At 60.3% G+C, this 57,671-nt stretch carries 44 protein-coding genes (1 of these 44 running past the window's edge); 29 read left to right on the top strand and 15 right to left on the bottom strand.

Annotated elements, in window-relative coordinates; all coding sequences use genetic code 11:
* Both dnaJ and pabB read left to right on the top strand, forming a co-directional pair.
* On the top strand, positions 1-205 hold the 3' portion of the coding sequence (gene dnaJ, locus FH08_RS0105995; protein WP_031357458.1) for a molecular chaperone DnaJ. The gene continues 938 nt to the left of window position 1, outside the view; 205 of the gene's 1,143 nt are visible here — the last part of the coding sequence; its start codon lies off the left edge, out of view; its stop codon occupies positions 203-205.
* A gap of 34 nt (positions 206-239) precedes the next feature.
* A complete protein-coding gene (gene pabB / locus FH08_RS0105990) occupies positions 240-2,033 on the top strand; it encodes an aminodeoxychorismate synthase component I (RefSeq protein WP_031357457.1) in 1,794 nt (597 codons plus the stop codon).
* Between the two features lie 186 nt (positions 2,034-2,219).
* Here the strand turns inward: pabB and panB are convergent, their stop codons facing one another.
* From panB to hda, 6 genes are all read right to left on the bottom strand, one after another.
* Positions 2,220-3,035 (bottom strand): 3-methyl-2-oxobutanoate hydroxymethyltransferase, encoded by an 816-nt coding sequence (gene panB / locus FH08_RS0105985; protein ID WP_031357456.1) that lies wholly within the window; start codon positions 3,033-3,035, stop codon positions 2,220-2,222.
* A gap of 58 nt (positions 3,036-3,093) precedes the next feature.
* Positions 3,094-3,801, bottom strand: a complete 708-nt coding sequence (locus tag FH08_RS0105980) for a deoxynucleoside kinase (RefSeq protein WP_031357455.1) — start codon at positions 3,799-3,801, stop codon at positions 3,094-3,096.
* Between the two features lie 101 nt (positions 3,802-3,902).
* Positions 3,903-4,430 (bottom strand): 2-amino-4-hydroxy-6-hydroxymethyldihydropteridine diphosphokinase, encoded by a 528-nt coding sequence (gene folK / locus FH08_RS0105975; RefSeq protein ID WP_031357454.1) that lies wholly within the window; start codon positions 4,428-4,430, stop codon positions 3,903-3,905.
* 83 nt (positions 4,431-4,513) lie between these two features.
* Entirely contained in the window at positions 4,514-6,115 is a 1,602-nt protein-coding gene (gene pcnB / locus FH08_RS0105965) for a polynucleotide adenylyltransferase PcnB (RefSeq protein ID WP_035565439.1), read from the bottom strand.
* Complete coding sequence (locus tag FH08_RS0105960) at positions 6,108-6,794, bottom strand: HAD family hydrolase (protein WP_031357452.1); 687 nt, start codon at positions 6,792-6,794, stop codon at positions 6,108-6,110. The genes pcnB and FH08_RS0105960 overlap by 8 nt, the downstream gene beginning before the upstream one ends.
* A gap of 75 nt (positions 6,795-6,869) precedes the next feature.
* Entirely contained in the window at positions 6,870-7,595 is a 726-nt protein-coding gene (gene hda / locus FH08_RS0105955; RefSeq protein ID WP_031357451.1) for a DnaA regulatory inactivator Hda, read from the bottom strand.
* A gap of 232 nt (positions 7,596-7,827) precedes the next feature.
* Between hda and purM the strand changes: the two genes are divergently transcribed.
* A complete protein-coding gene (gene purM / locus FH08_RS0105950; RefSeq protein ID WP_031357450.1) occupies positions 7,828-8,883 on the top strand; it encodes a phosphoribosylformylglycinamidine cyclo-ligase in 1,056 nt (351 codons plus the stop codon).
* 1,015 nt (positions 8,884-9,898) lie between these two features.
* On the opposite strand, the gene FH08_RS0105945 is transcribed toward purM, so the two are convergent.
* The 4 genes from FH08_RS0105945 to thiL form a co-directional block, all read right to left on the bottom strand.
* Positions 9,899-13,204, bottom strand: coding sequence for a DEAD/DEAH box helicase (locus FH08_RS0105945; RefSeq protein ID WP_031357449.1), 3,306 nt, complete (start codon positions 13,202-13,204; stop codon positions 9,899-9,901).
* Positions 13,205-13,276: 72 nt separating this feature from the next.
* The gene (locus FH08_RS0105940) at positions 13,277-13,777 is read right to left on the bottom strand and encodes a CinA family protein (RefSeq protein ID WP_031357448.1); all 501 of its coding nucleotides are present in this window, start codon (positions 13,775-13,777) and stop codon (positions 13,277-13,279) included.
* A 66-nt stretch (positions 13,778-13,843) separates the two neighbouring features.
* Positions 13,844-14,380: a phosphatidylglycerophosphatase A gene (locus FH08_RS0105935; RefSeq protein WP_031357447.1), complete on the bottom strand. Its 537-nt coding sequence runs from the start codon at positions 14,378-14,380 to the stop codon at positions 13,844-13,846.
* A complete protein-coding gene (gene thiL, locus FH08_RS0105930; RefSeq protein ID WP_031357446.1) occupies positions 14,370-15,416 on the bottom strand; it encodes a thiamine-phosphate kinase in 1,047 nt (348 codons plus the stop codon). Before thiL ends, FH08_RS0105935 begins: the two co-directional genes overlap by 11 nt.
* A 247-nt stretch (positions 15,417-15,663) precedes the next feature.
* Between thiL and FH08_RS0105925 the strand changes: the two genes are divergently transcribed.
* From FH08_RS0105925 to FH08_RS0105910, 5 genes are all read left to right on the top strand, one after another.
* Positions 15,664-17,970 (top strand): NADP-dependent malic enzyme, encoded by a 2,307-nt coding sequence (locus FH08_RS0105925; protein WP_031357445.1) that lies wholly within the window; start codon positions 15,664-15,666, stop codon positions 17,968-17,970.
* 145 nt (positions 17,971-18,115) lie between these two features.
* The gene (locus FH08_RS51680; protein ID WP_152602743.1) at positions 18,116-18,463 is read left to right on the top strand and encodes a hypothetical protein; all 348 of its coding nucleotides are present in this window, start codon (positions 18,116-18,118) and stop codon (positions 18,461-18,463) included.
* Positions 18,464-19,558: 1,095 nt separating this feature from the next.
* Positions 19,559-21,259: a group II intron reverse transcriptase/maturase gene (gene ltrA / locus FH08_RS0105920; protein WP_031357444.1), complete on the top strand. Its 1,701-nt coding sequence runs from the start codon at positions 19,559-19,561 to the stop codon at positions 21,257-21,259.
* A 169-nt stretch (positions 21,260-21,428) separates the two neighbouring features.
* On the top strand, positions 21,429-21,917 hold the full coding sequence (locus tag FH08_RS0105915) for a ribonuclease (protein WP_235210295.1): 489 nt from the start codon (positions 21,429-21,431) through the stop codon (positions 21,915-21,917).
* A gap of 5 nt (positions 21,918-21,922) precedes the next feature.
* Complete coding sequence (locus FH08_RS0105910) at positions 21,923-22,480, top strand: barstar family protein (RefSeq protein WP_031357442.1); 558 nt, start codon at positions 21,923-21,925, stop codon at positions 22,478-22,480.
* A gap of 166 nt (positions 22,481-22,646) precedes the next feature.
* Here the strand turns inward: FH08_RS0105910 and FH08_RS0105905 are convergent, their stop codons facing one another.
* Both FH08_RS0105905 and FH08_RS0105900 read right to left on the bottom strand, forming a co-directional pair.
* On the bottom strand, positions 22,647-23,384 hold the full coding sequence (locus FH08_RS0105905; protein ID WP_031357441.1) for a 16S rRNA (uracil(1498)-N(3))-methyltransferase: 738 nt from the start codon (positions 23,382-23,384) through the stop codon (positions 22,647-22,649).
* A gap of 111 nt (positions 23,385-23,495) precedes the next feature.
* Positions 23,496-23,909, bottom strand: a complete 414-nt coding sequence (locus tag FH08_RS0105900; RefSeq protein ID WP_031357440.1) for a VOC family protein — start codon at positions 23,907-23,909, stop codon at positions 23,496-23,498.
* A 373-nt stretch (positions 23,910-24,282) separates the two neighbouring features.
* On the opposite strand from FH08_RS0105900, the gene tkt reads away from it, so the two are divergent.
* Both tkt and gap read left to right on the top strand, forming a co-directional pair.
* Positions 24,283-26,313 carry a transketolase gene (gene tkt, locus FH08_RS0105895; RefSeq protein WP_031357439.1) on the top strand — a complete coding sequence of 677 codons (2,031 nt, stop codon included), beginning with the start codon at positions 24,283-24,285 and terminating at the stop codon, positions 26,311-26,313.
* 93 nt (positions 26,314-26,406) lie between these two features.
* Positions 26,407-27,417, top strand: coding sequence for a type I glyceraldehyde-3-phosphate dehydrogenase (gap, locus tag FH08_RS0105890; RefSeq protein WP_031357438.1), 1,011 nt, complete (start codon positions 26,407-26,409; stop codon positions 27,415-27,417).
* 126 nt (positions 27,418-27,543) lie between these two features.
* On the opposite strand, the gene fur is transcribed toward gap, so the two are convergent.
* Complete coding sequence (gene fur, locus FH08_RS0105885; protein WP_031357437.1) at positions 27,544-27,972, bottom strand: ferric iron uptake transcriptional regulator; 429 nt, start codon at positions 27,970-27,972, stop codon at positions 27,544-27,546.
* A gap of 201 nt (positions 27,973-28,173) precedes the next feature.
* Here fur and FH08_RS0105880 point away from each other — a divergent pair, with 201 nt between their 5' ends.
* From FH08_RS0105880 to FH08_RS0105840, 10 genes are all read left to right on the top strand, one after another.
* Positions 28,174-29,025: an outer membrane protein assembly factor BamE gene (locus tag FH08_RS0105880; RefSeq protein WP_031357436.1), complete on the top strand. Its 852-nt coding sequence runs from the start codon at positions 28,174-28,176 to the stop codon at positions 29,023-29,025.
* Between the two features lie 138 nt (positions 29,026-29,163).
* Positions 29,164-29,961 (top strand): 4-hydroxy-tetrahydrodipicolinate reductase, encoded by a 798-nt coding sequence (gene dapB / locus FH08_RS0105875; protein ID WP_031357435.1) that lies wholly within the window; start codon positions 29,164-29,166, stop codon positions 29,959-29,961.
* 57 nt (positions 29,962-30,018) lie between these two features.
* Positions 30,019-30,723: a MotA/TolQ/ExbB proton channel family protein gene (locus tag FH08_RS0105870; protein WP_031357434.1), complete on the top strand. Its 705-nt coding sequence runs from the start codon at positions 30,019-30,021 to the stop codon at positions 30,721-30,723.
* Positions 30,724-30,775: 52 nt separating this feature from the next.
* A complete protein-coding gene (locus FH08_RS0105865) occupies positions 30,776-31,237 on the top strand; it encodes an ExbD/TolR family protein (protein ID WP_051887818.1) in 462 nt (153 codons plus the stop codon).
* A gap of 376 nt (positions 31,238-31,613) precedes the next feature.
* Entirely contained in the window at positions 31,614-33,746 is a 2,133-nt protein-coding gene (locus FH08_RS0105860; protein ID WP_031357432.1) for a type I secretion system permease/ATPase, read from the top strand.
* The gene (locus FH08_RS0105855; protein ID WP_031357431.1) at positions 33,746-35,170 is read left to right on the top strand and encodes an HlyD family type I secretion periplasmic adaptor subunit; all 1,425 of its coding nucleotides are present in this window, start codon (positions 33,746-33,748) and stop codon (positions 35,168-35,170) included. The genes FH08_RS0105860 and FH08_RS0105855 overlap by 1 nt, the downstream gene beginning before the upstream one ends.
* Positions 35,160-36,062 carry a TolC family protein gene (locus tag FH08_RS53235; RefSeq protein WP_235210294.1) on the top strand — a complete coding sequence of 301 codons (903 nt, stop codon included), beginning with the start codon at positions 35,160-35,162 and terminating at the stop codon, positions 36,060-36,062. The genes FH08_RS0105855 and FH08_RS53235 overlap by 11 nt, the downstream gene beginning before the upstream one ends.
* 5 nt (positions 36,063-36,067) lie before the next feature.
* Positions 36,068-36,607, top strand: a complete 540-nt coding sequence (locus tag FH08_RS53230; protein ID WP_235210293.1) for a TolC family protein — start codon at positions 36,068-36,070, stop codon at positions 36,605-36,607.
* Between the two features lie 131 nt (positions 36,608-36,738).
* Positions 36,739-38,442, top strand: coding sequence for a beta strand repeat-containing protein (locus FH08_RS0105845; RefSeq protein WP_031357430.1), 1,704 nt, complete (start codon positions 36,739-36,741; stop codon positions 38,440-38,442).
* Positions 38,443-38,570: 128 nt separating this feature from the next.
* Positions 38,571-38,957 carry an ExbD/TolR family protein gene (locus tag FH08_RS0105840; protein WP_051887816.1) on the top strand — a complete coding sequence of 129 codons (387 nt, stop codon included), beginning with the start codon at positions 38,571-38,573 and terminating at the stop codon, positions 38,955-38,957.
* Between the two features lie 16 nt (positions 38,958-38,973).
* Here the strand turns inward: FH08_RS0105840 and FH08_RS49295 are convergent, their stop codons facing one another.
* Entirely contained in the window at positions 38,974-39,906 is a 933-nt protein-coding gene (locus FH08_RS49295; RefSeq protein ID WP_152602742.1) for a fimbrial protein, read from the bottom strand.
* 512 nt (positions 39,907-40,418) lie between these two features.
* Between FH08_RS49295 and leuS the strand changes: the two genes are divergently transcribed.
* The 5 genes from leuS to FH08_RS0105810 all read left to right on the top strand — a co-directional run bounded on the left by leuS (position 40,419) and on the right by FH08_RS0105810 (position 46,580).
* A complete protein-coding gene (gene leuS / locus FH08_RS0105830) occupies positions 40,419-43,013 on the top strand; it encodes a leucine--tRNA ligase (protein WP_031357427.1) in 2,595 nt (864 codons plus the stop codon).
* A gap of 92 nt (positions 43,014-43,105) precedes the next feature.
* A complete protein-coding gene (gene lptE / locus FH08_RS0105825) occupies positions 43,106-43,657 on the top strand; it encodes an LPS assembly lipoprotein LptE (protein WP_031357426.1) in 552 nt (183 codons plus the stop codon).
* 23 nt (positions 43,658-43,680) lie between these two features.
* A complete protein-coding gene (gene holA, locus FH08_RS0105820; protein ID WP_031357425.1) occupies positions 43,681-44,784 on the top strand; it encodes a DNA polymerase III subunit delta in 1,104 nt (367 codons plus the stop codon).
* Between the two features lie 84 nt (positions 44,785-44,868).
* Positions 44,869-46,146: a glutamate-5-semialdehyde dehydrogenase gene (locus FH08_RS0105815; protein ID WP_035565479.1), complete on the top strand. Its 1,278-nt coding sequence runs from the start codon at positions 44,869-44,871 to the stop codon at positions 46,144-46,146.
* 17 nt (positions 46,147-46,163) lie between these two features.
* Positions 46,164-46,580 carry a CopD family protein gene (locus tag FH08_RS0105810; protein ID WP_031357423.1) on the top strand — a complete coding sequence of 139 codons (417 nt, stop codon included), beginning with the start codon at positions 46,164-46,166 and terminating at the stop codon, positions 46,578-46,580.
* An 85-nt stretch (positions 46,581-46,665) separates the two neighbouring features.
* Here the strand turns inward: FH08_RS0105810 and FH08_RS0105805 are convergent, their stop codons facing one another.
* The gene (locus FH08_RS0105805; RefSeq protein ID WP_031357422.1) at positions 46,666-47,442 is read right to left on the bottom strand and encodes a copper homeostasis protein CutC; all 777 of its coding nucleotides are present in this window, start codon (positions 47,440-47,442) and stop codon (positions 46,666-46,668) included.
* Between the two features lie 644 nt (positions 47,443-48,086).
* Here FH08_RS0105805 and FH08_RS0105800 point away from each other — a divergent pair.
* The 4 genes from FH08_RS0105800 to FH08_RS0105785 form a co-directional block, all read left to right on the top strand.
* Complete coding sequence (locus FH08_RS0105800; protein WP_031357421.1) at positions 48,087-50,393, top strand: type I secretion system permease/ATPase; 2,307 nt, start codon at positions 48,087-48,089, stop codon at positions 50,391-50,393.
* A complete protein-coding gene (locus FH08_RS0105795) occupies positions 50,390-51,667 on the top strand; it encodes an HlyD family type I secretion periplasmic adaptor subunit (RefSeq protein ID WP_051887814.1) in 1,278 nt (425 codons plus the stop codon). The genes FH08_RS0105800 and FH08_RS0105795 overlap by 4 nt, the downstream gene beginning before the upstream one ends.
* 5 nt (positions 51,668-51,672) lie before the next feature.
* Positions 51,673-53,850 carry a TolC family protein gene (locus FH08_RS51245; RefSeq protein WP_051887813.1) on the top strand — a complete coding sequence of 726 codons (2,178 nt, stop codon included), beginning with the start codon at positions 51,673-51,675 and terminating at the stop codon, positions 53,848-53,850.
* A gap of 630 nt (positions 53,851-54,480) precedes the next feature.
* A partial coding sequence (locus tag FH08_RS0105785; RefSeq protein ID WP_031357418.1) for an ESPR-type extended signal peptide-containing protein occupies positions 54,481-57,671 on the top strand: 3,191 nt, incomplete at its 3' end.

Genomic DNA, 57,671 nt, shown 5'->3' with positions numbered 1-57,671 from the left:
GCTGCGTAGCAAGGGTATCAAGGGATTGCGCTCGAGCATTGCCGGGGACCTTTATGTGCATGTGCAGGTCGAAACGCCGGTCAAGCTCACCGACCAGCAACGCGATCTGCTCAAACAGTTCGAGCGTTCACTGACGGAAGGCGGAGCGCGTCATAGCCCGCAAAGCAAGAGCTGGTTCGATCGGGTGAAGAGTTTCTTCGATTGAGATTTCTTCGTTTAGGTCTTCTTCGACTCAGGCAATGATCATGCAGCAACGCAGCGAGGTTTTCGCGCTGCTCGACGATTGCGACTCGACCGCCGAAAGGCGGTCGAGTCGCCTTTACGCCGGCTTCTTGTACGAACGCTCGTGTCGTGACGCCGCGCAACTCGACGAAGTGTGTGCGAGTGTTGAAGCAGACCTGCACAACGGATTGCACGCCGTCGTGCTGGCAGACTATGAATTTGGCCGCAACCTCCAGTTAGCGCAGCCCGGCGATGCCGCGCTGCGCTTTTTGTTGTTCCGCGAGTGCACGTTGTTATCGCGTGAAGAGGCGAATCAATGGCTTGTCGCGCGTGATAACGGCCTGGCGGAGCAGCCCTCGATGGCGGGAGTGGCGAACATCGAAGCCAGTGTGTCGCGCGATGCATTCGAGCAAGCCATTGCGGCCGTTCAGGACGCATTGCTGGCCGGCGATTCGTATCAGATCAACTACACGTTCCGTCTCGCCTTCGATGTCTTTGGTTCGGCGGTCGGTTTGTATCGACGGCTGCGGGAGCGGCAGCCCGTGCAATACGGCGCGCTGATTGCGCTGCCCGATGGACGCGATGTGCTCTCGTGCTCGCCCGAGCTGTTCATCCAGCGCGCGGGCGACGTGCTGCAAGCGCGGCCCATGAAGGGTACGGCGCCCCGCAGCGCGGACCCGGAGTGGCTGCGGCTCGATCCGAAGAACCGCGCCGAGAACGTGATGATCGTCGACCTCCTGCGTAACGATATGTCGCGTGTCGCGGTCACGGGAAGTGTGCAGGTGCCGCACCTGTTTTCGGTTGAGCCCTACAAGTCGGTTTGGCAGATGACATCGACGGTGGAAGCGCGGTTGCTTGCCGGCACCACGTTCGCCGATATCCTCCGGGCACTTTTGCCCTGTGGCTCGATTACGGGTGCGCCGAAGCACAAAACGATGCAATTGATCGACGCGCTGGAAAGCACGCCGCGCGGCATTTATACGGGCGCGATCGGCTGGCTCGAAAAGAGCCGCGACTTCTGCTTGTCCGTGCCGATCCGGACGCTGGAAATACAGCACGGCAGAGGCAAGATGGGTGTTGGCGGGGGCATTGTGCTGGATAGCGTTGCCGCCGATGAATTCGAGGAGTGCCAATTGAAGGCTCAATTCCTGACCGGAGCCGATCCGGGTTTCCAGCTCTTCGAGACAACTTTTGCGACTAAGGAAGCAGGGATTCGCCATTGGGATCGCCATCTTTCGAGGCTTGAAACCAGTGCGCAGTGGTGCGGCTTTGGGCTTGACCAGACGCTGCTGCAGAAGCGTATTGAAGAAACCTGCGCGGGCTTCGAAGCGAAGGCGGGTTACCGGTTGCGGATTGCGTTGGGCAAAAGCGGCGAGATTGCCGTAACGAGCGCGCCGCTCGCGCCGTTGGCGGCGTTAACGGTCGATGTTTTGCTGGCATCGGAATATGGCTTCGCAGCGCGATCGGCGGACGATCCGTTGCTCAGGCACAAGACGACGTCGCGTGAAGAGTATGACCGTGCGTGGCGTGAGGCCGAAGCGCTAGGCGCGTTCGACATGCTGTTTTTCAATGGGCGCGGAGAGCTGACGGAAGGTGGGCGATCGAACGTGTTTGTGAAGCTTAATGGCCGTTGGAGCACGCCGCCGCTCGACGCAGGATTGTTGCCGGGCGTGATGCGTGGCGTGTTGATCGAAGAGCTGGATGCTGACGAACGCACGCTGACGCGCAAGGATCTGGACCGTGCGGAATCGTTGATGATTTGCAACGCGCTGCGTGGTGCTGTGCCGGTGCGATTGAAACGGTTGCGCTAAGCATGTGCACGCAGTTCGCTGACAGTCTCGTTGTTCGCGGCAACTTCTTCAGCGGTTGCCCAAGGAAGTTATCGTGGCCATGCGGGCCAATTCGGAACGTAGCGCACAAAACACGGCGAGAAAGGCTGCTTCGGCAAACGCCGATGCGAACAAAAACGCCGCCCCGGTCGGACCAACAAAACCCCCTTAAAACGTATGCTCCGGCCCGGGAAATGTCTTTTCCCGAACCGCTCGAACATACGCCTCGACAGCGGCAAGAATACTCGGCTGTCCTTGCATGAAGTCTTTAACAAACCGCGGCCGCTTGCCGGGAAAAATCCCAAGCATGTCGTGCAGCACCAGCACTTGGCCCGAACACTCGACCCCGGCGCCAATGCCAATCGTAGGGATGACCAACTGCTGCGTCACCTCACTAGCCAGCAGCGTAGGCACTGCTTCGATCACGATCAACTGCGCGCCGGCATCCTGAAACGCCTGGGCATCGCGGCGCATCTGGTCGGCACCGGCATCGGTTTTTCCTTGCACCTTGAACCCGCCAAACGCGTGCACCGATTGCGGCGTCAACCCCACATGTCCGCAGACGGGGATCGACCGGTCGACGAGAAACTTGACGGTATCGGCGACCCATTCTCCGCCTTCGATCTTCACCATCTGCGCACCCGCGCGCATCAACTGCACCGCGTTTGCATAGGTTTCCTCGCGCGAGCCGACCGTACCAAACGGCATATCCGCAACAACCAGTGCGTTCTTGTTGCCGCGAGCGACCGCTGCAGTGTGATACGCGATATCGGCCAGCGTCACGGGCAGCGTCGTGCCATGCCCTTGCAGCACGTTTCCAAGCGAATCGCCAATCAGCAATACATCGACGCCCGCGCGATCCAGCAACGCGGAAAAACTCGCGTCGTAGCACGTCAGCATCGTGATCTTTTCGCCGGCTTCGCGCATGGTCCTGAGCTTCGGGACGGTGATCGCGGAGCGGCTGGTTTCCTGCAAATAAGCCATGAGAATTTCCACATCGACTAGATATGAGACGGCACGCCTGCGCGCAAGCCGGACGGACTTAAAGTGACGTGCCCTTGACAAAGAATTCCTTGCGCCCACGCATGGTTTCAATGCGGTCGACCAGCAGCGCCAGATCGGCGTCCGATTCCAGCGGATTCAGGTGCTCGGCGTTCACCGTGAGCAGCGGTGTTGCGTCGTAGTGATAGAAGAAGTCATTGTAGGCGTCGCAAAGGGCGCGCAGGTACGCGTCGGGAATCTGCAATTCCATCGGCAGTGCGCGCTTTTGAATGCGCGCGAACAACACCTCGGGACTGGCCTGCAAGTACACGACGAGATCGGGCGCGGGCGCGGGGGTATCGAAGCGCCTGGCGACTCCACGGAACAACTCGAATTCGTCGTCGGGGAGCGTCAGGCGTGCAAACAGTGCCGTTTTTTCAGTGATGAAATCGGTGATTAGCGGAGCGCTCGCGGCTTGTCCAGGAAGTCCCGGCCCACCCAGCAGCGCCGCTCCGACTTCTTGCGATAGCTGTGCGCGCTGCAGCGCGAACTGCAATTGCGTAGGTAGCGCGTATCGCGTGTTGTCGCGATAAAACCGCTCGAGAAACACGTTCTCCTGCGGGCGCTCGAACAGCGTGCGCATTGACCATCGTTCGGCGAGCAAGCGCGCGAGCGTGGTCTTGCCGACGCCAATGGGCCCTTCAATCGCGATGTACCGATGCGGCGGGCGCAACTGCGGCGCGGTGACGGTGAGGGGCGACATGCTCATGGGCTATTCACCTTTCGGGCGTCGCGTCGCGGAATTCCAGGCTTCGCGTCGCAGATTTTTAGACTTCGCGTCGCCAAATTCAGGCTTCGCGTCGCCGAATTTTAGGCTTCGCGTCGCGAAGAGCAGCGGGAAGCGGATAACGGGCACTGATGTGTCGCCACTTTTTCGATCCGTTGATCCTGAACCGAGGCGAGAAACGCATCGGCGCGGCCGCGTTGGGCGATGACCACATCGCGGTCGAGTTCGATCAGCGGCACGAGTGTAAACGCGCGCTCGGTGAGACGCGGGTGGGGCACGACGAGATCGGCTTCCTCGATGCAGGAATCGCCGTACAGCAGGATGTCGATATCGAGCGTGCGCGGTGCGTTCCGGTACGGCCGCTCGCGTCCGAAATGGCTTTCTATGCCGTGGCATAGCCGCAGCAACTGGCGTGCGGCGAGGGTGGTATCTATCTTGACGACGCAATTGAAGTAGTCGTCGCCACCGGCGTCAATAGGCGCGGTGCGATAGAGGCTCGATTTCGCGAGCACGGTGATCGTGTGTTGCTGGGCAAGACACACCACTGTGTCTTTCAAGGTCTGGCGCGCTTCACCAAGGTTTGCGCCCAGGCCCAGATAAGCTACCGTCATGGCATGAATCCTACGACTGTCGTTCGGCGAAACAGGACTCAAACGCGTTGATCGAAATGATCAAAACACGCGCACGGTCCGTGTCAATCGTCGCGCTGGCCACCGCTTTCGTCGCCATACCGCACATCACGCACGTCACGCTCTTCGCGATTGTCGTGAGCTGACCCTTCTACGGTGCCCGCGCCGCCCTCCATTCCGTCACCCGGCCTGCGGCTTCTGGCGTTGCTGCTACGCCGCCGTCGTTTCTTGGGTGCCCGGTCCTTCCCGCCTTGCGAAAGCAGTGACTCTCGCGCAGCAGCGTCCCCTTCGATGAAATCCGTCCACCACTGACCAACCGATGCATCCAGTTCGCCGGATTCGCATCGCAGCAGGAGGAAATCATAACCCGCCCTAAACCTTTGGTGTTCCAGCAGCTTCATCGCGCTTCTGCCCGAGCGTTTTTCGAGCCGATGTTGCAAGCCCCAAATCTCGCGCATATCCGATGAAAAGCGCTTGTGGATAGCGAGTTTTTCGGTCTGCATGTCGAGCACGTCGTCCATGGCCTGATGCAGCGCGGGCACGGGGAATCCACCGGCCGCCGTGTACTGCTCCCAGCGTGTCTGCATGTCATTCCAGAGCAGCGTGGCGAACAGGAAGCCTGGCGATACACCCTTGCCGGCGCGCACGCGCTCGTCGGTATTGGTCAGCGCGAGCGTGATGAATTTCTCGCCGTGCGGGGACTCGAAGATCACGTCGAGCAGCGGCAATACGCCGTGATGCAAACCTTCGGCGCGCAGCCGCGTCAGGCACGCGAGCGCATGGCCTGAGAGCAGCAGCTTGAGCATTTCATCGAAGAGACGGGCGGCGGGAACGTTGCTGATCAGGTCGGCCAGTTCTGCGATCGGCGCACGCGTGGCGGGCTCGATCTCGAAGCCGAGCTTCGCGGCAAAACGCACGACACGCAGCATGCGCACCGGATCTTCGCGGTACCGTGTGGCAGGGTCGCCGATCATGCGCAGCAAACGTGCGCGGATGTCGGCCATGCCGTCGTGATAGTCCAGCACGGTTTGCGTGGCCGGATCGTAATACATGGCGTTGATGGTGAAGTCGCGACGCGTGGCGTCTTCGTGCTGCTCACCCCACACGTTGTCGCGCAGTACGCGGCCGCTGGCATCCACGGCATGCGTACGTGTGTCCATCTCGCCGCGTCGCAGACGGGGCGGAGGTGGTGAGGGCGGTGCATCGGCGGGGGTATCGACGAGCGCACGGAACGTCGACGTCTCGATGATGTCCTGCCCGAACTGCACGTGCACGATCTGGAACCGCCGGCCAATGATGCGCGCGCGGCGGAACAGCTTCTGCACCTGGTCGGGCGTGGCGTCCGTTGCAACGTCGAAATCTTTCGGCGCGACGTTCAGCAGCAGGTCGCGCACGGCGCCGCCCACGATAAACGCACGATGCCCGCCTTGCTGCAGGCCTTCGGTCACGCGAATCGCGTTCTTTGAGATCAGCGATGGGTCGATGCCGTGCACGTCCGCCGCCAGAATCACCGGCACGTTGGGATCGCGCTTCGCCACGGCGGGAGCCGCTTTCTTGCGCGTGCTCTTGCGGGCGGGTTTTACATCGTCGGAGAGCGGGGCGGTGGCCGGGGTCTCTTCTTTGGCGCTTTCCTGGCCGAACAGCTTGCGGATGAGTTTTTTAATCACGTGGGGAGAAGATTTCCAGGATGCGCCAGCCGCGGGCTTGCGCGTGGGTGCGCAGGGTGTCGTCGGGATTGGTCGCGATCGGGTCGGTGACTTTCTCGAGTAGAGGAATGTCGTTGTGCGAGTCGCTGTAGAAGTAGCTGTGTTCGAAGTCGTTCAGGCTTTTTCCCATGGACGCGAGCCACGCTTCGGTACGCACGATCTTGCCCTCTCGATAGCTCGGCGTGCCCGTTGCGCGGCCGGTCAGCTCGCCGTTGGGGATATTGTCGACCGTTTCGACCTCGCACGCGATCAATGCTTCAATTCCGAACGCCTGGCCGATCGGCGCCGTAATGAACGCGTTCGTGGCGGTGACAAGGCAGCAGAGATCGCCGGCTTCCTGGTGCTTGCGCACGAGTTCCAGCGCGGCTGGAGCAATGGTCGGCGTGATGACTTCGCGCATGAATTGCGCGTGCCAGTCGTCCAGTTGAGCGCGCGGGTGCTGGGCGAGCGGTGAAAGCTGGGCTCTCAGGTACGCGTGGATATCGAGCGTGCCGGCTTTGTAGTCTTCGTAGAACGCGTCGTTTTGCCTGGCGAACTTCTCAGCGTCGACAATGCCGAGCTTCGCCATGAAGCGACCCCATTCGTGGTCGCTGTCCGTCGGGATGAGCGTGTGATCGAGATCAAAAAGGGCTAGGTTCATGGGAGCGCATTTTACTTGAAGCGGGTGGAAGCGTTCGCTGGCTGCTCGCGGCGGGAAGATGGGCTTGAAAAGCGGCTAAAAAAGGTCGGTCTGCGGGCGCGGTGCATCGTCTTCTTTTGCGGCGAGCATCGTGCGTAATAACGGCAGCGTCACGGCGCGTTTTTGTTCCAGCGAAAAGCGGTCGAGTTCATCGAGCAAGGTCATGAGGCTTGGCATGTCGCGGCGAAAATGCCTGAGCAGATAAGCGGGGACGTCGTCGGCCAGCGCGATGCCGCGCTCGTGAGCCGCGTGTTTCAGCGCGGCCGCCTTGCTTTCGTCGGAGAGAGGCGTGAGCTGGAACACCAGTCCCCAGCCGAGGCGCGTGCGCAAATCTTCCCTCACCGATAACCCCAGCGGCGCCACATCGCCCGTTGCCACCAGGGCGCTGGCCGGATGCGCGCGCACCTCGTTGTACAGGTTGAAGAGCGCGATTTGTTGGGCGCCCGACAGCCGCTCGCAGTCGTCGATTGCGTAGATGCTCGCCGTGGGATCGAACGTGAACGCGGCGAGCGGCGCTTGCGGGCTCAGAAAGCGCGCCCGTCCGTTCGCTTCGTGCACCAGCGCCTGCAGCAAATGGCTGCGGCCACTGCCGGCTTCGCCCCAGACGTAGAAGGTCCGGTCGGCCACCGGGCCGGCTGCGAGCGCACCGTCGAGTTCGCGCAGACGGGTCACCAGTTCGTGGTTGCCGGCGGCGAAAAAATTATCGAAGGTGGCGAGCGGCGGCGTGCCGAGATCGAGCGTCAGTTGGCGTTGCACGGGCAATCGGTTCCGTCAGGGCGTATCTTGAAAAGCGGCGCGCTCAGTATGCCGATGCCCGGTTTATGCCGTGGCGAAAGGGGTTGAGCGCAGGGTCGAGTTTCCAGCCGGATGGGCGCGAGTCTCGAAAAGGGTTTGGTGCGGTGTTTCGGAGTCAGGGCCGCGAACTGCGAGAAATCCGGCCGGGCGGCTGGCATCGGTTAAAATCTCATTTTACCGACCTTCTCGCCGATCCCCCATGAATCAACCGAAATCCGCCCCAGACGCCCAAGGTTTGTCCTATCGCGACGCGGGCGTGGACATCGACGCCGGCGACGCGCTTGTCGACCGGATCAAGCCCTTTGCCAAGAAAACCATGCGCGACGGCGTGCTGGGCGGGATTGGCGGATTCGGTGCGCTGTTTGAAGTACCTAAACGATACAAAGAGCCGGTGCTGGTATCCGGCACGGACGGCGTGGGTACGAAGCTGCGGCTGGCGTTTCAATTGAACAAGCATGACACGGTGGGTCAGGATCTGGTCGCCATGAGCGTCAACGACATCCTGGTGCAGGGCGCCGAGCCGTTGTTTTTCCTCGATTATTTCGCCTGCGGCAAGCTGGACGTGGATACGGCGGCGACCGTGGTGCAAGGGATTGCGCAGGGGTGCGAGCTTGCCGGTTGCGCGTTGATTGGCGGTGAAACTGCTGAAATGCCGGGCATGTATCCGGACGGTGAGTACGATCTGGCCGGGTTCGCGGTGGGCGCGGTGGAGAAGAGCAAGATTATCGATGGCTCGACCATTCAGCCGGGTGACGTCGTGTTGGGTCTTGCATCGTCGGGTATTCATTCGAATGGCTATTCGCTCGTGCGCAAGATCATTGAACGTGCACAGCCCGACCTGAATGCCGATTTCGATGGACGTTCGCTCGCCGACGCGTTGATGGCGCCTACGCATATCTACGTGAAGCCGTTGTTGTCGCTGATGTCGCAGATGGCTGTGAAGGGCATGGCGCATATCACCGGCGGCGGGCTGATTGAAAACATTCCGCGGGTTCTGCGCGACGGCCTGACGGTCGAGTTGGATCATCGGGCGTGGCCGTTGCCGCCGTTGTTCTCGTGGCTGCAGAAGCATGGCGGTGTGGCTGACGCCGAAATGCATCGGGTGTTTAACTGCGGGATCGGGATGGTCGTCGTAGTCGCCGCTGGCGATGCTGAAGCCGCAACGGGGCTTTTGTCGGCGGCGGGTGAGCAGGTTTGGTCGATCGGCGTGGTGCGCGATTCGCTTGCGGGAGAAGCTCAGACTGTAGTGGCGTAGGTTTTCGCTCGCGCCGGTGGACCGGAAGGGGTTGCCGGCGCGCGAGGTTTGGGGGCAATCGTGGGTTGGTGCTTTCGGTGTTAGCGGTCGGGGTCGTTGCCGGGTTGCTGCTGCTTGAGTTAGCGGTCTGCCTGAGTCGGATTTTCTCTTTATCACTTTTAGCCACTGTGCGTGGCGGCACGTCATTTCTTTGTCCAAAGCGACAAAGAAACGAAGCAAAGAAAACGCTTTCAGAACGAGGGCTCATAAGTTGACCCAGCGTGCAGTTTCCGCGTTTTTGGCACCCCAAAAGCACGGTGCTCGCCAGAACCACGGATGTGTGAACCCCTCTTTCTCCGAACACGGATACCCACACGCTTCGCCACCAGTGACTGAACCTGCCCAAGGTTCACCCCGCGCTATCCGCGGACAACCACCCATCGAATTTGTACGCACGTCCAACCACGTCGCCAACCCGCCTCGAAACAAGGCCGCACGATGGGTGAGGCCGTACCCCAAAAAATAGCTGCGCAGATCAAGCAACCAGCCGATCAAGACATGAAGCAGTAAAGACGCGTACGGCCGAGCTGGCTCTCGGGCAAGCGTGCTTGCCCGAGAGCGTACGGGGCGAAGCGTGTGCGTGTAAGAATTCGCGAGAAGGAGGGGTTCACACATCCGTGGTTCTGGCGAGCACCGTGCTTTTGGGGTGCCAAAAACTTGGAAACTGCACGCTGGGTCAACTTACGAGCCCTCGTTCTGAAAGCGTTTTCTTTGCTTCGTTTCTTTGTCGCTTTGGACAAAGAAATGACGTGCCGCCACGCACAGTGGCTAATAGTGATAAAGAGAAAATCCGACTCAAGCAGACCACCAACGCCGAAAGCAGCAACCCGGCATTGACTCAGACCGCTAACCCTGGAACCTGGCACCCCGGCATCAACCCCGACCGCTACCCCCAGAACCTAGCACCCCGGCATCAACCCCAGACCACTCCCCGGCCAACCCCAAAACCCCCAAACCGCTAACCCCGAGTGCCAACTCAAACCACCGGCATGGGCGCCAGCAGCGCCTCAATATCCTCGGCAGAAAACTTCGCTGCCCCGGCCGCGTCCTCACGCAAGATACTATCGGCGAGAGCGGCTTTGCGGCCCTGCATGGCCACAATCCGTTCTTCAATACTCCCCGCCACAATCAGCTTATAGACGAACACCGGTTTCAATTGCCCAATCCGATGCGCCCGATCCGTCGCCTGATTCTCCGCCGCCGGATTCCACCACGGATCGTAATGAATCACCGTGTCCGCAGCGGTCAGATTCAACCCCACGCCTCCCGCCTTCAGGCTGATCAAGAACAACGGCACCTCGCCGTCCTGAAAACGCGTCACCGGCGTGATCCGATCAGTCGTATCGCCCGTCAATGTGACGTACGGCAGCCCGGCTTCATCGAGTGCGGCAGCAATAATCGCCAGCATCCCGGTGAACTGCGAAAACAGCAGCACCCTACGCCCTTCCTCAAGCAACTCCGGCAGCATATCGAGCAATAAATCGAGCTTCGCCGATTCTTCCATACGCCCAGCCCGCGCCAGCTTCACTAACGCCGGATCGCAGCAAACCTGCCGCAACTTCAGCAACGCCTCGAGCACGACAATATGGCTGCGCGCCAAACCCTGGTCCGCGACGGCCATCCGCACTTTTTCCTGCATCGCGATCCGCACGGTTTCGTACAGGTCGCGCTGTGCGCCCTCGAGCGCCACGGTCCGCACAATGGTCGTTTTCTGCGGCAATTCCTTCGCGACCTCATCCTTCCTTCGACGCAGCATGAACGGCCGAATCCGGCGAACCAGCAAATCTCGCCGCACCGGGTCATCGTATTTTTCGATCGGTGTGCGCCAACGCTTCGTGAAATCCTTCTGTGTCCCAAGGAAACCGGGCAGCAAGAAATCGAATTGCGCCCACAGCTCACCGAGGTGGTTTTCCAACGGCGTTCCAGTCAGGCACAACCGATGTCGCGCGCTTAAATCGCGGATACCCTTCGCCGCCTTGGTCGCGACGTTCTTCACAATCTGCGCTTCATCAAGGATCAGCAGGTGGTACTCATGCAGCGACAACATCGCCTGATCGCGCCACAGCAGCGGGTACGTGGTCAGCACGAGATCGTGTTCGCCAATCTGATCGAACCGTTCCTTGCGTTGCGGCCCATGCAGGTCCAGCACTCGCAGATCCGGCGCAAACTTTTTCGCTTCCTCACGCCAGTTGTGAACCAGCGTGGTTGGCAACACCACCAGCACCGGCCGGTCCAGCCGTCCCGACTCTTTCTCGACCAGGATGTGCGCCAGCGCCTGCACGGTTTTGCCGAGACCCATGTCATCGGCGAGAACACCCGACAGATTGCGCTCGCGCAAATACTGCATCCAGTTCAGCCCTTCGCGCTGATACCCCCGAAGTTCGGCATGCAAACCAAGCGGCACGGGTACTTCCCGCAACCCCGGCCCTTCCTGCAAACGCTGCGCAAGCTCGCGAATAGAAAGGTCGCCGTGGAACTCCCAGCGGGCCGTGTTGCTAAGCGCTTCCAGCCGCCCGGCGTCCTGTTCGGAAACCCGCAACGGATGCGTGCCGATGGTATCGAAGAGATCGATCAGCACCCGCACCACCGGCTTGATCCGCGCCGCCCGCACCCGCAACCGCTCGCCGAGATCCGTCTTGAGTTCGATGCCTTCTTCGTCGGGAATTGAATCGATGGCGCCTGCCAGCCAGCGCCGGTCGCGCTGGAACAAATCAGCCAGAAGCGGTTCGAGCCGAACGCTACGGTCCCCCACGGCAATGCCGAGTTCCAGGTCGAACCAACCGTCGGTGCCTTGGCGCGCGCTGCCCTGGATGTCGTCGATCTCAATGAAGTCGAAGCGAAATTCCGGCGACATGCTCACGCGCCAGCCGTCCTCGCGCAATGCGGGCAGCGCGTCGTTGGTGAACACGGCCCACGCGTCGGGCACGGGCAAGCCAAGCACGCCGCTCGGGATGGGCTTGGGTCCAAAACGCTGATGCGAGGGAATCTGGCGGAAGCCGAGATCGTAGAGCGCGGCCAGGTAACGCGCTTCCACGTCGTGACGGCGCCTCACCTGAACCATCTCGCCGGACGCGGCGCGCATGACCGTGGTGGCGCGCGTGGGGTCAATGTTGAAACCGTCGTAATCGAAACTCACGATGGCAAAGTCGAGCACGTTCGCGGCGGTGCGTTCGTCGCGGGGACGCCAACTGCTATTGACCGGCCGTGTGTCGAGCACGAGCACCGGCACCGGTTCCGTATCGATAATTCGCACGTTCAGCGTTTCCGGCTCCGGCGGCGGGGGCAGGTCGGAGTCGACTTCACGCAGCATCGCGCTGACCAGCGGCGCTTCGGCGAGCGAGATGGGCGGCATCGACAAATAATCGGCCAGTTGCCGCGCGGGTTGCGGCATATCGACGATGCCCGCTTCACGTGTTTGCGCGTCGGCGAACCACAGCGGTTCGGTGGGAATGACCAACGTGGCGGGCGGTTCCGTTTGCAGCACGGGACGCACGCGATCGTCCGGATCGGGCGTCCACTCGATTCGTCCTGGCCGTTGCTCACCTTCACGCAGCGGCTGGCGCGGCTCCGAGGCGTCGTGGTCGGCCGGCATGGCGCTGAACAACCGTCCCGTCGCCAGCATGCGCTGTAGCAGATCCGCGCCTTCTTCGCCGTGGAGCCCGAAGCCGCCGAAATCGTTGCGGGACCGTCCAATGACGAGTCCCCGCACGATGCTCATGTCTTCATCGCTGACGAACTTCGGCTGCTTGACAAGCGCCGCGTCCAGGTTGGTCCACGGCCGGTCCAGGGTCTGGAACGAACCCTCGGGACTGAGCCGCACCTTATGCAGCGCGACTTCGGCGGTGCGCATGATGCGCGACGTTCCCAGCACATAAACGAGTGCCAGCGCACCGGCCGACTCGCCGGGCTTTTTCGCGGAGGCGCTTCGAGTGGAGGCGAAACGCGAGCGGAATCCTTCAAGCCAGCCCGCCACTTCCGGGCGCACGCTTTCGGACTCGCGCGGCCTGTCCGCGGCGCTCGCGAGCAACACGGCGGCAGCGTGCTTGCAGCCGAATCCGACCGGGCACGAACAATGGCCTCGCGCGGAAATCTTGCCGTGGTTGTCGCTGAACATCACCTCCACGGTATAAGGCTGGCGTTGCGTGCCCTGGACGCTGGCGCGCAGTACGTCTTCATCCCAGTGCAGCCGTTTCACCTCGTCCACATAGCCGCGCGCCTTCGCAACGGTATGCGAGCCGAGCCATTTGATGATTTGAGCCGTGTCATACACAAACGCCGGCATCAGCAACCCCGCCCGTGCATGGCCGTTCCTGTCTCACCCTGTCTTGCCGCCATCCGCTCGATCACCGTCTACTCACCGTTCCCTGCGTTCCAATAGTTCCAGCAAGCCGCGCAGGGCGAACGCCGTCGCCTGCGTGCGAATCTGCTCGCGATCGCCCTTGAATTGCTGCGTCTCGACCGCCGTGTGCAAGCGGTTGCTCCATGCAAAAGACACCATGCCGACGGGCTTCGTTTCCGTGCCGCCGCCCGGTCCGGCCACACCGGTGATCGACAGCGACACCTGCGCCCGGCTATTCCTCAGCGCGCCTTCCGCCATGGCTTTGGCAACCGGTTCGCTGACCGCGCCGTGGCGCTCGATCATGTCGGCCGGCACGCCGATCATCTCGGTCTTCGCCAGGTTCGAATAGGTGACAAAACCGCGCTCGAACCACGCGCTGCTGCCGGAAATATCGGTCATGGCGGCGGCGACCATGCCGCCGGTGCACGATTCGGCGGTCGCGAGCATCAGCCGCTCGTCGCGCAATTTATTGCCGGCACGGATGGCGAGCTGGTGGACGACTTTATCGGTAGCCATGGCAAAGCCTCGGGTGGGGGCGGTCGGAAACGTGAGATGCAGGCACGGCGGGTTTCAGCAAAGAAATCAAATGGTCATGCGCCATAGCGCGATCACGAGCAGCGTGAAGAACGCAGCGGCAATGTCGTCGAACATGATGCCGAAACCGCCTTTCAACTGGCGGTCGAAATATCGGATGGGCGGCGGTTTCACCATGTCGAAAAAACGGAACACGATGAACGCCCACAACTGCCCGGTGAACGTGGCCGGCGTGACGAACAGCAACACCAGCCAGAACGCGATGATCTCGTCCCACACCACCGGCGACGGATCGGAAATGCCCATTTTCTTCGCCGTGAAACCGCAGAACCAGCAGCCGGCCACGAAGCCCACGGCGATCAGCACGGCCCACTCGGCAACCGTCAGGTGCGGGTTGAACACCACGAACGACGCCCACGCGAACAAGGTGCCGACCGTGCCGGGCGCGATCGGCGACAAGCCGCTGCCGAAGCCGAGTGACAAGATATGCAGCGGATGCGACAGCATGAAGCGCGCGCTTGTCCGGCGCGATGGTTTCGGGCGTGGTGTGTCGTCGATTGTGTCGATGATCGGATCAGTCTGCATGAAAATGGTCGAAGCCTGTGTCTGGCAGAGAAACCGGACCGGTTTTGTTGCGCCAGCCAATGAGCGGCAGGGGCAGGTCTTGGGCCGCGCTTGACGTGCCGGAAGCCGCTCGTCTTTCGGCGGCCAGACCCTCGATTGTACCGATACGCGTCAACAAAATTTTCTGCGCCTTTCCGATCCGCTCGATGTCGGCCCTCACGGTGACCGGCGCGGTGAAGCAGAGTTCGTAGTCGTCGCCGCCCGCCACGATGCAATTCACCTGCGCGGTTTCGGGCAGCGTGGCGAGGGTGCCGGAGCGCGGTATCTGATCGATGTTCACCGTCGCCCGCACCTGCGAGCGCTTCAGGATATGGAGCAGGTCGCCGGCGAGACCGTCGGAGATATCGAGGGCCGCATGCGCGATTCCCCGCAACGCGATGCCGAGCGCCACGCGCGGTTCCGGCTGTTCGAGCGCCTTGATTGCGATAGCTTCGTCGGCAGGATCTTTCATCGACCATTCGCCGCGGCGGATACCGAGCCCGGCTCGCGCGCCGCCGAGCACGCCGGACACCCAGATGTCGTCGCCCGGGCGCGCTGCGTCGCGACGCAGCGCCTGCGCGGCCGGGACATCGCCGAATACAGTAATGCTGATGCACACGTGCGGGCCGCTGGTGGTATCGCCGCCAATCAGCTCGCAGCCGTGCTGCTTCGCCATTTGGAAGAGACCGCTGCTGAATGCTTCGAGCCAGCTTTCATCGGCTTTCGGCATCGATAACGCAAGGGTGAACGCGCGCGGCTTCGCGCCCATGGCGGCAAGGTCCGAGAGGTTCACTGCCAGCGCCTTGTAACCCAGCGACCACGGCGAGACATCGGGGAAAAAATGGCGGCCCGAGACCAGCATGTCGGTGGAGATTGCCAGGTGCTCGCCGCGCTTCGGGGCGAGCAGCGCACAGTCGTCGCCGATGCCGAGCGTCGCCTTCGGCTCGTCGTCCGTTGCCGGGAACGCGGCAGCGGGCTGGGAGAAATATCGGTCGATCAGGGAAAACTCTGAGAGCATCAGCGATCCGGCAATGTCGAGGAAGAGAGTAAGAGACGATGTGCGTCTGTTGACGCGCGTTTCATCTCAATAAGGGAATTTTGCGGCGTGAACCCGCTGCCGGCGTGGCGGTCATGCTGCTTTTCCAGGCCTTGTCCAAGTGGGCTATGCGCCGCGAATTGCCGGTATAGCCATCCGGAGAGCCCGTCGATTGGCGCTACAATGCATTCGAACTTCTATTCTAATCTTGCCTTCAGACCGACGCCTCATGACCACTCCAGCCGATAACGCCAAAGCCAAACTCCGCGAAGCCGCGCTCGATTACCACGAGTTTCCGACTCCCGGCAAAATCGCGATTGCCCCCACCAAGCAGATGATTAACCAGCGGGATCTCGCGCTGGCCTATTCACCGGGCGTGGCTTTCGCGTGCGAGGAAATCGTCGCCGATCCGCTGAATGCCGCGCGTTTTACCGCGCGCAGCAACCTGGTCGGCGTCGTGACGAACGGCACCGCGGTGCTCGGGCTTGGCAATATCGGCCCGCTCGCGTCGAAGCCGGTCATGGAAGGCAAGGCGGTGCTGTTCAAGAAGTTCGCCGGTATCGACGTGTTCGACATCGAGCTGAACGAGATGGACCCGCTGAAGCTCGTCGATGTGATCTGCGCTTTGGAGCCCACGTTCGGCGGCATCAATCTGGAAGACATCAAGGCGCCGGATTGCTTCATCGTGGAGCGGGAATGCCGCAAGCGCATGAAGATCCCGGTTTTCCACGACGACCAGCACGGCACGGCAATCGTGGTCGCGGCGGCTCTTACCAACGGCCTGGTCGTGGTCGGCAAGAAGATTGAAGAAGTGAAGCTGGTTGCCTCGGGCGCGGGCGCGGCAGCCCTGGCCTGCCTGGACCTGCTGGTTGAACTCGGCATGAAGCTCGAAAACATCATCGTGACCGACCTGGCCGGCGTGGTCTACAAGGGCCGCGTCGAACTGATGGACCCTGACAAGGAACGTTTTGCGCGCGAAACCTCGGCGCGTACGCTCGCCGACGTGATGGAAGGCGCTGACGTGTTCCTCGGCCTGTCTGCCGGCGGAGTGTTGAAGCAGGAGATGGTCAAGGGCATGGCACAAAAGCCGCTGATTCTAGCGCTCGCCAACCCGACGCCGGAAATCCTGCCGGAACTCGCGCTGGAAGTGCGCCCGGATGCAGTGCTTGCTACGGGCCGTACGGACTACCCGAATCAGGTCAACAACGTCCTTTGTTTCCCGTTCATTTTCCGCGGCGCGCTCGACGCCGGTGCAAGCACGATCACGCGCGAGATGGAAATTGCCGCGGTGAACGCGATCGCGGAACTGGCGCGGCAGGAACAAAGCGATATCGTGGCTACCGCTTACGGCATCCAGGACTTGTCGTTTGGTCCCGAGTACCTGATTCCGAAACCGTTCGATCCACGCTTGATCGTGAAGATCGCACCCGCCGTGGCCAAGGCCGCGATGGAGTCAGGCGTGGCCACGCGTCCTATTGAAGACATGGACGCCTACGAACAGCATTTGCAGCAGTTCGTCTATCACAGCGGCACGACCATGAAGCCCGTATTCCAGCTTGCCCGCAGCGTGGAGCCGGACAAGAAGCGCATTGTGTTCGCCGAAGGCGAAGAGGAGCGCGTGCTGCGCGCCGTGCAGATCGCGGTGGACGAGAAGATCGCCAAGCCGATCCTGATCGGACGCCCGGCCGTGATCGCGCAGCGCATCACGAAGTACGGTTTGCGTTTGACGGCGGGCGTGGATTTCACCGTTGTGGATACGGACCACGACGAGCGGTATCGCGACTTCTGGCAGACGTACCACACCATGATGGCCAGGAAGGGCATCAGCGCGCAGATGGCGAAGCTGGAGATGCGCCGCCGTACTACGCTTATCGGCGCGATGCTGGTCAAGAAGGGCGAAGCGGACGGCATGATCTGCGGCACGATCAGCACGACGCACCGGCATCTGCATTTCGTCGATCAGGTGATCGGCAAGAAGGAAGGCTGCAGCGTCTATGCGGCAATGAACGCGCTGGTGCTGCCGGGCCGGCAGATTTTCATTGTCGACACGCACGTGAATGTAGACCCCACCCCCGAGCAGCTTTGCGAAATCACGATCATGGCGGCGGAAGAAGTGCGCCGTTTCGGTATCGTGCCGAAAATCGCGCTGCTGTCGCATTCGAACTTCGGTACCAGCAACGCGCCGACAGCCATTAAGATGCGCGACACGCTGGCATTGCTGCGCGAGCGTGCGCCGGATCTGGACGTAGACGGCGAAATGCATGGCGACGTGGCGCTGGATGCCAACCTGCGCCGCGAAGTCCTGCCGGAGTCCACGCTGGTGGGCGACGCGAATTTGCTCGTACTGCCGAATATTGATGCCGCGAATATCTCGTACAACCTGCTAAAGACGGCGGCCGGCAATAACATTGCCATTGGGCCCATGCTGCTGGGCGCGGCTCAGCCGGTGCATGTGCTGACGGCCTCGGCTACGGTGCGCCGGATCGTCAACATGACGGCGTTGCTGGTGGCGGACGCCACGGCCGTGGCGCGGTAAGGGTTCAAAGCTCGCGGGGTAAAACCCGCGGGATCTGAACACGCGCAGGGGTGGCGGGTTCGAGTAGAACTCCGGGAAGAGGGATTGCAGAAGAGGGATTGCGACGAGTAGCCGCAATCCCTCTTTTAATTTGTGCGATCTTCGCTTGGCATGGACGGAGCAACTGCTCGACATCACTGCCGGAATCTCGCGGCTTGCCGCGGTCCCGGACGAAAAAAAGCGTGCCGGAAGATCCGGCACGCCACGAGGCATGCAAGGGGATTTGCTTTCTCCTCCAAACAGCGATGATGCCGGCTTTGCGCCGTGGGAGCTTCGCGAGAGAGGCGACGCTGGTTCCACTCCCCAAACCATGCATGAAGTCATTATTCAACCAAATGGGATAAATGTATCTCAGTTTAGTCCTAATTATGATCGAGTCCTATTTTTCGGTCGTCAATCAAAAAGCGCTGGCGAGCCGCATATAACGGGCAGCTACGAGGCGAAAAGCGCCTGAAAAACGGGCATCTTCCGAACCAACGTTGATTCCCGGTGTCATTAGCGATACCCTTACGTCTTTCGTGCGACACGCATGCTCGTGTCCGTCAGCCCCACGCTACGGGGCATCGACTTGTCGGCGAAAGCTGACCATTGGTTGGCACCTTGTGGCCAACAACTTGTAGAGAAGCGAGACCCGGTAGGGCATATTGGGTTTCGCCATAGGCGAGATTTCGGTATGTCGTCCAGTACCGAGGATCGCATTGCAATGGCCTGATTTCCGTCAGGACCCGCCCAGTCAGCGGCTTCATCTCCGCCGACCGGGCGGATTGATGTTTGCAATTCCCGCGCTTTTAGCAACGGATTCGTTACGCGATACGAGCGAAAAGCTCGATGTGTCATTGTTCGACTCGTTCCAGATTTCCGGCGCGAGTAGTGAACCTGCTATACGACTAGCAGTAGCCTAGGAGGACATGCGTCACTGGTAACGGTGGGGTGTGAAGCTTCTCCAACAACGTAGCCCCCGGATGTTCGGGCAGGTGTGCGCTGCGAGGCGTGCATCTGGAGACTCCTAGCAGCAATGGGGTCGAGGAGCTAGGCTGGCTGATATGGTTAATGTAAGTGAACTGCTGATAAACCTCGTGATAAGGATGTATGCCAAAGCTGCTGTTAGGCATCGACCAAAATGGTGTGCGGTCGGATAACTCGTTGAAAGGTCGGGTTACGTCGTCATTGGACCGTCGGGGAATAGGTGGAACCTAAGTCAGTCGTGTGACATGTCGGGAACGTGGCAAGCCCGTATGGTTGCCGGCGCTGTTTGGCTGGCAGGCGGACCGCAAGGAACGCTGTCGATTGTGCGGGTATGGGAGGACGGAAAAAGCGAATGCCGGGCTGTAATGGTCCGGATAGGGGTTGAGACATTACCTCACGCGAAAGCGGGCAGACTTCCGTCTGGTCTACCGTCGCAAGATGGCTGACTGACCCTTAGTAACTTGGTTAGGTACGGATGCATGCGTTCGTACTGAGAGTAATTTTTGTTCCCCAGCGGGGCGTATCTGCCCCGCTGGGGGAGATGCGTCTTCTGCTTGGGGACTTTTCCGAGTAGGAGAGCAGCATGAAAGTATCTGGTCGAAAGACTGGATCTGCGCTTTCCCATGCGCCGGATGACTGGTACGCCGTTGATTGGCGTCGGGTTGAACGGAACGTGAGGGGGATGCAGATTCGAATTGCGAAGGCGACGCGGGAAGGCAAATGGCGCAGAGTGAAAGCTCTGCAACGGATGTTGACCCGCACGTTGTCCGCAAAGCTGTATGCGGTACGACGTGTTACGCAGAACCAGGGTGCGCGAACGGCGGGAGTCGATCGCGAGCTATGGGATTCGCCTGAAAGTCGACGGCTTGCCGTCGACCGGTTGAAGCGGCACGGATACAAGCCTCTGCCTTTACGGAGGGTCTTTATCCCCAAGGCCAATGGGAAGGAACGCCCTCTGGGCATTCCGACCATGCATGACAGAGCGATGCAAGCTCTGTATTTGCTGGCGTTGGAGCCAGTGGCAGAGTCAACGAGCGATCCGAACTCGTACGGGTTCAGGCGTCATCGCTCAACGGCCGACGCCATGTCTCAGATATTCAAGACCATGTGTCATCGAGTTTCGGCTCAATGGGTGCTGGAGGCGGATATCAAGGGTTGCTTTGACCACATCAATCATGACTGGCTGGAGCGCAATGTCCCAATGGACACGGCGATCCTCCGGAAGTGGTTGAAGGCTGGCTTGATTTACCAAGGTCAGTTACAGGCGACGGAGGCTGGTACGCCGCAGGGAGGGATCATCTCCCCGACGTTGGCGAATGTGACGTTGAACGGGCTGGAACGGGAACTGACTGTGCACTTAGGTGCTCGGTTTGGCATCGTAAAGGCCAAGAAGTTGAAAATTAATGTGGTGCGGTACGCGGACGACTTCGTTATTACCGGGGACTCGCAAGAGGTACTGGCAAATGAAGTCCGGCCTTGGGTGGAGGCATTCCTTGCGGTTCGAGGTTTGCAACTATCAGAGGAGAAAACGCGGATAACCCACATTGATGACGGCTTCGATTTCCTTGGGTGGAATTTCCGGAAATATTCGGGGAAACTGCTCATCAAGCCTAGCCGGAAGAATGTGCAGACGTTCTTTCGCAACGTGGCGGATACGGTCAATAGCAACAAATCGATTCGGCAAGAAGGGCTGATCCGACTTCTGAATCCGATGCTACGGGGCTGGGCGCAGTATCACAGTCCCGTGGTTGCCAAGCAGGCGTACACCCGTATGGAGCATCTGGTTTTTCAGAGACTCTGGCGGTGGTCAAAGCGGCGACATCCGCAGAAGAATGCCGATTGGGTGCGGACTAAGTATTTTCGCACCATTGGCGATCGACGGTGGGTATTCGGCGTTCCCATGACGCGCGACGATGGAAGCAAGTGGTTGTTTGAGTTGTGTCAGCTCAGCGACACGCCTATCAAGCGACACAAGAAGATCAAGGGGGATTTCAATCCCTTTGATCCGACGTGGGAGCAGTATGGTGAGCAGTTGCGGCAGGATCGCATGTGGGAATCGATGCGATATCGCAAACAATGGGCTAGCTTGTACATGTCGCAAGGCGGCTTGTGTGCTCATTGTGGCTGTGATCTGACGGATGAAACGGGTTGGCACGAACATCATCTGGAATACCGGATGCATGGAGGTACCGATGCGTTGTCTAACAGAGTGTTACTTCACCCCCACTGTCATCAGCGAGTGCACGCTGGTAAACTTGTTGTGACGAAGCCGGTTCTGTCGTAAAACAGAGCTTTGATTGTAGGCTTGAGCTGTATGCGGGGAAACTCGCACGTACAGTTCTTAGGGGGCCCCTTATCCGCGAGGATAGGGGGCTACCCTACATGGTCGTCATATTTTTGGGTTCAAAGCGGGGACAGGTTTCGTGAAGCGCGCGTGGTTTTGTGGATTTATCGTGGCGCTTTCCTGGGTGTTGAGCGGCTGCGGGAAAAGCGGGCCGGATACCCAAAGCCCGGCTGCGAACGCCTCTGCAGTAGCGTCGCAGGCGGAACCGCCGCACGTGTTGCAAGACAAGGACAAGCTGAAAAGCGATCCGCGCGCAGAAAGCTGGCGCGATACCGCCTCAGCGGGTTCGGAACCGTCGCAGACTACCGTCGACGCCGCGCAATTGCCGAAACAGGCTGTTGTGACGCTGCGGCGGATCGAGGCTGGCGGGCCGTTTCCGTATGAGAAAGACGGCATCGTGTTTGGCAACCGCGAGCGTATGCTGCCGCCGCATCCACGCGGCTTTTACCACGAGTACACCGTTCCTACGCCGCGCGCCCGCGATCGCGGCGCACGTCGGATCGTATGTGGCGGGGCCCGTCGGCAGATCGACAACTGCTTCTATACCGACGACCATTACGTGAGTTTTAAACGCATTGCGGGATCAACTTCGGGATGAACGGCATGAGCGACAACATCTACGCGCACGACAACGGTGTCGCGGGTGATCTTTTCGCCGGCGATGGCAACATGTTCCAGCGAGTTTTGCGACTCCGCACGACAGACGACAATCGACCCGACGACGAACAGAGCACAGCGCTGTCATCATTGAACGAGGGGTCTATGAGTCTTTTCAAGACGGTACGATCGAATATCGTGCAGTCGATCCGTGCTTTCAGGGTTCAGGATCTCGCCGACGAAGCGAGCAAGCTGGGCCAGCATTTCCTTTACGCGTATTGCGGGCAGGCCCAGAGCAAGCAGGAAGTGCTCGAGACCATCGCCACGTCGTTTCTATTTCCCAAGCATTTTGGGAAGAACTACGACGCGCTATACGACAGTCTCACCGACCTCGTGCATAAAGCGGGTTCCCAGCCGGGTTTCGTGATCGTGCTGGAAGCGCTGCCCGTTGCGCAGAAATTTGACAAGGAAGGGCGCGAGACCTTGGTCGACGTGTTTCGCGAAGCCGCAGAATTCTGGGCGGAACGGCGTGTGGCGTTCAGGGTGTTTTACTCGTTCGCCTGAGCCATTCAGGCTTGCGTTCCGGACCTCGTTCCGCACGCAAGGCACTGCATTTTTGTCAGCGCTTAGAGATTAGAGAGCCAGTTGTCGTCTGTTGAGCACAGGCGCTGACTGGCTTTTTTGCGTCTATTTCGAGACAGATCGTGGCGAGGTGGCGGTTTATTCACCTTCACCACCCGCCCCAGCGCGCGGCGAGCGCCCCAAGGACTGCTATACCCGCTGTCTCGGTGCGCAGGACGCGAGGTCCGAGACCAAGGGTGGCGAAACCGGCATCGACAATTGTCGCTTCCTCTGCCGGCGAAAACCCGGCTTCCGGCCCGATCGCGATGGTCACCGGCGCGGTGGGCGCGCTTGCTGGCAAAGACGCAAAACCAAGCTGGGCTCGTGGCGAGAGCAGCAGCCGCAACTCGCCTTCCTGAGCAGGTGGCAGGTTGCCGAGCCACTTATCCAGGTCCTGAGGCGCCGCTACGTCCGGCACCCGATTTCTTCCACATTGCTCGCACGCGGCGCGCATCAGCGCCTGCCAATGTCCTTGCCGGCGCGCCGCGCGTTCGCCCGACAGCCGCACTACGCCGCGCTCGGCCGTGAGTGGAACGACTGACGACACCCCCAGTTCCACCGCCTTCTCGATCAGCCAATCCATCTTGTCGCCGCCCGCCACGCCTTGCGCCAGCGTGATTCGATACGGCGGCTCTGCTTCGCGGTCGATGAATTCATCGAGTTGAGCCGTCGCTGTCCGCTTGCCGATTTCAACCAGGCGCGCGCGATATTCACCGCCCGAGCCGTTGAAGAGATGGACGGTGTCGTCCGATTGCAGGCGCAGGACGTGAACATGGCGGACGACATCGTCGGGAAGGGACATGATTTCACCGGCGACGAGCGGACTGGCAACAAAGAAACGTGGCATGAAGTAGTGGCTCGCCCGGACGCTGTAAAGCGCGCGGGCAGGGAAGTGATGGATGCTTGAGCGCTATTCGTTCACCGTTCAACGATCTACGCAGAACGCGACGGACCTAGCCTAATTCAAATGCCGGGCGATTGCCCAGCGATACCCGTCGGGGTCTTCGAACTGCGCAAAACGATCGCCCCAGTACTGGTCTTGCGGTTCGATCAGCGGCTTCGCGCCGACCGCGATCGCCCGTATGAACGCGGCGTCTACATCGTCGACGTAGAGATAGAACGATTGCGGCGCCATCAAGCCCGTGCTTTTTGGCGTCTTCGCGTGCGAACCGTACGCGCCTTCGGGGGCGAACATCAGGATCAACTGGCCCTGATACGTCATCTCGACGTGGATCACGGCGCCGTCGTCGTTGACGCTGTCACGCACCGCAAAACCTAACGCCTGTTCGTAGAAGCCGGTGGAGACACGGGCATCGCGAACGGTCAGGTAAGGCGTGAGCCACGGCACATCGGCGGGGCGGGGGTCGGACATAAGGGCTTCTCCTCGAGCTCGGCTTGATCGATGCATTGTGCCATGGCGCCCTTTGGCAAAAGGGCTGGGCCACAAGGGCTGCACGGGTTTCTGTTGCTGCGCTACGTCGCGCCGGCCCGATGTGTCGGTGCAGGGAGCGTGCCCGCGGACAGCATTCGTTATGATTTATGTTTGTCTCGGCCGATTCCCTCCGGCGCCCCCAGGCTTCTGCGCTGCCCTCGCGCCAGCGCTTCAAAGTCGTCTGCTAGAATGACCGGCTTCCGATCCTCTTCGTTTCTCGTCGCTCCGGGTGTTGAAAACGTGGTTTTATCGTTCGCTCCGGTGCGTCGCGCAGAATCATCCCAGGATCTTTTCAGGACCTACCGGACTCGACATGACGACCCCGACTTCCAGCCAGACCACCCTGATGGCCAACGCAATCCGTGCGTTGGCAATGGACGCCGTTCAGCAAGCCAACTCCGGCCATCCGGGCATGCCAATGGGCATGGCGGAAATCGGCGTCGCGCTCTGGTCGCGTCACCTGAAGCACAACCCGAGCAACCCGCATTGGGCTGACCGCGATCGTTTTGTCCTGTCGAACGGTCATGGTTCCATGCTGCTGTACTCGTTGCTGCACCTGACCGGCTACGACCTGCCGATCAACGAACTCAAGAACTTCCGCCAACTGCATTCGAAGACGCCGGGGCACCCGGAATACGGCATTACCCCGGGCGTTGAAACGACCACCGGCCCGCTTGGCCAGGGCCTGGCGAATGCAGTCGGCATGGCGCTGGCCGAAGCACTGCTCGCGGCGGAATTCAACAAGGACGGCGCGAAGATCGTCGACCATCACACGTACGTGTTCCTCGGCGACGGCTGCATGATGGAAGGCATCTCGCACGAAGCCTGTTCGTTCGCGGGCACGCTCAAGCTGCACAAGCTGATCGCGCTGTACGACGACAACGGTATTTCCATCGATGGTCACGTCGAACACTGGTTCCACGACGACACCCCGAAGCGCTTCGAAGCGTACGGCTGGAACGTGATCCGCGCGGTCGACGGCCACAACGTGGAAGCCGTGGACGCAGCCATTGCGCAAGCGAAGAACTCCGACAAACCCACGCTGATCTGCTGCCGTACGACTATCGGCAAGGGTGCGCCGACCAAGCAAGGCAGCCACGATTCGCACGGCGCGCCGCTGGGCGCAAAGGAAATCGCCGACGCTCGTGCAGGAATGGGTTGGAGCTGGGAACCGTTCGTGATTCCGCAGGAAGTTTATGCCGCATGGGACGCGAAGGAAGCCGGTGCGCGTGCGGAAGCCGAATGGAACAAGCAATTCGATGCCTACCGCGCGAAGCATTCCGCCGAAGCCGCCGAGTTCGTGCGCCGGATGAACGGCGAACTGCCGGCCAAGTGGGCGCAAGACGCGAAGGACATTATTGAAGCCGCGAATCAGAAGGGCGAAACCATTGCCACGCGCAAGGCTTCGCAGCAGACGCTCGACGGCCTCGCCGCTGCGCTGCCTGAACTGCTGGGCGGTTCCGCCGACCTGACGGGTTCGAATTTGACGAACTGGAAGGCATCGAAGCCGGTGCGCGCTGGTGAGAACACGAACGAGATCCAGTGGGGCAACCACATCAACTACGGTGTGCGCGAGTTTGGCATGAGCGCGGCCATCAATGGCATGGTGCTGCATGGTGGCTATCGTCCGTTTGGCGGCACCTTCCTGACCTTCTCGGACTACAGCCGCAACGCGCTGCGCGTGGCTGCGCTGATGAAAGCGCCGTCCATCTTCGTGTACACGCACGATTCGATCGGCCTGGGCGAAGACGGTCCGACGCACCAGTCGGTGGAGCAAACGTCGAGCTTGCGGCTGATTCCGCACCTGCAAGTATGGCGTCCGGCGGATACCGTCGAGACCGCCGTCGCATGGACACACGCCATTGAGCACAAAGGGCCGTCGGCGCTGATTTTCACGCGTCAGAACCTGCTGTTCTCGGCGCGTAACGACGTGCAGATCGCGAACATTTCGAAGGGCGGCTACGTGCTGCGCGACTGGAACGACGATATCCCCGCACGCAAGATCATCTTGATTGCCACGGGTTCGGAAGTCGAACTGGCGCTGAAGGCCGGCGAGAAACTGGCGCAAGAAGGCATTGGCGCGCGCATCGTGTCCATGCCGTGTACGAACGCGTTCGATCTGCAAGACCAGGAATATCGCGACCGTGTGTTGCCGAAGGGCGTCGTGCGCGTGGCGATCGAAGCCGGCGTGACCGATTTCTGGCGCAAGTATGTGGGACTCGAAGGCGGCGTGGTGGGTATTGATTCGTTCGGCGAGTCAGCGCCTGCCGGCGAGCTTTTCAAGTATTTCGGCTTCACCGTCGAGCATGTCGTGGAGACGGCAAAAGCCGCGCTCGCGGGCTGATATCGGATACTGGGTGAGGAGCTTCACTGCGCTTACCCAGCGAAACCGGCAGCAGCGAACTGGAACTTTTTTTCAGCCATCAGGAGATAGACCATGACGATTCGCGTTGCAATCAACGGCTACGGCCGGATCGGCCGCAATACGCTGCGCGCCTTCTATGAAAACGGCAAGAAGCACGACATCGAGATCGTTGCGATCAACGACCTCGGAGACGCCGCCACGAATGCGCACCTGACGCAGTACGACACGGCGCACGGCAAGTTCCCGGGCGAAGTGTCGGTGGATGGCGATTATCTCGTAGTGAACGGCGACCGCATCCGCGTGCTGGCCAATCGCAACCCGGCCGAATTGCCGTGGGGCGAGCTGAAGGTGGACATCGTGCTGGAATGCACGGGTTTCTTCACCACGAAGGAAAAGGCCAGCGCCCACATCAAGGGCGGCGCGAAGAAGGTCATCATCTCGGCGCCCGGCGGCAAGGACGTTGATGCGACCATCGTTTATGGCGTGAATCACCATGTGCTGAAGGCGTCGGATACCGTCATCTCGAATGCATCGTGCACGACAAACTGCCTGGCGCCGCTCGTCAAGCCGCTCAACGACAAGATCGGCCTGGTGAACGGCCTGATGACCACGATCCACGCGTACACGAACGACCAGGTTCTGACGGACGTGTATCACGAGGACCTGCGCCGCGCGCGCTCGGCCACGCACAGCCAGATCCCGGCGAAGACGGGCGCTGCGTCGGCGGTGAGCCTGGTGCTGCCGGAACTGGCGGGTAAGCTGGACGGTTACGCTATTCGTGTTCCGACCATCAATGTGTCGATCGTCGACCTGTCGTTCATCGCTGCACGCGACACGACCGTGGACGAAGTGAATTCGATCATGAAGGAAGCATCGGAAGGCGCGTTGAAGGGCATCCTGGGCTACAACACCGCGCCGCTGGTGTCGATCGACTTCAACCACAACCCGGCTTCGTCCACGTTCGATGCCACGCTGACGAAGGTGTCGGGCCGTCTGGTGAAGGTTTCGAGCTGGTACGACAACGAGTGGGGCTTCTCGAACCGCATGCTGGACACGGCTGTGGCACTGGCCAATGCGAAGTAAGAGGCGAGGTAAAGCCGCAAAGTAACGCGGTGAAATCAAGCTGAAAAAAAGCCGCCGGTTTGCAAGAACCGGTGGCTTTTTCACGCTTGGCGCGTCAACATCACGCGCTCAAACCACCCTTCGAAATCAGTGCTTCCTGTGCGGGCAATGTTCCTTCGTGCAGGTGCCATACAGCGCGAGGGCGTGCTCGTGCAGCTTGAAGCCGCGTTCCTTGGCGATATCCTGCTGACGGCTTTCAATCTCCGCGTCGAAGAACTCTTCCACCATGCCGCAGTCCAGACACACCAGATGGTCATGATGAGTCCCTTCGTTGAGTTCGAACACAGCTTTGCCGGACTCGAAGTTACTGCGGGAAAGCAGGCCTGCTTGCTCGAACTGCGTGAGCACGCGGTATACGGTGGCCAGACCGATGTCGAGTTCCTCATGCAACAGGTTTCTATACACGTCTTCTGCAGTCAGGTGACGCACAGGACTATGCTGGAAAATCTCAAGTATCTTGAGCCGGGGCAAGGTTGCCTTCAGCCCGATATTTTTCAGATCGGCGGGATTGGTCATCGCTAGGCATCCCTAGAGTACAATTCAAGGTTCTCATAGTAATGCGTTTTTACCGTTCCGGTCACCATCCGAACGAAATGGCGCGATCTCCGAAAGACTCCGAAACTTCTTGCGCCCCCACGGGCGATGGGCCAGGCGAAGGGTGAAATGAAGGGTGAAATGTTTCTAAAATCTTTATTGAATAGCCGGGAGAGCCGTCGTATGCGCGGAACTTTGATCGCTGCCGCCACTATGACCATCCTGGCCGGTTGTTCCACTTACGATAGCGTTACGCAGAGCTTCGCGCAGCACATCACACCGTATCGGATCACGGTAGTGCAGGGGAACTTCGTTTCGGCGGAAGCCGCGAGCCAGATGAAAGTCGGCTTGACGCGCGACCAGGTGAAGGCGCTGCTCGGCACGCCGTTGCTGGCAGACATGTTCCATGCGGACCGCTGGGACTACGTCTTCTACTTCAAGCGCGGTTCCACGTCGGTGGTGCAGCAGCGTGATTTCGTCGTGTTGTTCGCGGGCAATACCGTGGCGAGCTGGTCGGGCGGCGAGAACTTGCCGTCGAATCTCGAATTGCTCGCTGAAATTGACGGCGATAAGGGCGTCAAGCTGGCCGCCGCTACGGCTGCGGCCACGGCCGCCTCGGCCAAGAGCGCCAGCGCAGTGGACGCAGCCGCCGCATCGGGTACGTCCGCCGGCGGGACGGGGATCACAGCAGGGGCAAGTGCGCCGGGGCTTCAGCCGGATGCATCGAATGCGTCGAACGCATTTGCCGGCGACGCCAACCAGCAAGCCGCCCAGGCCGCCAATCGTGCGACCGACGCCGTGCAGGCGCCCACGGGCCGCACCCGGTCGTCGGCCATGCCGACCGTGCCGGGCAACCCGGGATTGCCGCCGAACGTCAGTGCCGCCGGCAACTCGCAGATCCAGTTGCAGCGTCGTCCGGCTCCCATCACGATCCCGGACAGCAGCGCAGTGGGTCCGCAAGGCACGTCGCCTGCTCCGGCGAACTCGGGCAACGGTCTGGGCGCGTCCTCCGTGCCGGCGACGACCACCAACTAAGCAGAACGGCGGGCTTTGTCCCGCCTGTTTCAGCTGGTTGGGCCGAGCTCTTTTCTGTTCGGGCGGCCGCCCGCCAAGCGGCCACCGCAGCGCTTGCATGCTTCTGACTTCGTAGCCTCAACTCACGCGAGACACGCCATGAAAATCGCCATTGCCGGCGCATCGGGCCGCATGGGCCGCATGCTGATCGAAACCGTTCTCAAGGACGCCAACGCCACGTTGGCCGGTGCGCTCGACCGAATCGGATCACCGCAACTCGGCCAGGACGCAGGCGCGTTCCTCGGACAAGAGACGGGTGTGACGCTGACTGACGATATCGAACAGGTTTTCGCCAACGCGGACCTGCTAATCGATTTCACGCGTCCCGAAGGCACGCTCGTGCATCTGGAAGCCGCGTTGCGGCATAACGTGAAACTGGTTATCGGCACGACCGGTTTTGACGACGAACAAAAAGCCCAGTTGCGCGCCGCCGGTGAAAAAATCGGCATCGTGTTTGCGCCAAACATGAGCGTGGGCGTGAACGTGACGCTCAAGCTGCTCGAGTTCGCCGCGCGGCATTTCGCCGAGGGCTACGACATCGAGATCATCGAGGCGCATCACCGGCACAAGGTCGACGCGCCGTCGGGCACCGCACTTGCGATGGGTGAAACCATTGCTCATGCGCTTGGCCGCGAGTTGAAGGACTGCGCCGTGTATGGCCGCGAAGGCGTGACCGGGGAACGGGATCCGTCGACGATCGGTTTCGCGGCGATTCGCGGCGGCGACATTGTCGGCGATCACACTGTGTTGTTCGCGGGCATTGGCGAGCGGGTCGAGATCACCCACAAGTCGGCCAACCGGCTGTCTTACGCGCAGGGCTCGCTGCGCGCCGCGCACTTTCTCGCGGGCCGCGAGCGCGGGCTCTTCGACATGCAGGACGTGCTCGGATTGCGCTGAGCCTGAGCCCGACCCTAAGCCTGATTCTGAGCCAACAACACCCGGGGTTTTCGTCCGATGGCTACAACCGGCATCATCCATTACTTGCAGAACGGCGACGGCATCACGCATGGCGTCGCGGGTGTGCTTCTGGCCATGTCGGTGGCGAGCTGGTGTTTTCTCATCGTGAAAGCGTGGGTCCTGGTGCGCGCGAAGCGTCAGGGACCGCGCGCCGTGCAGCGTTTCTGGCAGGCGCCGACGTTGGCCGAAGGCATCGCGGAGTTGCGAAAAACCGATAAGGAACGCGTGTATTTGCCGCTCGCAGTGGCGGCGTGGCGTGCGTCCGAAGCGGAAATGCCGGGCGCTCTGATTGCCCATGTGGAACCCGGCGAGCGCGTATTGCGCGCGTTGCGGCATGCATTGCTGGCATCGCAAAGGCGGCTTGAGTTCGGACAGGTTCTGCTGGCATCGGTGGGAAGTACGGCTCCGTTCGTGGGTTTGCTCGGTACCGTGTGGGGCATTTATCACGCGCTGGGCAGCATTGCCGCAAGCGGGCAGGCGATGATCGAGAACGTCGCCGGGCCGGTAGGCGAGGCGCTGATCATGACGGCGTTCGGTTTGGTCGTCGCTATTCCGGCCGTGCTTGCCTACAACGTGCTGGGTCGGCTTGTACGGCAGATATCGGAAGAACTGGACGGTTTCGCGCACGATCTGCACGCTTACACGAGCGGCGTAGCGCCGCGCCGCGCCAAGAGCGCGCCGGTTCAAGACCGCGTGGTTTAATCAAGGCGCCAGCCGACCCTTCAATACCCCGCACCCGGACGAGCACATCATCATGGCATTCGGCGGACTGGACAAGAAATCGAACGGCGCTCCTATGGCGGAGATCAACATGACGCCGTTGATCGATGTCATGTTGGTGCTGCTGGTGATTTTCATCATCACGGCGCCGTTGTTCACGCACGCAATCCGGCTGGATTTACCGAAGGTCGCTTCGCAAGTCGCGCGCGAGACGCCTGAGACGATCACGCTTTCCATCGACGATACCGGCAAGCTCTACTGGAACGATAAACCGGTTGCGTTCGCGCAAATGCAGAGCCGGTTCGCCGATGCGGGAAAATCGGGGGATCAGCCGGAAATTCATCTGCGGGCGTCGAAGGAAACGCGTTACGACGTCATCGCGAGAGTGATGGGGGCGGCGCAGAATGCCGGACTGAGCAAAATCGGTTTCGTAACAGATCAACCACCGCAGCACACGACACAGCCTGTTCAGACGGCCCCCAATCTACTCCGATAGGCGAAGCTCGCCTTGCCGGATTCTCATTGCAGACGACCGATGTAGTCGTTTCGCGACGCGGCCCGCTTCGTCGAGCCCGGCAACAATTCCCATCAGCCAGCCTTGCAACCAACACGTCATGCCGACCAGGTGATCGGCAGACCCCTGCAAATTGGCTCAATTCTGCAGACCGATTGGTGATCAATGACACGCGTCAAATTCCCATAAGTTTGTCAATTTCAAGTTCCTCTCAAATTAGGGATCGATTAAACTAGATTGCTTGAAGCACATACTTAAAATCTGAGGCAGCACTAACAAATTCCGATCATTGCACAGACGCTTAGGTCCTAAGCGGTGGCACGGAGTTATCTCGTCTTACTTATCCTGTTCGCGTTAAATGAATAATAATCAGGATACCTCATTAAAGTTTGTTGAAGATCCGGGGCTTGCCGCGCTGGTGAGCATTGCCCGGTTTCACAACATCGCTGCGAATGCCGACCAGTTGAAACATGCGGCGGCGCCTGTTTCCGGGAAGTTCACCGATAAAGATCTGGTGCTCTCGGCCCGCAGTCTTGGACTGAAGGCACGTATTGTCCCTCTGCGTCCCGGAACGCTGGGCACCACGCCGCTGCCGGCACTCGTCCTGGACCGCGCCGGCCAGCACTTCATTCTCGCGAAATCGGACGGCAAAACGGCGCTGATCATGGAGCCCGGGATGTCGGCACCGGCAATCAAGCCTCTGGAAGAAATCGTCGCGCGCAGCAGTGGGACCATGTTGCTGTTCGCATCACGCGCTTCGCTGGCTGGCGAAATGGCGCGCTTCGACTTTTCATGGTTCATCCCCGCGATCGTTCGTTACCGCAAGCTGCTGCTCGAAGTGCTGGGCGTTTCGCTGGTGCTGCAGCTGTTCGGCCTTATTTCACCGATGATGTTTCAGGTCATCATGGACAAGGTGCTGGTCAATCGGACCTACAGCACGTTGAATGTCGTGTGTATTACGCTGCTGGTTGCTTCGGTCTTCGAAGTGTTGCTGACCGGGCTGCGCAACTATGTGTTTTCCCATACGACGAACCGGATCGATGTCGAACTCGGTGCGCGCCTGTTCCGGCATCTGGTGGCGCTTCCGTTGAGTTATTTCAGCGCGCGCCGGGTGGGTGACACGGTCGCGCGCGTGCGGGAGCTGGAGAATATCCGGAATTTTCTTACTGGACAGGCTCTTACGTCGATCATCGACCTGACCTTTTCCTTCGTATTCATTGGGGTCATGTGTCTGTACAGCGTCAAGCTCACGCTTGTCGTAGTTGCTTCGCTGCCGGTCTACGGCGCGGTTTCTGCCCTGCTTGTGCCTGCCTTCCGATCCAGGCTGAATGAAAAATTTGCCCGGGGAGCGGACAACCAGTCGTTTCTCGTGGAGTCGGTCTCGGGCGTCGAGACGGTCAAGGCGATGGCAGTCGAGCCGCAGTTCGTCCGGCGCTGGGAAGCGCAACTCGCCGCGTATGTCAGCGCCGGGTTTCGTGTGAATCAGCTCAGCAACGTCGGGCAGCAATTGATACAGCTCGTAGGCAAGCTGGTCACGATTGCCACGCTCTTCATTGGTGCGCGCCTCGTCATCGACGGCCGCTTGAGCGTAGGCGAACTGGTCGCCTTCAACATGCTGGCTCAGCGCGTGAGCGGGCCGGTCCTGCGACTCGCACAGTTGTGGCAGGACTTCCAGCAAGTCGGCATCTCAATGCTGCGACTCGGCGACATCCTGAACACGCGCTCGGAGCTGCCACAAATCCGTCAGGCGTTGCCCGCCATCCGCGGCGAAGTCCAGTTCGAGAACGTTCGCTTTCGCTACCGCCCCGACGGACCGCCGGTTATCGACAATGTGTCGCTCAATATCGGTGCGGGTCAGGTCGTCGGGATCATCGGCCGCTCGGGATCAGGGAAGAGCACCCTTACGAAGTTGCTGCAGCGGCTATACATACCCGAGCAGGGCAGGGTTCGTGTCGACGGGATAGACCTGACGCTGGCCGATCCCGCATGGCTGCGCAGGCAGATTGGCGTCGTGTTGCAGGAAAACCTCTTGTTCAACCGTTCGGTGCGCGAGAACATCGCCTTGACCGATCCCGGTGCGCCTCTCCAAACTATCATCCACGCAGCGAAAATGGCTGGTGCGCATGAGTTCATTTGCGAGCTGCCTGAAGGTTACGACACGGTGGTGGGTGAGCACGGCAGCAACTTGTCCGGCGGCCAGCGTCAGCGTCTTGCCATTGCACGCGCGCTACTCACAAATCCGCGCATCCTCATCTTCGATGAGGCGACCAGTGCACTGGACTTCGAGACAGAACGCATTATCCGCGACAACATGAAGGCAATCAGCGCAGGGCGCACGGTGATTATCATCGCGCACCGTCTTAGCGCGGTGCGTCATGCAGACCGGATCGTCGCCATGCATCGTGGAACGATCGTCGAACAGGGCGATCACGACACGCTGTTAAGCCAAGGCGGGTATTACGCGCATCTCGTTTCCCTCCAAAACAGCTGATGATCAAATCACCAAAAATTCAGGCCTTCGTCGACCTGGCACGGCGGTACCTTGCGGTATGGCATGCTGTCTGGCAAATGCGCGAGCAACTGGAGCGACCGCCGCGCGATGCGGACCAGCTCGCCTTCCTGCCTGCCGAACTGGAACTCGTCGAAACGCCGGTTCATCCGGCACCCCGCTGGACGATGCGCACCCTGGTCCTGCTTACCGCGATCGTCGTGCTGATCGGCGCCTTCGGCCGGCTTGACATCGTGGTGACGGCAAGCGGTCAGTTTATCCCGAACGCAAGAGTCAAAACGATCCAGCCGGCGATCACGGGGGTGGTGCGCGAAATCCGGGTACGCGACGGTCAACGGGTAGTGGCCGGCCAACTTCTCATGAAACTGGATACTACGATGGCGGCAGCCGACTCCGACAAGGCGCTTTCAGCGCGGCTCGATGCCGAACTGGCCGCCGCGCGTGCCAACGCATTGCTGGCCTCCCAGCGCGATAACCGATTACCCGTCGTGATGCCAGTTGATGGCGCGCCGGCTGCGCGTATACAGGACGCGCAGCGCCAGGCCGAAAGCGCTTGGCTCGAATACCAGGCCCAGTATGACGGCGCGCGTGCTGAACTGCTCAAACAACAGGCGGCACTCGACAGTACACGTGCAGAGATCGAAAAGCTGGCGCAGACCTCGCCGCTGGCGCGTCAACAGGCCGACGCGTACCGCGCGCTGGTCGCCGACCGGTACGTCGCGCGTAACGACTACCTGGACAAGGAACAGGGCGCTCTCGACAAAGAGCACGAACTCATGGCGCAGCGCAGCCACGCGAAGGAACTGGCGGCGGGCATAGCCGGGCAACGTGCGCAGGTCGAGGCGACCGCGTCGAAATTCCGTCGTGACCAACTGGACGAGCTCGAGAAGGATACGCAGCAGATTGCCCAGAACCGCGCTGACGAGTCCAAGGCACAGACCCGGGAGTCGCTCCTGAGCCTCACAGCGCCTGTGGCGGGCACGGTGCAGCAACTCTCCGCGCATACCTTGGGTGGCGTGGTCACCACGGCGCAATCGCTTATGGAAATCGTGCCTGACGACGCCCTCGAAGTCGAAGCAAGGCTGCAGAACAAGGATGTAGGTTTTGTAGAAGCTGGCCAGCGCGCCGCTATCAAGGTCGAGGCGTTTCCTTTTACGCGCTACGGATATCTGAACGGGACCATCACTGAGGTTTCCAATGATGCTGTGCAGGACAAGAAGTTCGGACCGACATTTCCAGTGCGCATTCGTCTTGAGACCAACCGTATTCGCATAGACAACCACTGGATTGCGCTGAGTCCGGGCATGGCGGTGACGGCCGATATTCGCACGGGCAAGCGCAGCGTGATCGGGTACTTCTTCGATCCGCTATTGCAGGCGGCACGGGAGAGCATGCGTGAACGCTAGACAAGGAACGCGGATCTTTTTGCTGGCTGGTCTGGTAGCGCTCAGCGGAGCTGCACATGCTTTCGATGTGCTGCGCGCCGAACAGGACATTTCAAGCACGCCTGCCGGCTCGATGGTGACGATCTGCCAGTTTGGAGACACGCCAGGCCGGCCATTGAGGCTTGCAGAAGTGGTTGAACGGGCACTGTGCAGCAACCCGAAAACGCGCGGCGCATGGGCGGTCGTAAAGGCCCAGGCAGCGGGGCTCGGAGTGGCGCGGGCAGCTTATTTGCCGACGATATCGGGAAACGTGCAAGGTGTGCGGGAAAGCTCCGTGACTAACATCCAGGATTACCCGTCGCTGAGCTCGAATATCGCATCAAATACGCATTCGGAGAGCGTGAGTCTCAACTGGTTGCTGTTCGACTTTGGGGGGCGCGAGGCCGCGTTGAAGAACGCGAATGCCCTGCTTGAGGCTGCGCGTGCGATGCAGGAGGCCACGCTGCAGAGTTTTTTTGCGACCACTGCTAAGGACTACTATGCAGCGCAGACAGCAGTGGGCGAACTGGATGCGGCAAGAGACGTGGAAGACATGGCGCGTAAGAGCATGGAGGCAGCAAAGGCGCGCGCCGACAAGGGTGTTGTGCCGATCACCGATGCATTGCAGGCCCAGACGCAGCACGAGGAGGCGGTGTTCAGCCTGACGAAGGCCGAAAGCGACGCACAGACCGCGCTAGGTACGCTCGCTTCCGACATGAACCTCGATCCCAGCGTGCCGCTCGAGGTGCAGCCGGTCACGGAAAGCGCGCAGGCGGGAAAAACGTTCATTGCATCGATTGAAGAACTGATCCGCGATGTCCAGGTCACGCATCCATCTGTTCGGCTGCGCAGGCGCAGTTCGAGGCATCGCTAGCGAAGGTGGCGCAGACGCGCGCGCAGGGATTGCCCAGTCTGAGCCTGGTGGCGAAATACAGCAGGAACAATCAACCGCAAAGTATGGGGATCGGCATGCCCACCTATTCGTCCACGGGTCACGACGCCTACGTTGGCGTGCAGGTCAGCATTCCTTTCTTCGAAGGATTTGGGCGGCATTACCAGACTGATCAGGCCCAGGCGCAAGCCGAGAGACAGCAAGACGCGCTCGACGATGCGCGGCGCCAGGTATCGCTCGATGTCTGGAGCAGCTATCAGACGTTGACCGGGGCGACGCGCAACGCTGGAAACAGCGCGAACCTGCTCGCGATTGCGGAGCGCTCTTGGGAGGCATCCCGGCATCGGTACGACGCGGGGGTGGGCAACATCCTCGAACTGATGAACACGCAGACGGCATTGGCCAACGCGAAACAGCGGCGTATCCAGGCGCTCGCGGACTGGGACAACGCGCGTATCGACCTCGCTTCAAAGCTCGGAACGTTGGGGCGAGAAGACGTTGAATGTTGCGGAGGTTCTCGGGATTGAACGAGGCTGGAGCAATAAAGGTTTTGAAGAGAGGCGATTAATGAAGCCTTGCCGAGGGGGCAAGGCTTCCTTAAACCCGAGCCGGGATTGCCGGTTCGGCATAACCATGCTTAACTCAACTTGGAGTGACTATGAGCAATATTATTAACGTTACGCAACCCATGACTTCGTATTCAATGGACAACGCAGCGTTCGATGTTTTCAGTGGAGCATCGTTGACTCTGACGGGCTCGTCCGACACCGTGGTAATAGAAAACGGCTCAGGTCAGGTGAGCGTCTCCGGAAATGGCAACACGATCGACGGCACACACGCCAGCGGAAACTACGTTTCTATCTCAGGAACAGGGAATGTCGCGACGCTCGGAGACAAGGGGAACGCGAGCGACTACGGCAACGGTGACACCATCTCTGTCGGAGCTGGTGGCACGGTCAACGCGAATGGTTCTAATACGACAGTCAACGCCACCGCTGGCGGAGCCCACTTGACGTTCGTTGGGTCGGGCGGTATCGCGAACGCAAATAACGACACTATTTCTCTCAACGGCACGTCCACGCAGGTGAACGGGGACGGGAACACGATCAGAATGTGGGTTGCTAACGATACCCTCAGCCTTAACGGAAGCAACAACGCGATCTCTTTTATCGCCAACACTCCGACTGAGACGATCCTCACCGCAACGAGTTCGCTGACCGAGAAAGCGGACGGGTCATTCGTACTGACCGGAAGTGCCAATCAGAACGCTGTCGCTTTTGCGGGTGGCACCGTGACCGTGCAACTTGGTAACGGAAACGTTGCAACCGTATCCGGTGTGACCTCTGGTTCGGCATTTCAATATGTCGATTCCTCCGGTCACGTAACCACGAGTTCCCTCACGGATGCCGACTTGGTACACATGGCCGCGAATCTGTATGCAGTGACCGGTGACGTGGTGGCCAAAATGGATAACGCGATTTTCGACGTCGCGGGTGGGGTAAATTTTCATCTGACGGGCTCGTCGGACATGGTGATACTGGAAAGTAGCTCGTCCGTTTCGTCTTCCTTGTACATCACGGGAAACGGCAATACGATCGGCGCGGCAAATTCCACCGGTGCCAGCGTAACGATATCCGGAACGGGCAATACCGCGACGCTCGGAGCCAAATCCCACGGCTCGGACTACGGCAACGGCGATACCCTCGCACTTGGAGCCGGTGGCAGCTTCGTGTTGAGCGGTACTAACGCAACTCTTGATGCCACTGCGGGTGGGAGCACTGTAACGTTTTCGGGAGGGGGGCAGGGCAACGTTGCCAATGTCAATAACGACGCGGTTCACGTGTACGGTTGGGCCGTCCCGGCGCAGGTGAACGGGGACGGGAATCAGATCAGCGTGGTGGGGTCTAGCAGTACGCTCAGCCTCGACGGAAGCAACAACACGGTCTGGGTTGCGAATGACAGCAATCAAATCAAACTGTCAGGGGGAAACAATACGGTCAGCATTGACGGAGTCAACAACGCGATCTCTTTCAACGCAAATGGCCCCGACAGCGGAACGGTACTTATCCAGAGCGCAGCTGGCGATTATGTTGAGGAAAGCGCGAGCGGAGCGATCTCGTTTTCGACGGCTCGCTTCAGCATTTCGCACGGAGTTGTCACTCTTGGGTTCGCCGATGGAAATGTCGTAACGATCTCTGGCGTGCTGTCCAGTACCGACGGAAGCAACCTGCAGGCAGATAATCATGTCAACCAGCTTGTATCGGCAATGGCCTCCTACTCCGCTGGATCCGGTGGTGTTTCTTCAACCCTCATGGCGCAGACGTCGGCAGACGCATCCCTTTTTGCCTCATCGCATCACTAAACGCAGTTGATGCCGACCTTTTGATAGGTATCCAAGAGTAGTCCTGGATATAGACGGAGGGATTGTTCTTCCCCTCCGTCTATTTTTAGTTTGCGTACCCGCCGACGTCGAATCGCAGCGTAAGGCGACTGGCGCGCGAAAGACGTCTACCCCCTTTGATCGATGTCATGTTGGTGCTGCTGGTGATTTTCATCATCACGGCACCGTTGTTCACGCACGCAATCCGGCTGGATTTGCCGAAGGTCGCGTCGCAAGTCGCGCGTGAGACACCGGAGACGATCACGCTTTCCATCGATGATTCCGGCAAGTTGTACTGGAACGACAAGCCGATCGGCTTCGAGCAGATGCGACAGCAATTCGGCAACGCGGGCAAACAACCGACACCGCAGGAGATTCACCTGAGAGCATCGAAGGAAACGCGCTATGAAGTGATCGCGCAAGTGATGGGCGCGGCGCAGGCTGCGGGCTTGAGCAAGATCGGCTTCGTGACGGAACCGGGCAAACCGAACCGCTGATTCTCGACCGATTGGCCTATTGATATGACATCGTGAAGGTGGCCAGCGCTTTGACCGACCCCGCCGTCACCGCTCCGGTGCGAACGTATTGCGCCGACAGCGGCAGGGTCAGCGAGCCATCGGGAGACGCACCGATCAACCACTGGTTTGGGACGTTTGAACCCGCTGCGTCCGGACCGAAAAGCACTGTGGTGCGTTGATCTTTCAGGACTTGCACGCCGATCCCCTTTGCCGTGGATTCGGGCGAGGGAGTCAGAACATCGGTTCGGTTCGACGGGGAGACGGCATCGGTGATCACGATCGATACCTTCGCCCCTTGAGCGCACGTAAAGTCCAGATGAAACCCTGTCCGGCCTGCCGTCGCCCCGACCCCGCTCCCAAACGCGTTCGTCGTCACATTGGGAAGGGAAACGGCCAAACCGGGAGTCTGAACCGAGCAAGTGGCCGTACTGAGCGTGCCGCTTGCTGCGCCTGTGTACATCGCCGGCTTTGCAAAGGTAGTTCCGCCAGTGTTGAAAACGGCGGTGGAGACAACGGGGATGCTCGATAGCGTCGACGCTCCAGATTTAATTGGACCGGTCGTTACAAAGCTGACAGTCATCGACAGGGGGACGGAAAAATGAATATTGATGCCAAGACTACTTTCGGCACACCTTATATTCAACGTGCCCTTTATTGTGGAACTGACCGGGTCGCATTCCGGCGCGCCGAGGACCGTATAGCGGACTCCCAGACCGCTGACGTTGGTTGGGTAAACGTCGTCGAAGCCCGCCGCTGGCGCGGTACTGACGGCTAATCTGAGTCCGAACGGATCGGTCGCCGGGTAGATAGCGAAGAAGCAGTCTCCCCCGAAAGCGGCCGGCGCCAGTGTCATCACCGTCGTTCCAGGCGCAGCGTTCATTGGGACTGACATAACGCCCGCTGCCGGGACATTGCCGGTGCCGGTCACTCCGCAAGTGATCAACCCCGCGTGTACGGGTGAGGCAACAACTGCTGCAAGTGTCGCGAATATTGCGGCTAAAAGAAATTGGACAACCCGTGCTTGCCAGCGCGTTCCTGCCAATTAACGCCGTGAACATAGCAAAGTCCGCGCATAACCCAAGATCATGAAATCGTTGGCCCAGTGAGGTTTGCCCGGGAGAGTCTGTCGCCGCCAGCGACCAATCTTTCCTTTACGTGGCCCGCTGGGTCAATCTCCACTTCGTACACAGTGGGATTCGTTTTGCGATTCCTCGGTCGCCCGCGTCAAGCCGATGCGTATTCCCAGGGCGCTCCTTTCAATTTCATCAGGCGCAACGCGTCCCCCGCGCCGCGTCGCCCTTGCGTTCGCACCCGGTATAATCGTTTTTTGCCGTTGGCAAGCCCGTTGGCAAGGTTGGCTGAGCCAAATTTCCATCGTAATCACGGCAAGCAACCGCTGGCCAGTCCGCCGCCCGCCCAAGCCAAAAACATCCAAACACCATGCAAGATAAATACGTACCCGCCGACGTCGAATCCGCAGCGCAAAGCGACTGGCGCGCGAAAGACGTCTACCGGTCGACCGAAACCAGCGACAAACCCAAGTTCTACTGCGTGTCCATGCTGCCGTATCCGTCGGGCAAGCTGCACATGGGCCATGTGCGCAACTACACCATCAACGACGTGATGTACCGGTTCCTGCGCATGAACGGCCACAACGTGCTCATGCCCATGGGCTGGGACGCGTTTGGCATGCCGGCGGAAAACGCCGCCATGGCGAACAACGTGCCGCCGGCGAAGTGGACGTACGACAACATCGACTACATGAAGAAGCAGATGCAGTCGATGGGGCTGGCTATCGACTGGTCGCGGGAAATTGCGTCGTGCAAGCCCGATTACTACAAGTGGAACCAGTGGTTGTTCCTGAAGATGCTGGAAAAGGGCATTGCGTATAAAAAAACCGGGACGGTGAACTGGGATCCGGAAGACCAGACGGTGCTCGCGAACGAACAGGTGATTGACGGGCGCGGCTGGCGCTCGGGCGCGCTGGTCGAAAAGCGCGAAATCCCGATGTACTACATGCGCATCACGGATTACGCGGATCAGTTGCTCGGCGACCTGGAAGGCCTCGGCTGGCCCGAGCGCGTGAAGGTGATGCAGCAGAACTGGATCGGCAAGAGCTTCGGCGTGAACTTCGGTTTCCCGTACGAGATCGACGGCGAGAGCAAATTGCTGCGCGTATTCACCACGCGCGCCGACACCATCATGGGCGTGACCTTCGCTGCTGTTGCCGCGGAACATCCGCTGGCCACGCGCCTGGCTCGCGATAACGCCGGCCTGCAAGCGTTCATTGAAGAATGCAAACGCGGCGGCGTGGCTGAAGCCGACGTCGCGACGATGGAAAAGAAGGGCATGCCCACGGGCTTCTTCGTGACGCATCCGCTGACGCAGGAAAAGGTCGAAGTGTGGGTCGGCAACTACGTGCTGATGAGCTATGGCGAAGGCGCGGTGATGGGCGTGCCGTCCCACGACGAACGCGATTTCGCGTTCGCGAAGAAATACGCGCTGCCGATCAAGCAAGTGGTCGCGGTGGAAGGCAAGACTTACAGCACGGACGCGTGGGAAGAGTGGTACGCGGAGAAGGGCACGGGCACGCTGGTCAACAGCGGCAAGTACGATGGACTCGGTTTCGAAGCAGCGACCAATGCAATTGCCGTCGACCTGAAAGCGCAGAATCTCGGCGACAAGCAAATTACCTGGCGTCTGCGTGACTGGGGCATTTCCCGTCAGCGTTACTGGGGCACGCCGATCCCAATCATCCACTGCGCCACCTGCGGCGACGTGCCGGTGCCGGAAGCGGATCTGCCTGTTGTGTTGCCGGAAGACCTGGTGCCGGACGGCACGGGCAATCCGCTTGCCAAGTCCGAAGCGTTCGTCAATTGCACCTGCCCGAAGTGCGGCGCGCCGGCGAAGCGTGAAACCGACACCATGGACACGTTCGTCGATTCAGCTTGGTATTTCTCGCGTTATGCCGCGCCGGATGCGAAGACGATGGTGGACGAACGCACCGATTACTGGATGCCGATGGATCAGTACATCGGCGGAATCGAGCACGCGATTCTCCACTTGCTGTATTCGCGTTTCTGGACCAAGGTCATGCGCGACTTGGGTCTCGTCACGTTCGATGAACCCGCGAAGAACCTGCTCACGCAGGGCATGGTGCTGAACGAAACCTACTTCCGCGAGGATGCGGCGGGTAAGAAGACCTGGATCAATCCCGCCGACGTGACCGTGTCTCACGACGATAAAGGCCGCCCACTTGGCGCGGTGCTGAACGCCGACGGGAAGCCGGTCGTGATTGGCGGCGTGGAGAAGATGTCCAAGTCGAAGAACAATGGTGTTGATCCGCAATTGCTGATCGATGCTTATGGGGCGGATACCGCGCGCCTCTTCGTGATGTTCGCAGCTCCTCCGGAGCAGTCGCTCGAGTGGTCGGGCACGGGTGTGGAAGGCGCAAGCCGCTTCTTGCGCCGCGTGTGGCAATTGGCGCATGGCCGTGCCGACACGCTTAAGATGCACGCGAAGCTGGATTCATCGAAGTTCAACGATTCCGACCGCACGCTGCGTCGCGAGATCTACACCATCCTGAAGCAGGCCGATTTCGACTACGGCCGCTTGCAGTACAACACGGTCGTCTCGGCGGCCATGAAGATGCTGAACGCGGTGGATAGCGCGAAGGATGCAACGCCCGCGGTTCTCAACGAGACGTTCGGCGTATTGCTGCGCGTTCTGTATCCGGTCGTGCCGCACATCACGTTCCAGTTGTGGCAGGAACTCGGTTACGCCAATTTGTACGGCGGCTTGCTCGACGCGTCCTGGCCGAAAGTGGACGAAGCCGCGCTCGAACAAGCCGAGATCGAACTCGTGCTGCAGGTCAACGGCAAGGTGCGCGGAACGCTCACCATGGCGAAGGACGCGTCGCGCGAGGACATCGAAAAGGCGGCGATTGCGCACGAGATGTTCGAGAAGTTTTCGGAAGGGCGCGCGCCGAAGAAGGTCGTCGTGGTGCCGGGCCGGCTGGTGAACGTGGTCGTATGAGCCGGAGATCGCGCGTCATGAAAATCCTGGAGGACGTTGTGAGCAGGAAAGCTGTCAGCTTGAGTTCGACCAACACGAAGACGACGCGCACGATCAACCGGCGGTCCATCCTGACGCTGGCGTGCAGCGCGATGCTGCTTTCCGGATGCGGTTTCCAGTTGCGCGGGCAGCAGGACTACGCGTTCAAGCGGCTTGCGATTAGCGGCGGCACGCCGGAAATGCTTGGGCGCCTCCAGCGTGTGGTGGAAGGCGGCAGCGACACCGTGATCGTGAAGGTGTCCGAGAAGCCCGACGCCATCCTTTCGCTGGCCGGAGGCAACGGCATGAAGACCTTGAGCCTGAATGCGCAAGGCGTCGTGCAGGAGTACGAACTCGACTACAACCTGAATTACTCGATGACAGGCGCCGACGGCGTCTTGCTGATCCCGCCGAGCGTGATTTCGCTGAACCGGGCGCTCACGTATAGCGACCAGTTCACGCTGGCGAAGGGTATTGAAGCGCAGACGCTGTATCGCGACATGCAGTTCGACGCCGTTGACCAGTTGACGCGTCGCCTGGCTGTCGTGCGTTCGCTGCATCCGTCGCCTAGCGAAGCAGCGCCGGGCATTGCGCCGCGTGCGCCGTTGCCTGTGCCGCCGCTGTAAGCGCGGGAACGTCGCTCAAAACCATGCAACTTCGACTCGACGCGCTCGACGCGCACCTCGCGAAAGGGCTGAAAGGCTTGTACGTCGTCTATGGCGACGAGCACCTGCTCGCCCAGGAAGCGTGCGACAAGATTCGCGCGAGCGCCCGGGCGCAAGGTTTCACGGATCGCTCGGTGTTCGTGGTCGACCGTTATTTCGACTGGAGTTCGTTGTTGGGCGCGAGCCAGTCGATGTCGCTGTTCGGCGACCGCCAACTGGTGGAGTTGCGCATTCCCACCGGCAAGCCCGGCAAGGAAGGCGGTGAGGCGCTGAAAACCCTCTCTGCAGCCGATAACCCCGACGTCCTCACACTCATCACCTTGCCGCGACTCGATGCCGCCACGCAGAAGTCCGCGTGGTTCACCGCGCTGAGCGGCCCGGGCGTGATGATGAAGATTGACCCGGTTGAGCGCGCGCAGTTGCCCATGTGGATCGGCCAGCGGCTGACTTTGCAAAATCAGAAGGTCGCGCCGGGCGAGGATGGAAGGCGGGCGCTGGTGTTTATCGCGGAACGGGTGGAAGGCAACCTGCTCGCGGCGCATCAGGAAATCCTGAAGCTGGGTTTGCTATATCCCGCAGGCGTCCTTACCTTCGAACAGATCCATGAAGCCGTGCTGAACGTCGCGCGTTATGACGTCTTCAAGCTCAATGAAGCCATGCTGACCGGCGATGTCGGCCGGCTGACACGCATGCTCGACGGCCTGAAGGGTGAGGGCGAAGCCGGAACGCTCGTGATCTGGGCGCTGGTGGAGGAAATCCGCACGCTGCTGCGGATGAAACGCGGCGTCGCGGCGGGCAAACCGCTCGCCACGCTGCTGCGCGAGAACCGCGTCTGGGGGCCGCGTGAACGGCTGATCGGCCCGGCGCTCACGCGCGTCACGGAAGCGGCGCTTGAAAAGGCGTTGTCGCTGGCAGCGAAGCTGGATCGGCAAGTGAAAGGCTTGTCCGGCGGCACGGGTCCGAGAGGCAGCGCCAATCCCGGCGATCCGCCACCCGATCCGTGGGACGGCATGTTCGAACTCGCGATGACCGTCGCGTCGTCGGGCAGTCCGCTGCAAGGCAAACCGCCGGCAAAGCGCCCAGCCTGACATCGGCTTAAAATCGATGTTCTTCGGCTCTGACAAGCCGAAAGCCGCGCTCCTCAAGCATTGAACGAATCCAAGAGAATGACGATGACCGACATCGACAATTACATGACCGAACTCGGCCGCCGCGCGCGCCGTGCTTCACGCGCGATGGCGCGGGCATCGACGGCGGCGAAAAACGCCGCGCTCGCGGCCGTTGCGGACGCTATCGAACGCGAACGTGCTGTGTTGAAGGACGCGAACGCACGCGACCTCGCCCGTGCCCGGGATAAAGGTTACGACGCCGCTTTCATCGACCGCCTGACGCTCTCCGATAAAGCCCTGAACACCATGGTCGAAGGCTTGCGGCAAGTGGCGGCGCTGGCGGACCCCATCGGCGAGATCAGTGGTCTTAAATTTCGTCCGAGCGGGATTCAGGTCGGGCAGATGCGCGTGCCGCTGGGCGTGATCGGGATCATCTACGAATCGCGGCCGAACGTGACTATCGACGCTGCCGCGCTATGTCTCAAGTCAGGGAACGCGGCTATCTTGCGCGGCGGTTCCGAGGCGCTGGAATGCAACACGGCGCTGGCTGCATTGATCGGCGAAGGCCTGCAGGCGGCCGGCCTGCCGCAGGACGCAGTGCAAGTGGTCGGCACGGCGGACCGCGCGGCCGTCGGCAAGCTGATCACCATGAGCGAATTCGTCGATGTGATCGTTCCTCGCGGCGGCAAGGGCCTGATCGCGCGCCTGATGGAAGAAGCGCGCGTGCCCATGATCAAGCACCTCGACGGCATCTGCCACGTTTATGTCGATGACCGCGCCGACCTTACCAAGGCGCTGAACGTATGCGAGAACGCGAAGACGCATCGTTACGGAACCTGCAACACGATGGAAACGCTGCTCGTTGCAAGGGGCTTTGCTTCCGGCGTGTTGCCCGCGCTCGCCAAGGCGTTCCGTGCCAAAGACGTCGAACTGCGCGTGGACGCAGCGAGCCGCGCCGTGCTGAAAGATGCCGGGTACGACGGCCCGCTCACCGACGCCACTGAAGCCGACTGGAGCACCGAATACCTGGCGCCGGTCTTGTCGGTCAAGCTGGTGAACGATCTGGACGAGGCTATCGATCACATCAACACCTACAGCTCGAATCACACCGACGCGATCATCACCGAAGACCACGACCGCGCGATGCGTTTCCTGCGCGAAGTCGATTCGGCGAGCGTGATGGTGAATGCATCAACCCGTTTCGCCGATGGTTTCGAATTCGGCCTTGGCGCGGAGATCGGCATTTCAAATGACAAGCTGCATGCGCGTGGACCGGTTGGGCTGGACGGGCTGACGTCGCTAAAATACGTCGTGTTCGGTCACGGCGAAACACGAGAATAAGCGAGACCGCCATTCCAATGCTCTGGATCAAATCGCTGCATATAGTATTAGTCGCGTCGTGGTTTGCAGGCCTGTTCTACTTGCCGCGCATCTTCGTCAATCTCGCGATGGAAACCGAGCCCGCGGCAACCGCTCGCTTGCTGATCATGGCCCGCAAACTGTTCCGCTTCATGACGTTTATCGCGGTACCGGCGTTGGCGTGTGGATTGTGGTTGCTGCTGGTGGTGGGAATTGGCCAGGGCCAGGGCTGGATGCACGCGAAACTTGGCATTGTGGTGCTGATTATTATTTATCACGCTTATTGCGGCGTTTTGCTAAGGCGTTTTCAGCGCGGCGAAAACACCCGCTCCGATAAGTGGTACAGAATGTTCAACGAGTTGCCTGTTCTCGGGCTACTGGGCGCGACTTTGTTAGTGGTCGTCAAACCGTTCTAAGCGTGTTGCAGTACACGAAACGCCGGCTCTCCAAAGCCGGCGTTTTTGCATCGGGGCCTGCGAGAGCGCGCGCCGCTGAGCGCTACTAGCCTGCGCGGTGCAGGCGCTCCCAAGCTTCATTCGCCTCGGCGATGATCTGTTTCACCAGCTCAGCCGACGTCTCCACAATCGCATATTCATCCTGCCCCGGGCCGCCCATTTTGACGCGCTCATTGCGATAGCGCATGCCACTGGCGATGGGCCCGCGGCCGGAAGTGTGATATTCGACGCAGCCCGTTGCAGAGACCAGTTGCGCAATATTGTTCAGCCGGACGCCTGCCCCGGGCATGACCACGAGCCGCTCCCCCGCGGCCTCGCGCAGTGCGCTGATCAGTGCGGCGCCTTCGGGTGCGCTGGCTTCCTGTCCGGAGGTAAGAAGACGGTTGCAACCGGTATCGATAATGTCTTCCAGCGCTTTTAACGGATCGCGCGCTACGTCGAACGCGCGGTGGAAAGTGACCTGCATGGACCCGGCCAGTTCGACCAGACGTTGGGCACGCAGCACGTCGATATCACCGTCGGCGGTAAGCAGCCCGATCACCACGCCGTCCACGCCAAGCTTTTTGCAAGCCACGACGTCGCGCTCCATGACGTCGAATTCGACATCGGAATACAGGAAGTCACCACCACGTGGACGGATGATCACGTTCAACTGTATGGTCAATTTCGCCCGCGCGCTGGCGATGGCGCCGTAAGACGGCGTGGTACCGCCTTCCAGCAGGTTGTCGCAAAACTCGACACGACCCGCGCCGCCTGTCTGCGCCGCCAGGCACGAGGTTACAGAACCGGCACAGATTTCCAGCAGGACAGGTGGCTTAGACATGCAACAGAGTTTCCTGGTTAATAAAGCCCGACCTTGCAGCTTAAAGCACGCGCGACCCGGATAGTCGCACGGACCGGCGCGGCAAATTCGCGCGAGTGAGAGTGTCACAGCCGTTTTCACATTCTCCGGCGCCTTTGACGTTAAATGGCCGGCATCTAGTCTTGCTCGATGAGGTATATCAGCTTGCCGGTCGATATCAAGCCATCCTGATTCATTTCAGTAAATTGCAATGACTGAAACGCTGGACCCCTAGCGCCGCCGTCTTCACCTCTGACTCCGCGCTTCAACACCCGCCGCTACTCACCCTCCCTCTCGTAAGTCCCTGATCCAGCTCGGAAGAAACGTCTCCATTCGCTATCCGGCATCCGTTTAATTAGGACGTATCTCATGGTTCTCCGAGGTCTCGACGACGAGAATCAACTCATCGCATTAATCCAGTGCGCAGAGTTGTAATTACGGATTCCTTTCTTGGTTTGTATTTAGGACGCTTCCGATTTTCCGCGTCCGTCGTCGTGCAGATAATGCACGCGCTGAAATAAATGCATCCCGCGACGAATCGTTTCGCGTCGATTACGAACGACGTATCCACCCGCCCGGTCGACAAGCGCAAGCCCTCCCACCGGACGCTAAAAAAGTCAAAAGCCATGAAAAATGAAGTACCGGGCGCGGTAACGCCCCTTCAGTCGGACGGCGGTGACGTGTTGACATCATCGACGAAGGTAGACGACACGCTTCTCAAGAGCCTTGTCTGGATGGCTGCCTATCACGGCAAGCCGACGAGCGAGGCGGCGATGCTGTCTGGCTTGCCAGCGGGACGCTTTATCTCGCCGAAGCAGGCGCAGCTCGCGATGGAGCAGTCCGGCTTCAACGTCGGCGTGATCGAACGACAGCCCAACGAGGTGTCGCCGATGCTGCTGCCGGTCGTGCTGTTCCGCAAGGATCACGGCGGCTGTGTGCTGATCGGCCGCTCGCCCACGGACGTGAAGGTTATCAAGCCGGCAGCCGAAATCAAGCCGGGCGAACAGCCGGCCGAAGACGAAATGGAAGCGGCCTACCTCGTGGTGTTGCCGGAAGCGGGCTCGAAGGTCGTCGCGATTGGCGTGAGCCAGTTGAAGGCGAACTACACGGGTTTCGCGATGCTCGTCAAGCCGATTGGCCGGGTCGATATCCGCGCCGGCAAGCCCGAACCCAAGGAAAACGGCCATTGGCTGCTGAGCACGCTGTGGCGTTATCGCCGGTATTACTGGAGCGCCGCGCTGGCCGCGCTGCTCATCAATGTGCTCGCGCTCGCCGGCACCTTCTTCACGATGAACGTCTATGACCGCGTCGTGCCGAACCAGGCATTCGTGACCTTGTGGTCGCTGGCGATCGGCGTGGCCATCGCCATGCTGTTCGAGTTCATCTCGCGCAACGTACGGGCGCATGTGCTCGATGTCGCCGGCAAGAAGGCCGACCTGATCATGGGCGCGATGCTCTTCAAGCAGGCTTTGTCCATACGCATGGAGCACAAGCCGGCATCGTCCGGGTCGTTCGCCAACCAGTTGCGGGAATTCGAGTCGGTGCGTGATTTCGTGGCGTCCGCCACGCTTGCGTCCATCTCCGACCTGCCGTTCACGTTCCTGTATATCGCCGTGATCTTCATGATTGCCGGGCCGCTCGGGTTCATCCCGCTGGCGCTGATTCCGGTGATTGTCGGCGTGAGCCTGGCTATCCAATGGCCGCTCAAGAAGACGATGAAGGAAAACCTGCGCGAATCGTCGCTTAAGCAAGGTGTCCTGATTGAAACAGTGGAAGGCATCGAAACGCTCAAGGCGACTGCCGGCGAGCGCTACATGCAAGAGCGCTGGGAATTGTTCTCGGCCAAGGCCTCTGATACCTCCATGAAGTCCAAGCGTCTTTCCGCACTGGCGACGAACTTTGTCTCGTGGATCACCCAGTTCGAAACCGTGATGATCGTGGTGGCGGGCGTGTACCTGATCGCCGATGGCAAGCTTACCCAGGGCGCACTGATCGGTTCGGTGATTCTCGCCAGCCGCGCACTCGCGCCGCTTGCCCAGGTCACTGGCCTCGCCGTGCGCTTCCAGCAGTCAAAGGCTGCGCTCGATTCGCTCAGCGGTTTGATGAAGAAGCCGGTCGAACGCGATCCGGAAGTGGATTACCTCGATGGCCCGGTCGTCACCGGCGCATTCGAATTGAAGGGCGTGGGCTTTCACTATCCAGCGCCGAACGGGATGAAGGCGCCTGAGTTCCTGAAGGACATCAACATCAAGGTCGAGGCTGGCGAGCGGATTGCCATTCTTGGCAGGGTCGGCAGCGGTAAATCGTCGTTGCTGCGCGTGATGTCGAATCTTTATCGTCCGACGAGCGGACAGGTTTTCAGCGATGGCATCGACCTCTCGCAAATCGATCCCGCCGACTGGCGCGCATCGGTCGGCTACGTTGCCCAGGACAGCCGGCTGTTCTACGGCTCACTGCGCCAGAACGTGATGATCGGCCGCCCGGATGCATCGATTCATGAATTGCTGCGCGTCGCCAAGATCACCGGACTTGACGCTATAGCCGCAGGCAATCCGCACGGCTGGAACATGCAGATCGGCGAAAACGGCGACGGTTTGTCGGGCGGCCAGCGCCAGCTTGTGGCGCTCGCCCGCACCCTGATCGCCCGCCCCAAGCTGATGCTGATGGACGAACCGACCAGCGCCATGGATACCCAGACGGAAGCCGCGTTCATCCGCGACCTGGCTGCGGCGACCGTGGGCACGACGCTCGTTGTGGTCACGCACCGTCCGTCGCTGCTGCAACTGGTGGATCGCATCATCGTGGTCGATGGCGGCAAGGTCGTCACCGACGGACCCAAGGAAACGGTGCTCGCCGCGTTACGCACGCCGGCTGTCACCAACACGGCGTCGCCCGCTCTTGAAGCCGGCCAGCCGTCAAAGGAACAAGCATGAAATCACTTACCCAACTCGGCCGCCGGATTCGCGGCCTGACTCCGGCCGGCCGTCGCAAGAACGCCGAGCCGCGGATTCATCCGGCGCACGCCGCCTATCTGAGTGACCTGCGCGACTCCCAACTGGCGCAAACCATACCGGGCACGCTAGCCGTGCTTTACCTGGTCGCGGCGATCCTCGTCTGCGGTCTGGTCTGGGCGAAGTTCGCTCGCGTTGAAGAAGTGACGCAAGGGCAGGGCAAGGTGATTCCGGTCAGCCGTGAACAGATCATCCAGAGCCTCGAGGGCGGAATTCTCTCGGACATGCATGTGCGCGAAGGCGATGTCGTCGAGAAAGGGCAATTGCTGCTGAATATTGATCCGAAGCGCGCCGACTCGAACTATGCCGAAGGACACACCAAGCTGATCGGGCTGCGCGGCAAGGTAGCGCGCCTGCAAGCCGAATCGTTTGGCCGCCCGCTCGTGTTTCCCGAAGATGTCTTGGCTGATAAGTCCGTCGTGCAAGCCGAAACCATGGCTTACCAGGCGCGTCGCCGGGCGGTGGAAGACAGCGTCGCGTCGTTGCAGCGCAGCTACGCGCTCGCCATGAGCGAGCTGAACATGACCGAGCCGCTGGCCGGGCGCGGGTTGATATCGGAAACGGAAGTCATGCGCATGAAACGCGCCGCCAATGACCTGCAATCGCAGATTGTGGAGCGCCGCAACAAGTACCAGGCCGATGCCAACGACGAACTGTCGCGCCTCGAGCTCGAACTTGCGCAAACGAAGGAAAACCTCGTGGGCCGCGCCGACGTCCTGCAACGCACGACCGTGCTCGCGCCGGTCAAGGGCACGATCAAGGACATCAAGGTGACGACGGTGGGCGGCGTGATCCAGCCGGGTCAGCAGATCATGAGCATCGTGCCGTATGCCGACCAGCTCATCGTGGAAGCTCACGTCAAGCCTTCCGATGTGGCCTTCCTGAAGCCCGGCTTGCCGGCGATGGTCAAGATCTCGGCGTACGACTTCGGCATCTATGGCGGCCTCAAGGGTCATGTGCTGAACATCAGCCCGGACACGCTCGTCGATGAAAAAGCCGCGCCCGGCAAGCCCGATGCCATCTACTACCGGGTCCAGGTCCTCACCGACAAAAGCGAACTCGTTGCAGCCGGCAAGCACCTTCCCATCATTCCCGGCATGACCGGCAACGTCGAGATTCGCACTGGCGAAAAGACCGTGCTGTCGTATTTGCTGAAACCGATTTTCAAGTCGCGTGAAGCGTTCCGCGAGAGATAAGCACCATGTCCAAGTCAATACGAACCGCGTGGATCGATCCGCGCGAAAACAACCTCACCAAGGAAGCCTCGCGCCGCCGGCCGCTGTTTTCCTCCTTCGATACCTTGTTCGGCAGCAGTGTCATCGCATTGGCGGTATTGCCGCAGCTGGCCCAGGCCAAGTCCCCGCTCGACGAAATGGCGTGGGCGCCGGCATCGATGACCAGCCCGAAGGTCTTCGGCAACGGTGCCGTGGCAGCCGCGCTCCGGCCTGTGGATCCCCGCAACGTGCTGGATGCCGTGGATCTGGGCGAAGAGGCACCGCGCGAAAGCGCTGTGGTGAATAGCGTCGCGAATGTTGGGGCAAGCGCCACCGCGACGGTTGCCGCAACGCGGCCAATGAATGTGAGCCAGGCGAAGCCCGTTGTTTCTCGCGGTTTTGCCAGCGCCGGACTGATTAGTCCGGACGAGGCGGATCTGGGCGACGAAGCGCCGCGCACAAGCGCCGTGGCACGCCCCGTGGCACACACCGTGGCAAACGCTCCCTCCGTGGTTGCCGCACCCCGGGGAATCGATGCGAGCCAGGCGCAGCCCGTCATTTCGCGCGGTTTTGCCAACGCCGGACTGATTGCCTCGGACGACGCAGATCCGGTCGCAGCCGCGCCGGTTGTGAAAGCGCCGCCGGTCCAGAAGGCGGTTGCATTACCTGCGGCGCCGAACATGGCGGCATCGCCAATACGGCCTTCGCTCCTGATCACGCCGCAACGCGATATGCAATCCGATCTCATCGCCATGCGCAGCGCGGTTGCTGGAGGCGGGAATGCATCAGCCGACGATGCCGGGACGATCCGGCCGGCTGTCAACGCCGCGTTGCCGTTGCGACAAGCCGTAAGCGTGCCCAAGGCATCCCGCAACGCGCATTCGAAGGATCAGACGTATGCCGACTGGCTCGACGATTCCGCCGCTGCGAAGGCGCTTGGCGATCGTTCGGTCGTGCCGGAGCGCGCGGTTCGCCTCGCTCTGCGCAACGCCGCCGACGTCGCCGCCACGCGCAGCCCGGCCATTCGCCAGGCGCGCAACGACTGGGACGCGGCGAAGTTCGACGTCGACCAGGTGAAAGGCCAGCGTTGGCCGCAAGTGCAACTGACCGGTAATTCGCCAAGCTTGCAGGGCTCGAACAACAGTTTCAACGACAGCAACATGGCGAATGCCTCCATCAATGTGACCACGATGGTGTACGACTGGGGCAAGACGAAGAAGAACATCGATAGCCGGACGAAAACAGCCGAAGCCGCCGAGTTCTATATGAAGACGATGGAGCAGCAGAATGCCTACGATGTGTCGTCGAATCTGGTTGATCTGTCCAAGAATCGCGCGATCTACTTGATTGGCGAAAGCTACGTTCGACGCATGGGAGCGCTCGTCGACATGTTGGCGGAGATCGTCAAGGTCGATCCGGGCCGCCTGAGTGAACTGAGCCAGGCCAAGGCGCGCCTGTTGCAGGCGCAGACGTCGCAGGCAGTGGTGGCGGCGCAGGTGCGCTCGCTGGAGTTGTCGGTGCGCAAGCTCGCCGGCGATGAACCGACGCCCATGCCTCCGGGGACGCTATGGCAATTGCAACTCGATGGCCTCGACGACGCGGTGGCCGCTGTGCCGCAGAATCCGGCTATCGAGCAAGCCATGGCCGAGTCGGCCGCGGCTGCTGCGACGGCGAAATCGGTGCGCGCCGCTTCGTTGCCGCAATTGAACTGGGTGATCAACAAGACCACCGCGCACGATTCGTTCAACCAGCGCCAGCCGTGGACCACCATGCTGCAGTTGTCGTGGACGCCGTTCCAGGGCGGCAGCCAGCAGGCGGCGGAACGGGCCGCGTTGTCGCGGGCGTCGTCGAGCGCGGACAAGCGTGAACAGCTGCAGCTCGACTCCGAATTCCGGGTCCGCGATGCTCATCGTGACGCCATCGCGCTCGCGACTCGCGCGAAGCTGTACGGGGAACTCACGGTCGAGACTGACCTGGTCCGCAAGCAGTTCTTCGAGCAGTGGTATCACCTGAATCGCCGGACCCTGGTTGATGTGCTGTCGGCAGAAAGTGATTTCTATAACAACCAGGTCAGTCAGGTCACGACTCAGTTCGACGCTTATCAGGCAATTCTTAAAATCCGCCTCAATAATGGGACGCTGGAGCAATGGTTGCAAGACGCCTGAAATTCGGGGTTTAAATAATCTGTTCCAATTCATGCTGATGGGCTGATTGTCGGTTATTTATGGATTAACAAAAGGCCATTGATGTTAAAAGCATCAATGGCCTTTTTCTATTTTATCGTCGCTGTCTCAAGGCGAATTAATCCGTCGTTTAGAAACAAGCAAAAACGATAGTTTGTGTCGTAATTTGTATCTGGCTAGACGGAATCGGTTGTTCCCCAGCAACGGTTGCCGTTTATAAGATAATTCTTATTATCTCAAAATAGCATCGATTTTGATCTCAATAATCACCTAAAGCCATACCCTGTAAGCCTCGGCTGCATTCCTATGACATCGACATCGGTTATCTAAGACATTTTTAAGACTCTGAAAAATTTGATTTGAATCGATGAAATCAAAATTAGGAGTTTTCGCATTAAGCGGCGTGCGTTCCAAACCTATGATTCGTTTGCGTTCACAAAAGCCGGGCCCCCTTTGATAACCCGGTCCAGTGCTTCAGTTCGAAATCTCTGAAAGAGGCAATGAACGCCGAGCGCAGCGCGGAACCCGTATATCGGATTGTCATTTCAAAAATGTTAATCCATGTCCTGCCGGCCGCAAGGCGATTTTCTTATTTTTGTAAAGGTACACAGCATGAACAAGTCATACAAATCAGTCTGGAATGAGTCGACAGGATCATGGGTCGCGGTTTCGGAATTGGCAACCGGCCGCAGCAAGAGCAAGCGCGCGAAGACGGCAATCTCCAAAGCCATCCTGACGCAGATCGCAGTGGGCGGCATGGGCCTGGCCGGTGCTTCTATCGCCATGGCTGGCGACCCGGTCAAGCTCGGCACGGGCGCAACGGTAAACGTAGCTGACGGCGTGGCGATCGGCACGGATGCCGAAGCCGACGCTGACATTGGCGCGAACGCTGGCAAGACGGGCGGCGTGGCGATCGGCAACCAGGCTTATGCTGCGGGTTCGGGCGTTTCTATTGGTCAGAACTCGTCAGCGGGTTCGGACAGCATGGCAATGGGCGACAGCGCTTCGGCGACGTACGGCGGCACGGCTATTGGCCAGAACGCCCGCTCATTTGCCGCACAGTCAGTGGCATTGGGCCAGAACGCTTCGGCGAGTGGTAAGGGCTCGCTCGCACTCGGCGCGGACACGAACGCGCAATACTCAAATTCGACAGCAATTGGCCAGGGCGCGACGACGGATCGCGCTGAGTCCGTTTCTGTCGGTAGCGCAACGATCAAGCGTCAAATCACGAACGTCGCCGCCGGCACGCAAGACACCGACGCCACCAACGTATCGCAATTGAAGGCTTTGGGCGCTTCGTTCGATACGAGCGGCAATGTAACCAACACGTTCGTTTCGTACGACACGTCGGCTAAGGATTTGCTGACGCTGAAGGGCGCATCGGGTACGAAGATCACGAACGTAGCAAACGGCGCGCTCACGACCGCCAGCAAGGATGCAGTCAACGGTTCGCAACTGTTCGCAGTCGCGCAAAGCGCAGCTGACGCAGTCGGCGGTTCGTCGACGGTTGGCGCGGACGGCAAGATCACGAAGCCGGTTTACAAGATCAACAGCCAGTCATACACCAGCCTCGATAGCGCATTGTCAGCAGCTGCGGCTTCTGGCAGCGGCGGCGGCGCGGGTACGGACCCGGACGCGGTGCACTACGACACTACGGGGCACACTTCGGTCACGCTGGGAGCCGCTGGCGTACCGGTAAAGGTAACGAACGTGGCTGCGGGTTCGTCCTCTCTGGACGCAGTCAACATGTCGCAGTTGAGTGCTGTACAGACCACCGCAAACAAAGCTGCCGGCACCCTGAATTACATGGGTTTCGGACCAACCAAAGGCCTGCAGGCCAACGCAACGGGTGCTGATTCCATCGCTTTGGGCGGTAATTCGTTTGCGACCGTGGACAAGGCTTTGTCGATTGGTGCTTATGCCAACGTGTCGGGTGTGAACTCGGTAGCGATCGGCTACGGTTCGAATGCAAATCAATCAAACGTTGTCTCGTTCGGGACGATGTCATCCACGCGTAGGCTGGTCAACGTTTCAGACGGTGTAGACGACAACGACGCTGTCAATGTCGGCCAATTCGGCGACCTGATGAAGGCAAACGCCAACGTATTGCAATCCACGGTTCTCAAATCCACGAGCAAGGGCCTTTTGGGCGCGACTCAACAAGTCGGGGGCACCCAACTGCTTGGCGGCATTAACAGCCTCCCGGGCGACACCCCTCCTCCCACGCCTGATCAACTGATCCTGGCCGGTCCGACGGATAAGAGCTTTGTCATCCAGGCGGATGGCCGCGACTCGATCGCGATCGGCCTGAACACGCACGCAACGGGTTCGAACTCGGTTGCGTCGGGTTCCAACGTCAATGCGACCGCCGACAATGCGGTGGGCTTCGGCTATACCATCGCTTCCGCGGGTTTGAATTCGACTGCTGTGGGTGTCAACACCAGCGCCATGGCCGACAACAGCACGGCACTTGGCAACAGGGCTTACGTCTCCGTGGATGCGACCAACGGTATTTCCATTGGCACGAATGCACAAACGCTTGGCCTGAACTCCGTGGCGATGGGCCTGAACTCGGTTTCGCTCAGCACGGATTCCTACGTGATTGGTAACCGCAGCACGGCGGGCGGAGCAGGCACGATCGTCATTGGTAACGACATCAAGAGGTCGGCGGCTACTAACAGCGTCATCCTTGGTAGCGGCAGCGATTCTACGCAGTCGAACGTCGTATCGATCGGCGCTGCAGGAAAGGAACGCAAGATCGTCAACGTTGCACAAGGTACCGCGACGACAGACGCGGTGAATTTCGGCCAGTTGAACTCGGCAATCGCCGCTATTCCGGCCGGTGGCACGAATGGCGTCCAATACGACTCCACGGCGCAAGACAAGGTCACGCTGGGCGGCACGGCAGCAACGAAGGCAGTGACGTTGACCAACGTGGCAGCTGGCGCGAATGCGAACGACGCAGTGAACATGGGTCAGTTGACGGCCATGGGCATCGTTGTTGACTCGACGGGCAAGGCACAAAACTCGTTTGTGGCTTACGACAATGCAACGTCGAAGGATTCGATCACGCTGCTGGGCACGGCTGGTACGAAGATCACGAAGCTGACGGCTGGCACGGTGAGCGCAGCCAGCACGGATGCAATCAATGGTTCGCAACTGTTCAACACGGCATCGACGACGGCAGCAGCTATCGGCGGCGGCGCGACGGTTGACGCTTCGGGCAAGGTCACCAAGCCATCGATCACGGTTGACGGCTCGACGTACGACAACGTTGCAGCTGCGACGACCGCAGCAGGTGCAGCGGCAACGGCAGCCAAGCTGGCAGCGGGCAACGCAGTCCAGTACGACAGCACCTCGCACGCATCGGTCACGTTTGGCGGCACGGGCGCAGCGGTGAAGTTGACCAACGTGGCAGCTGGCGCGAATGCGAACGACGCAGTGAACATGGGTCAGTTGACGGCCATGGGCATCGTTGTTGACTCGACGGGCAAAGCACAAAACTCGTTTGTGGCTTACGACAATGCAACGTCGAAGGACACGATCACGCTGAAGGGCACGGCTGGCAGCACGAAGATCACGAAGCTGACGGCTGGCACGGTGAACGCAACCAGCACGGACGCAATCAATGGTTCGCAACTGTTCAACACAGCATCGACGACGGCAGCAGCTATCGGCGGCGGTGCGACAGTTGACGCTTCGGGCAAGGTCACCAAGCCATCGATCACGGTTGACGGCTCGACGTACGACAACGTTGCAGCTGCGACGACCGCAGCAGGTGCAGCGGCAACGGCAGCCAAGCT

It is taken from the genome of Caballeronia sordidicola (genome assembly GCF_000729995.1).
Taxonomy (GTDB): domain Bacteria; phylum Pseudomonadota; class Gammaproteobacteria; order Burkholderiales; family Burkholderiaceae; genus Caballeronia; species Caballeronia sordidicola_A.
Note: the sequence above shows the minus strand (reverse complement) of the source record. Positions and strands in the feature narration are given on the sequence as shown.

Bases quoted from the DNA above. Each gene is read 5' to 3' on its own strand.
- pabB (WP_031357457.1), top strand. From the start codon at position 240: ATGATCATGCAGCAACGCAGCGAGGTTTTCGCGCTGCTCGACGATTGC.
- panB (WP_031357456.1), bottom strand. From the start codon at position 3,035: ATGGCTTATTTGCAGGAAACCAGCCGCTCCGCGATCACCGTCCCGAAG.
- FH08_RS0105980 (WP_031357455.1), bottom strand. From the start codon at position 3,801: ATGAGCATGTCGCCCCTCACCGTCACCGCGCCGCAGTTGCGCCCGCCG.
- folK (WP_031357454.1), bottom strand. From the start codon at position 4,430: ATGACGGTAGCTTATCTGGGCCTGGGCGCAAACCTTGGTGAAGCGCGC.
- FH08_RS0105960 (WP_031357452.1), bottom strand. From the start codon at position 6,794: ATGAACCTAGCCCTTTTTGATCTCGATCACACGCTCATCCCGACGGAC.
- purM (WP_031357450.1), top strand. From the start codon at position 7,828: ATGAATCAACCGAAATCCGCCCCAGACGCCCAAGGTTTGTCCTATCGC.
- FH08_RS0105945 (WP_031357449.1), bottom strand. From the start codon at position 13,204: ATGCCGGCGTTTGTGTATGACACGGCTCAAATCATCAAATGGCTCGGC.
- FH08_RS0105940 (WP_031357448.1), bottom strand. From the start codon at position 13,777: ATGGCTACCGATAAAGTCGTCCACCAGCTCGCCATCCGTGCCGGCAAT.
- FH08_RS0105935 (WP_031357447.1), bottom strand. From the start codon at position 14,380: ATGCAGACTGATCCGATCATCGACACAATCGACGACACACCACGCCCG.
- thiL (WP_031357446.1), bottom strand. From the start codon at position 15,416: ATGCTCTCAGAGTTTTCCCTGATCGACCGATATTTCTCCCAGCCCGCT.
- FH08_RS0105925 (WP_031357445.1), top strand. From the start codon at position 15,664: ATGACCACTCCAGCCGATAACGCCAAAGCCAAACTCCGCGAAGCCGCG.
- ltrA (WP_031357444.1), top strand. From the start codon at position 19,559: ATGAAAGTATCTGGTCGAAAGACTGGATCTGCGCTTTCCCATGCGCCG.
- FH08_RS0105910 (WP_031357442.1), top strand. From the start codon at position 21,923: ATGAGCGACAACATCTACGCGCACGACAACGGTGTCGCGGGTGATCTT.
- FH08_RS0105905 (WP_031357441.1), bottom strand. From the start codon at position 23,384: ATGCCACGTTTCTTTGTTGCCAGTCCGCTCGTCGCCGGTGAAATCATG.
- FH08_RS0105900 (WP_031357440.1), bottom strand. From the start codon at position 23,909: ATGTCCGACCCCCGCCCCGCCGATGTGCCGTGGCTCACGCCTTACCTG.
- tkt (WP_031357439.1), top strand. From the start codon at position 24,283: ATGACGACCCCGACTTCCAGCCAGACCACCCTGATGGCCAACGCAATC.
- gap (WP_031357438.1), top strand. From the start codon at position 26,407: ATGACGATTCGCGTTGCAATCAACGGCTACGGCCGGATCGGCCGCAAT.
- fur (WP_031357437.1), bottom strand. From the start codon at position 27,972: ATGACCAATCCCGCCGATCTGAAAAATATCGGGCTGAAGGCAACCTTG.
- FH08_RS0105880 (WP_031357436.1), top strand. From the start codon at position 28,174: ATGCGCGGAACTTTGATCGCTGCCGCCACTATGACCATCCTGGCCGGT.
- dapB (WP_031357435.1), top strand. From the start codon at position 29,164: ATGAAAATCGCCATTGCCGGCGCATCGGGCCGCATGGGCCGCATGCTG.
- FH08_RS0105870 (WP_031357434.1), top strand. From the start codon at position 30,019: ATGGCTACAACCGGCATCATCCATTACTTGCAGAACGGCGACGGCATC.
- FH08_RS0105865 (WP_051887818.1), top strand. From the start codon at position 30,776: ATGGCATTCGGCGGACTGGACAAGAAATCGAACGGCGCTCCTATGGCG.
- FH08_RS0105860 (WP_031357432.1), top strand. From the start codon at position 31,614: ATGAATAATAATCAGGATACCTCATTAAAGTTTGTTGAAGATCCGGGG.
- FH08_RS0105855 (WP_031357431.1), top strand. From the start codon at position 33,746: ATGATCAAATCACCAAAAATTCAGGCCTTCGTCGACCTGGCACGGCGG.
- FH08_RS0105845 (WP_031357430.1), top strand. From the start codon at position 36,739: ATGAGCAATATTATTAACGTTACGCAACCCATGACTTCGTATTCAATG.
- leuS (WP_031357427.1), top strand. From the start codon at position 40,419: ATGCAAGATAAATACGTACCCGCCGACGTCGAATCCGCAGCGCAAAGC.
- holA (WP_031357425.1), top strand. From the start codon at position 43,681: ATGCAACTTCGACTCGACGCGCTCGACGCGCACCTCGCGAAAGGGCTG.
- FH08_RS0105815 (WP_035565479.1), top strand. From the start codon at position 44,869: ATGACCGACATCGACAATTACATGACCGAACTCGGCCGCCGCGCGCGC.
- FH08_RS0105810 (WP_031357423.1), top strand. From the start codon at position 46,164: ATGCTCTGGATCAAATCGCTGCATATAGTATTAGTCGCGTCGTGGTTT.
- FH08_RS0105805 (WP_031357422.1), bottom strand. From the start codon at position 47,442: ATGTCTAAGCCACCTGTCCTGCTGGAAATCTGTGCCGGTTCTGTAACC.
- FH08_RS0105800 (WP_031357421.1), top strand. From the start codon at position 48,087: ATGAAAAATGAAGTACCGGGCGCGGTAACGCCCCTTCAGTCGGACGGC.
- FH08_RS0105795 (WP_051887814.1), top strand. From the start codon at position 50,390: ATGAAATCACTTACCCAACTCGGCCGCCGGATTCGCGGCCTGACTCCG.
- FH08_RS51245 (WP_051887813.1), top strand. From the start codon at position 51,673: ATGTCCAAGTCAATACGAACCGCGTGGATCGATCCGCGCGAAAACAAC.